53 protein-coding genes (1 of these 53 cut by a window edge) are annotated in these 57,402 nt (G+C 58.9%); 30 read left to right on the top strand and 23 right to left on the bottom strand.

The window, feature by feature from the left end; all coding sequences use genetic code 11:
• Positions 1-124: 124 nt before the first annotated feature.
• Positions 125-922 carry an SDR family NAD(P)-dependent oxidoreductase gene (locus ACIQJ2_RS27080; RefSeq protein ID WP_400670770.1) on the bottom strand — a complete coding sequence of 266 codons (798 nt, stop codon included), beginning with the start codon at positions 920-922 and terminating at the stop codon, positions 125-127.
• A 152-nt stretch (positions 923-1,074) separates the two neighbouring features.
• Here ACIQJ2_RS27080 and ACIQJ2_RS27075 point away from each other — a divergent pair, with 152 nt between their 5' ends.
• Positions 1,075-1,605, top strand: coding sequence for a winged helix-turn-helix transcriptional regulator (locus ACIQJ2_RS27075; RefSeq protein WP_400670767.1), 531 nt, complete (start codon positions 1,075-1,077; stop codon positions 1,603-1,605).
• Between the two features lie 414 nt (positions 1,606-2,019).
• On the opposite strand, the gene ACIQJ2_RS27070 is transcribed toward ACIQJ2_RS27075, so the two are convergent.
• Positions 2,020-3,012, bottom strand: coding sequence for a GlxA family transcriptional regulator (locus ACIQJ2_RS27070; protein ID WP_400670764.1), 993 nt, complete (start codon positions 3,010-3,012; stop codon positions 2,020-2,022).
• Positions 3,013-3,118: 106 nt separating this feature from the next.
• Between ACIQJ2_RS27070 and ACIQJ2_RS27065 the strand changes: the two genes are divergently transcribed.
• From ACIQJ2_RS27065 to ACIQJ2_RS27025, 9 genes are all read left to right on the top strand, one after another.
• Complete coding sequence (locus tag ACIQJ2_RS27065) at positions 3,119-4,021, top strand: 3-keto-5-aminohexanoate cleavage protein (protein ID WP_400670761.1); 903 nt, start codon at positions 3,119-3,121, stop codon at positions 4,019-4,021.
• 7 nt (positions 4,022-4,028) lie between these two features.
• Entirely contained in the window at positions 4,029-5,519 is a 1,491-nt protein-coding gene (locus tag ACIQJ2_RS27060) for a carnitine 3-dehydrogenase (protein WP_400670759.1), read from the top strand.
• Between the two features lie 12 nt (positions 5,520-5,531).
• A complete protein-coding gene (locus ACIQJ2_RS27055) occupies positions 5,532-6,692 on the top strand; it encodes an acyl-CoA dehydrogenase family protein (protein WP_400670757.1) in 1,161 nt (386 codons plus the stop codon).
• Between the two features lie 4 nt (positions 6,693-6,696).
• Positions 6,697-8,754: an acetate--CoA ligase family protein gene (locus ACIQJ2_RS27050; RefSeq protein WP_400670755.1), complete on the top strand. Its 2,058-nt coding sequence runs from the start codon at positions 6,697-6,699 to the stop codon at positions 8,752-8,754.
• 6 nt (positions 8,755-8,760) lie between these two features.
• The gene (locus ACIQJ2_RS27045) at positions 8,761-9,543 is read left to right on the top strand and encodes a carnitinyl-CoA dehydratase (RefSeq protein WP_400670753.1); all 783 of its coding nucleotides are present in this window, start codon (positions 8,761-8,763) and stop codon (positions 9,541-9,543) included.
• Positions 9,544-9,672: 129 nt separating this feature from the next.
• Entirely contained in the window at positions 9,673-11,262 is a 1,590-nt protein-coding gene (locus tag ACIQJ2_RS27040; RefSeq protein WP_400670751.1) for an ABC transporter substrate-binding protein, read from the top strand.
• 96 nt (positions 11,263-11,358) lie between these two features.
• Positions 11,359-12,366 (top strand): ABC transporter permease, encoded by a 1,008-nt coding sequence (locus ACIQJ2_RS27035; RefSeq protein WP_199149185.1) that lies wholly within the window; start codon positions 11,359-11,361, stop codon positions 12,364-12,366.
• The gene (locus tag ACIQJ2_RS27030) at positions 12,363-13,190 is read left to right on the top strand and encodes an ABC transporter permease (protein WP_199149186.1); all 828 of its coding nucleotides are present in this window, start codon (positions 12,363-12,365) and stop codon (positions 13,188-13,190) included. The genes ACIQJ2_RS27035 and ACIQJ2_RS27030 overlap by 4 nt, the downstream gene beginning before the upstream one ends.
• Positions 13,183-14,814: an ABC transporter ATP-binding protein gene (locus ACIQJ2_RS27025; RefSeq protein WP_400670748.1), complete on the top strand. Its 1,632-nt coding sequence runs from the start codon at positions 13,183-13,185 to the stop codon at positions 14,812-14,814. The genes ACIQJ2_RS27030 and ACIQJ2_RS27025 overlap by 8 nt, the downstream gene beginning before the upstream one ends.
• Positions 14,815-14,824: 10 nt before the next feature.
• Here the strand turns inward: ACIQJ2_RS27025 and ACIQJ2_RS27020 are convergent, their stop codons facing one another.
• Positions 14,825-15,745 (bottom strand): alpha/beta hydrolase, encoded by a 921-nt coding sequence (locus tag ACIQJ2_RS27020; protein ID WP_400670746.1) that lies wholly within the window; start codon positions 15,743-15,745, stop codon positions 14,825-14,827.
• A 262-nt stretch (positions 15,746-16,007) separates the two neighbouring features.
• Here ACIQJ2_RS27020 and ACIQJ2_RS27015 point away from each other — a divergent pair, with 262 nt between their 5' ends.
• On the top strand, positions 16,008-16,946 hold the full coding sequence (locus ACIQJ2_RS27015; protein ID WP_400670743.1) for an MYG1 family protein: 939 nt from the start codon (positions 16,008-16,010) through the stop codon (positions 16,944-16,946).
• 25 nt (positions 16,947-16,971) lie between these two features.
• Here the strand turns inward: ACIQJ2_RS27015 and ACIQJ2_RS27010 are convergent, their stop codons facing one another.
• The 4 genes from ACIQJ2_RS27010 to ACIQJ2_RS26995 all read right to left on the bottom strand — a co-directional run bounded on the left by ACIQJ2_RS27010 (position 16,972) and on the right by ACIQJ2_RS26995 (position 19,694).
• Complete coding sequence (locus ACIQJ2_RS27010; RefSeq protein ID WP_400670741.1) at positions 16,972-17,448, bottom strand: hypothetical protein; 477 nt, start codon at positions 17,446-17,448, stop codon at positions 16,972-16,974.
• Between the two features lie 136 nt (positions 17,449-17,584).
• A complete protein-coding gene (locus tag ACIQJ2_RS27005) occupies positions 17,585-18,085 on the bottom strand; it encodes a hypothetical protein (protein ID WP_400670739.1) in 501 nt (166 codons plus the stop codon).
• A 156-nt stretch (positions 18,086-18,241) separates the two neighbouring features.
• The gene (locus ACIQJ2_RS27000; RefSeq protein ID WP_400670736.1) at positions 18,242-18,952 is read right to left on the bottom strand and encodes a gamma-glutamyl-gamma-aminobutyrate hydrolase family protein; all 711 of its coding nucleotides are present in this window, start codon (positions 18,950-18,952) and stop codon (positions 18,242-18,244) included.
• Positions 18,953-19,097: 145 nt separating this feature from the next.
• On the bottom strand, positions 19,098-19,694 hold the full coding sequence (locus ACIQJ2_RS26995) for a TetR family transcriptional regulator C-terminal domain-containing protein (protein WP_400670734.1): 597 nt from the start codon (positions 19,692-19,694) through the stop codon (positions 19,098-19,100).
• A 178-nt stretch (positions 19,695-19,872) separates the two neighbouring features.
• Between ACIQJ2_RS26995 and ACIQJ2_RS26990 the strand changes: the two genes are divergently transcribed.
• The 4 genes from ACIQJ2_RS26990 (at position 19,873) to ACIQJ2_RS26975 (ending at position 24,769) form a co-directional block, all read left to right on the top strand.
• A complete protein-coding gene (locus tag ACIQJ2_RS26990; RefSeq protein ID WP_400670731.1) occupies positions 19,873-20,754 on the top strand; it encodes a haloalkane dehalogenase in 882 nt (293 codons plus the stop codon).
• 665 nt (positions 20,755-21,419) lie between these two features.
• Complete coding sequence (locus ACIQJ2_RS26985; protein ID WP_400670789.1) at positions 21,420-22,331, top strand: DUF3313 domain-containing protein; 912 nt, start codon at positions 21,420-21,422, stop codon at positions 22,329-22,331.
• 402 nt (positions 22,332-22,733) lie between these two features.
• Entirely contained in the window at positions 22,734-23,405 is a 672-nt protein-coding gene (locus ACIQJ2_RS26980; RefSeq protein WP_199149196.1) for a response regulator transcription factor, read from the top strand.
• A gap of 65 nt (positions 23,406-23,470) precedes the next feature.
• The gene (locus ACIQJ2_RS26975; protein WP_400670728.1) at positions 23,471-24,769 is read left to right on the top strand and encodes a sensor histidine kinase; all 1,299 of its coding nucleotides are present in this window, start codon (positions 23,471-23,473) and stop codon (positions 24,767-24,769) included.
• 195 nt (positions 24,770-24,964) lie between these two features.
• On the opposite strand, the gene ACIQJ2_RS26970 is transcribed toward ACIQJ2_RS26975, so the two are convergent.
• Together ACIQJ2_RS26970 and ACIQJ2_RS26965 are read right to left on the bottom strand one after the other, a co-directional pair.
• Positions 24,965-26,221, bottom strand: a complete 1,257-nt coding sequence (locus ACIQJ2_RS26970) for an NAD(P)/FAD-dependent oxidoreductase (RefSeq protein WP_400670725.1) — start codon at positions 26,219-26,221, stop codon at positions 24,965-24,967.
• Between the two features lie 22 nt (positions 26,222-26,243).
• On the bottom strand, positions 26,244-27,068 hold the full coding sequence (locus ACIQJ2_RS26965) for a M55 family metallopeptidase (protein ID WP_400670723.1): 825 nt from the start codon (positions 27,066-27,068) through the stop codon (positions 26,244-26,246).
• A gap of 104 nt (positions 27,069-27,172) precedes the next feature.
• Between ACIQJ2_RS26965 and ACIQJ2_RS26960 the strand changes: the two genes are divergently transcribed.
• The 10 genes from ACIQJ2_RS26960 (at position 27,173) to ACIQJ2_RS26915 (ending at position 38,479) form a co-directional block, all read left to right on the top strand.
• Positions 27,173-28,636 (top strand): M81 family metallopeptidase, encoded by a 1,464-nt coding sequence (locus tag ACIQJ2_RS26960; protein ID WP_400670720.1) that lies wholly within the window; start codon positions 27,173-27,175, stop codon positions 28,634-28,636.
• Positions 28,637-29,105: 469 nt separating this feature from the next.
• The gene (locus ACIQJ2_RS26955) at positions 29,106-29,738 is read left to right on the top strand and encodes a helix-turn-helix domain-containing protein (RefSeq protein WP_400670717.1); all 633 of its coding nucleotides are present in this window, start codon (positions 29,106-29,108) and stop codon (positions 29,736-29,738) included.
• A 121-nt stretch (positions 29,739-29,859) separates the two neighbouring features.
• Positions 29,860-31,401 carry an ABC transporter substrate-binding protein gene (locus ACIQJ2_RS26950; protein ID WP_400670714.1) on the top strand — a complete coding sequence of 514 codons (1,542 nt, stop codon included), beginning with the start codon at positions 29,860-29,862 and terminating at the stop codon, positions 31,399-31,401.
• A gap of 251 nt (positions 31,402-31,652) precedes the next feature.
• Entirely contained in the window at positions 31,653-32,666 is a 1,014-nt protein-coding gene (locus ACIQJ2_RS26945; protein ID WP_199149203.1) for an ABC transporter permease, read from the top strand.
• 2 nt (positions 32,667-32,668) lie between these two features.
• Positions 32,669-33,577 carry a D,D-dipeptide ABC transporter permease gene (ddpC, locus tag ACIQJ2_RS26940; protein WP_400670711.1) on the top strand — a complete coding sequence of 303 codons (909 nt, stop codon included), beginning with the start codon at positions 32,669-32,671 and terminating at the stop codon, positions 33,575-33,577.
• The gene (locus ACIQJ2_RS26935; RefSeq protein ID WP_400746641.1) at positions 33,577-34,599 is read left to right on the top strand and encodes an ABC transporter ATP-binding protein; all 1,023 of its coding nucleotides are present in this window, start codon (positions 33,577-33,579) and stop codon (positions 34,597-34,599) included. The genes ddpC and ACIQJ2_RS26935 overlap by 1 nt, the downstream gene beginning before the upstream one ends.
• Positions 34,592-35,584 (top strand): ABC transporter ATP-binding protein, encoded by a 993-nt coding sequence (locus tag ACIQJ2_RS26930; RefSeq protein ID WP_400670707.1) that lies wholly within the window; start codon positions 34,592-34,594, stop codon positions 35,582-35,584. Before ACIQJ2_RS26935 ends, ACIQJ2_RS26930 begins: the two co-directional genes overlap by 8 nt.
• A gap of 78 nt (positions 35,585-35,662) precedes the next feature.
• A complete protein-coding gene (locus ACIQJ2_RS26925) occupies positions 35,663-36,817 on the top strand; it encodes an alanine racemase (protein WP_400670705.1) in 1,155 nt (384 codons plus the stop codon).
• A gap of 66 nt (positions 36,818-36,883) precedes the next feature.
• On the top strand, positions 36,884-37,708 hold the full coding sequence (locus ACIQJ2_RS26920; protein WP_400670703.1) for a creatininase family protein: 825 nt from the start codon (positions 36,884-36,886) through the stop codon (positions 37,706-37,708).
• A 135-nt stretch (positions 37,709-37,843) separates the two neighbouring features.
• Positions 37,844-38,479: a GNAT family N-acetyltransferase gene (locus ACIQJ2_RS26915; RefSeq protein WP_400670701.1), complete on the top strand. Its 636-nt coding sequence runs from the start codon at positions 37,844-37,846 to the stop codon at positions 38,477-38,479.
• Between the two features lie 77 nt (positions 38,480-38,556).
• Here ACIQJ2_RS26915 and ACIQJ2_RS26910 read toward each other — a convergent pair whose 3' ends face one another.
• The 4 genes from ACIQJ2_RS26910 to ACIQJ2_RS26895 form a co-directional block, all read right to left on the bottom strand.
• On the bottom strand, positions 38,557-40,737 hold the full coding sequence (locus ACIQJ2_RS26910) for a right-handed parallel beta-helix repeat-containing protein (RefSeq protein WP_400670786.1): 2,181 nt from the start codon (positions 40,735-40,737) through the stop codon (positions 38,557-38,559).
• A gap of 209 nt (positions 40,738-40,946) precedes the next feature.
• A complete protein-coding gene (locus ACIQJ2_RS26905) occupies positions 40,947-41,306 on the bottom strand; it encodes an NIPSNAP family protein (protein ID WP_400670698.1) in 360 nt (119 codons plus the stop codon).
• A gap of 149 nt (positions 41,307-41,455) precedes the next feature.
• Positions 41,456-41,725 (bottom strand): hypothetical protein, encoded by a 270-nt coding sequence (locus tag ACIQJ2_RS26900; RefSeq protein WP_199149210.1) that lies wholly within the window; start codon positions 41,723-41,725, stop codon positions 41,456-41,458.
• A gap of 145 nt (positions 41,726-41,870) precedes the next feature.
• Positions 41,871-42,080 (bottom strand): hypothetical protein, encoded by a 210-nt coding sequence (locus ACIQJ2_RS26895; protein WP_400670695.1) that lies wholly within the window; start codon positions 42,078-42,080, stop codon positions 41,871-41,873.
• Between the two features lie 459 nt (positions 42,081-42,539).
• Between ACIQJ2_RS26895 and ACIQJ2_RS26890 the strand changes: the two genes are divergently transcribed.
• The gene (locus ACIQJ2_RS26890) at positions 42,540-43,631 is read left to right on the top strand and encodes a porin (protein WP_199149212.1); all 1,092 of its coding nucleotides are present in this window, start codon (positions 42,540-42,542) and stop codon (positions 43,629-43,631) included.
• A gap of 382 nt (positions 43,632-44,013) precedes the next feature.
• Here ACIQJ2_RS26890 and ACIQJ2_RS26885 read toward each other — a convergent pair whose 3' ends face one another.
• The 3 genes from ACIQJ2_RS26885 to ACIQJ2_RS26875 all read right to left on the bottom strand — a co-directional run bounded on the left by ACIQJ2_RS26885 (position 44,014) and on the right by ACIQJ2_RS26875 (position 46,734).
• Positions 44,014-44,853: an endo alpha-1,4 polygalactosaminidase gene (locus ACIQJ2_RS26885; RefSeq protein ID WP_400670693.1), complete on the bottom strand. Its 840-nt coding sequence runs from the start codon at positions 44,851-44,853 to the stop codon at positions 44,014-44,016.
• Positions 44,854-45,035: 182 nt separating this feature from the next.
• Entirely contained in the window at positions 45,036-46,481 is a 1,446-nt protein-coding gene (locus ACIQJ2_RS26880) for a hypothetical protein (protein WP_400670691.1), read from the bottom strand.
• 94 nt (positions 46,482-46,575) lie between these two features.
• Positions 46,576-46,734, bottom strand: coding sequence for a hypothetical protein (locus ACIQJ2_RS26875; protein WP_199151327.1), 159 nt, complete (start codon positions 46,732-46,734; stop codon positions 46,576-46,578).
• Positions 46,735-47,279: 545 nt separating this feature from the next.
• Here ACIQJ2_RS26875 and ACIQJ2_RS26870 point away from each other — a divergent pair.
• From ACIQJ2_RS26870 to ACIQJ2_RS26860, 3 genes are read left to right on the top strand one after another with little or no spacing between them, the layout of a single operon-like run.
• Positions 47,280-47,789 carry a PepSY domain-containing protein gene (locus ACIQJ2_RS26870; RefSeq protein ID WP_400670689.1) on the top strand — a complete coding sequence of 170 codons (510 nt, stop codon included), beginning with the start codon at positions 47,280-47,282 and terminating at the stop codon, positions 47,787-47,789.
• A gap of 2 nt (positions 47,790-47,791) precedes the next feature.
• Positions 47,792-48,457 (top strand): response regulator transcription factor, encoded by a 666-nt coding sequence (locus ACIQJ2_RS26865; protein ID WP_400670687.1) that lies wholly within the window; start codon positions 47,792-47,794, stop codon positions 48,455-48,457.
• Positions 48,454-49,809 carry a sensor histidine kinase gene (locus ACIQJ2_RS26860; protein ID WP_400670685.1) on the top strand — a complete coding sequence of 452 codons (1,356 nt, stop codon included), beginning with the start codon at positions 48,454-48,456 and terminating at the stop codon, positions 49,807-49,809. Before ACIQJ2_RS26865 ends, ACIQJ2_RS26860 begins: the two co-directional genes overlap by 4 nt.
• 215 nt (positions 49,810-50,024) lie before the next feature.
• Here the strand turns inward: ACIQJ2_RS26860 and ACIQJ2_RS26855 are convergent, their stop codons facing one another.
• The 5 genes from ACIQJ2_RS26855 to ACIQJ2_RS26835 all read right to left on the bottom strand — a co-directional run bounded on the left by ACIQJ2_RS26855 (position 50,025) and on the right by ACIQJ2_RS26835 (position 53,342).
• Entirely contained in the window at positions 50,025-50,747 is a 723-nt protein-coding gene (locus ACIQJ2_RS26855) for an amino acid ABC transporter ATP-binding protein (protein WP_199151320.1), read from the bottom strand.
• A complete protein-coding gene (locus tag ACIQJ2_RS26850; RefSeq protein ID WP_199095219.1) occupies positions 50,734-51,402 on the bottom strand; it encodes an amino acid ABC transporter permease in 669 nt (222 codons plus the stop codon). The genes ACIQJ2_RS26855 and ACIQJ2_RS26850 overlap by 14 nt, the downstream gene beginning before the upstream one ends.
• A 136-nt stretch (positions 51,403-51,538) precedes the next feature.
• Positions 51,539-52,354 (bottom strand): transporter substrate-binding domain-containing protein, encoded by an 816-nt coding sequence (locus tag ACIQJ2_RS26845; protein WP_400670682.1) that lies wholly within the window; start codon positions 52,352-52,354, stop codon positions 51,539-51,541.
• 217 nt (positions 52,355-52,571) lie between these two features.
• Positions 52,572-52,967: a VOC family protein gene (locus tag ACIQJ2_RS26840; protein ID WP_400670679.1), complete on the bottom strand. Its 396-nt coding sequence runs from the start codon at positions 52,965-52,967 to the stop codon at positions 52,572-52,574.
• Positions 52,968-52,994: 27 nt separating this feature from the next.
• Positions 52,995-53,342: a VOC family protein gene (locus ACIQJ2_RS26835; protein ID WP_400670677.1), complete on the bottom strand. Its 348-nt coding sequence runs from the start codon at positions 53,340-53,342 to the stop codon at positions 52,995-52,997.
• Positions 53,343-53,585: 243 nt separating this feature from the next.
• On the opposite strand from ACIQJ2_RS26835, the gene ACIQJ2_RS26830 reads away from it, so the two are divergent.
• Complete coding sequence (locus tag ACIQJ2_RS26830) at positions 53,586-55,223, top strand: dihydroxyacetone kinase subunit DhaK (protein WP_400670674.1); 1,638 nt, start codon at positions 53,586-53,588, stop codon at positions 55,221-55,223.
• Positions 55,224-55,361: 138 nt separating this feature from the next.
• Here the strand turns inward: ACIQJ2_RS26830 and ACIQJ2_RS26825 are convergent, their stop codons facing one another.
• Positions 55,362-56,990 carry an MFS transporter gene (locus tag ACIQJ2_RS26825; RefSeq protein ID WP_400670671.1) on the bottom strand — a complete coding sequence of 543 codons (1,629 nt, stop codon included), beginning with the start codon at positions 56,988-56,990 and terminating at the stop codon, positions 55,362-55,364.
• Between the two features lie 302 nt (positions 56,991-57,292).
• Positions 57,293-57,402 carry the 3' portion of a glycerate kinase gene (locus ACIQJ2_RS26820; RefSeq protein ID WP_400670669.1) on the bottom strand. It continues 1,162 nt past the right edge of the window, so only the last 110 of its 1,272 coding nucleotides appear in the window; its start codon lies off the right edge, out of view — the gene reads right to left on this strand; its stop codon occupies positions 57,293-57,295.

Raw genomic sequence — 57,402 nt, 5'->3', positions numbered from 1 at the left:
TTTCCCCAGGATGCATCCACACGCAACGAAACGCCCTGACGACAGGGCGACAATTTTTCTATTCCTGCATCTTGTAAGGGCGAACATGAGAGTGGGTTGGTTTTATTGCGGTGCGTCGTGCGTGTTAGACCGCGAGAGCCTGGCGATAGCGGTCGGCCGGCACGCCGTTTTGCATAAGTTCCTTGGCAAGATGGCCCCTTGCCTGATCGAAACCGGCCCAGACGTCGGGATCGTGCAAGGTCGGAAAGCAGATGAGTTCGCCTTGATCCAGCGCATGCAATGCGCTGTCGACGAGGGTTTCTGCCGACATGAACAGGTGTTCGGGGAAGGGCGTCGGCTTGCCGCCGAAGAATTCGGAGCGAACCATCCCGGGCATGACGACCTGGACCGTCACGTCGCTCGATGCCAGTTCGGCTTGAAGCGCGCGGCTGAAGTGCAGCACATAGGCCTTTGATGCGCCATAGCTCGCCGCACCTGGCAAAGGCATCAGGCCTATGATCGAGCCGATGTTGATGATCGTCCCGCGTTTGCGTTCGACAAAGGCGCGCGCCGCGGTGAGCGAAAGCTGCGTCAGCGCCAGAATATTGACTTTGACGAGCGTATCGACCGAGCCTTGATCAACCGAAACCCCAAGGCCAAGGGCTCCGAGGCCGGCGCAATTCACGAGAACCTCGATATCCGGGCGCTTCGCGATCATCGCCTCGACGGTCGCCAGATCCTGCTGATCGCTCAATTCGGCCAGCACGACTTCCACTTCGATATCGTGGATCGAGCGCAGGCGTTCCGCCAACTCCTCCAGCCGATCACGGCGACGCGCCACCAGGATAAGATCATGACCTCGGGCGGCCAGACGATCGGAATAGGCCGCGCCGATGCCGGATGATGCTCCGGTGACCAGGGCCGTTCTTTTGATTTTGCTCATGTATGCCTCCTGTTAAGAGCTTGCGATCGTTGTAACTCTAATTATAAGAGTTAATCAAGAGGCTTTGTCGGAGGGAATTCCGAATGCGGTTGGACGCCGCACGGCAGTGAATGCTATTCCTGCGCTGGAAACGATCTGGGAAAGGTGGGCTGGTGCGATCCAAGGGTTTTGAGGGTATGCGATGCTCGATCGCCGACGTGCTTGGAGCACTTGGCGATCGCTGGAGCATTCTGATTGTCCGTGATCTCTTGCTGGGATTGAGCCGCTATGACGAGTTTCAAAGCTCCACAGGAGTAACCAACGCAACCTTGTCGGATCGCCTGAAGCTTCTTGAGAAAAACGGACTGATCGAGCGCCGTCGCTATCAAACCAAGCCTGATCGCTATGAATATCTGCTGACGGAGATGGGCAAGGATGTCGCTCTTGTCGTTCAGGCGCTGGCTCAGGTCGGTGACAAATGGAATCTCGCCGAACTCGCCGGCCCCCCATTGAAGTTCGTCAATGGCAGAACCGGCGAACCGGTGAAGCTTGTGCCGATGGATGAGGCTTCTGGACTGCCGGTGCTCGCTCAAGACCTGCGCCTCGAACCCGGGGAGGGAGCCGACGACATCATGCGATGGCGATTGGCATTGAAATCCTCGGCATCCGGCCCGACGCCGGAAAGTTCCGAGGCCTCAAGCTGAATGGCTGGCGGCATCAGGCGACGTGTGATGTCCGCTCCATATTCGCGATTTTGTCGTAAATTCGCCTGCCAAGAGAGCTCGCTAAGGCTTTATGGCTATCAATTTTGCAACACTTGCCGAGTTCCGTAATTTTCGAGTCTCTTATGTATGGACATCGGCCGGAGCGGACTGTGTTATGGCATTTGAGGTCAGATACTGGTTTGAAAGCGATGCGATTTGTAGACTTGCGACTTATCGGAATGCTTCGATCGCGCAGCCGGCGCCAAGCCCGCGGCGGCAATGATGCTTACGAACCATGGGTCCATGCGGCGATTGATTGCTTTGAACGCGAAATCGCAGCCTTTTATCGTCGATCCCAATTCACTATCGTGATCTGAAGGGCAAGGTGCCACTCGTCATGACTTGTGGTTCGGCCTATGGCAATTCCGCTCTTGTAGTAAGGCGCCGACGAAGCCTTCGGCGGGTACCGGAGGGGCTTTCGGAAAAGCTCGCCCGATAGCTACGGGAAAATGCCGAGGCAGAGTTGAAGCCTGTTGCCGCGGCGATTTCTGCAAAACTATCTTTCGTTTCGATCACTTTGCGCCGTGCCGCATTCAGTCGTAGTGCCAGATAGTGCACATGCGGGGGGACGCCGATGCTGTCCTGAAAAAGACCCTGCAGATGGCGCGCGCTGACGCCGACGCGCCGCGCCAGACGGGCAAGAAGCAATGGTTGCTCGATATGCTCTTCCATCAGGCGAATGGCTTGAGCGACGCGAGGATCGCGCATATGCAGACCCGCAGTCGAGGGGGAAAGCTCAGCTGCATTCTGACCGGATGACGGTTCGTAAATGAACAGCCGACTGACCTCGAGTGCCAGCGAATAACCTTGCCGGCGGCGGATGATTTCCAGCATGAGGTCGACCGTCGGCAGCGAACCGGCTGTCGTGATGCGCTTGCCGTCGATCGCGAAGCGATCCCTGGTGGCGCGCACTTGCGGATAGGCGAGTGCGAAATCGTCGAAATCCTCCCAGTGAACGGCGGCCGAGACATTATCGAGAAGACTCGACTCGGCGAGAATCCAGCTGCCGGATTCGATGCCAGCGATCATCGAGCGATGACGTGCCGTCTGTGACAGTTGCATCTTCAATGCCTGCGTGGCGCTGCGGCGCCAATTGTAGCTGGCAAGAACAAATAGCGGTGTCGTCTCGGACATTGGCCGAAAACTTCCGGAGGCGGGTACCGGGATGAAGCTCGTCGTCTCCACAGGGGCACCATCCGGCGTGAACAGACGCCAGCGATAGAGCTCCGCTCCGGAAATGCGATTGGCCCCGCGCAACGGCTCGATGACCGAAGCGATCAGAATGAGGTTCGTCTCCGGAAGGATCAGGAGATCGATGTCGAGCATCTCGTTGGCTGATGTGAGCATTCAGCAATCCTTCGATCGTTCCGAAACTGTATCGAATGCCTCCGATAATGCAAAGCATGAACACTCCTCATGCCTCGTAATGTCCTCAATACGAGGGAGAACAAAAATGCCTCTTACGATGAATCGCGATGTCTTCATCACCTGTGCCGTCACAGGCGCCGGCGACACGGCCTCCAAATCCAGCCATGTTCCGATCACTCCCAAGCAGATCGCGGAGTCCGCGATCGACGCCGCCAAGGCTGGGGCGGCAGTGGTTCACTGTCACGTTCGCGACCCGGAAACGGGCGCCGCCAGCCGCCGCAACGACCTTTACAAGGAGGTCACGGACCGTATCCGTTCCGCCGACGTTGATGTCGTGCTGAATCTGACGGCCGGCATGGGCGGCGATCTGATATTCGGCAATGTCGAGAGCCCGCTGCCGCTGAATACCAAGGGCACCGATATGGCGGGTGCCACCGAGCGCGTGAGCCATGTCGCCGAATGCCTGCCGGAAATCTGCACGCTCGATTGCGGCACGATGAATTTCAGCCTCGGCGACTACGTCATGACCAACACCCCCTCGATGCTGAGGGCCATGGCGAAGAAGATGACCGATCTCGGCGTCCGCCCGGAGATCGAGGCCTTCGATACCGGTCATCTCTGGTTCGCCAAGCAGCTTGCCGAGGAGGGTCTCATCGAGGATCCGGTTCTCATCCAGCTCTGCATGGGCATCCCCTGGGGGGCGCCCGATGACCTGAACACCTTCATGGCGATGGTCAATAACGTTCCCAAAAGCTGGACCTTCTCGGCCTTTTCCATCGGTCGCAATGCGATGGCCTATCCGGCAGCTGCGGTCCTGGCCGGCGGCAACGTCCGTGTCGGCCTGGAAGACAATCTCTATGCCGGAAAGGGCATGCTCGCGACCAACGCGCAACTCGTCGAAAAGGCCGTGCAGGTTGTCGAGGGCATGGGCGCGCGCATCATCGGCCCCGAAGATGTTCGCAAAAAACTGAAACTGACGAAGCGCTGAGGCCCCAATGACCAAGATCAACAAGGCGGCATGTATCGGCGGCGGCGTCATCGGCGGCGGATGGATCGCCCGTTTCCTGCTGGCGGGCATCGATGTCGACGTTTACGACCCGCATCCGGAAGCAACTCGTATCGTCGGTGAGGTTCTGGCAAATGCCGAAAAAGCCTATGCGATACTGACCGGCGCACCGCTTCCGCCGCGCGGCAAACTGACCTTTCGCGATACACTGGAGGCAGCCGTCACCGGCGCCGACTGGATCCAGGAAAGCGTGCCCGAGCGGCTGGATCTCAAACGCAATGTGCTGACGCAGATCGATGCCGCAGCAAAGCCCGATGCGCTGATCGGCTCGTCGACATCCGGTCTTCTGCCGACCGATCTGCAGCGCGACATGCGTCATCCCGAGCGCCTCTTCGTCGCTCACCCCTATAATCCGGTCTATCTCCTGCCGCTCGTCGAGATCGTTGGTGGCGAAAAGACCAGCGCTGCAACGATCCAGGCGGCCATGGACAGACTGCCGCCGATCGGCATGAAGGGCGTGCATATCGCCAAGGAGATCGAGGCCTTCGTCGGCGACCGCCTGCTGGAAGCGCTTTGGCGCGAGGCGCTGTGGCTGATCAAGGACGATATCTGCACCGTTGAGACGCTTGACGATGTCATCCGCTATTCCTTCGGTCTGCGCTGGGCGCAGATGGGCCTGTTCCAGACCTATCGCATTGCCGGCGGCGAAGCGGGCATGCGTCACTTTCTTGCCCAGTTCGGCCCGGCTTTGCAGTGGAACTGGACGAAACTGATGGATGTCGTCGATCTTGACGACGCACTCGTCGAGAAGATCGGCCAGCAATCCGACGAACAAGCCGATGGACTGTCGATCCGCGAACTCGAGCGCATCCGCGACGAAAATCTCGTGGGCATTCTCCAGAGCCTGAAAGGCGGCCATGGCGGCAAGGGTTGGGGCGCCGGCAAGCTGCTCAAGGATTTCGAGCAGCATCTTTGGGCTGCGGGCGGAGAAAAGAAACAGACGCTGGATGTTAAAAAGCCGCTGCACCTCATCGACACCAAGGTCAGCCCGGCCTGGGCCGACTACAACGGCCATATGACCGAGCATCGATATCTGCAGGTCTTCGGCGACACGTCGGACGCGCTGCTGCGCCTGATCGGCGTCGACCTCGATTATGTCGCACGCGGCCATAGCTACTATACGGTAGAAACCCATATCCGCCATCTCGGCGAAGCCAAGCTCGGACAAGCCATCCATTCGACCGCGCAGATCCTCGCATCCGACGAAAAGCGGCTGCATGTGTTCCATGCGCTGCACGATAGCGAAAGCGGCGATGTAATCGCCACCGCCGAACAGATGCTGCTGCATGTCGACGCAAAGGCCGGCAAAGCCGTTGCTGCACCGGAGGAGGTGCTGGTGAGGCTGAGGCCGATCATTGCTGCGCATGCAGTCTTGCCAATGCCGGAGGGAGCCGGCCGCCATGTGGGACAAAAACGCTAGGAGGAGGCGATCGTGAATTTCGGACTCAGCGAAGAACAGGAGATGATCGTCCAGACGGTCAGGGACTTCGTCGAGATGGAGATCTATCCGCACGAAAACGAAGTCGAGCGCACCGGCATCGTGCCCTCAGATCTTGGGCAGGATATCAAGCGCAAGTGCATCGAACTCGGCTTCTATGCCTGCGGCTTTCCCGAGGAAATTGGCGGCGCCGGCCTCGATCATCTGACTTTCACGCTGGTCGAGCGTGAGCTCGGCCGCGGCTCGATGGCGCTGACGGTGTTCTTCGGCCGCCCGTCCGGCATTCTGATGGCCTGCGAAGGCGAGCAGCGCGAGCGCTATCTGCTGCCGGCGGTGCGTGGCGAACGCGTCGATGCGCTTGCGATCACTGAACCGGATGCCGGTTCCGACATGCGCGGCATGAAATGCGCAGCAAGGCAGGATGGTGATGATTTCGTGCTCAATGGCACGAAGCATTTCATCTCGCATGCCGACGTCGCAGATTTCGTCATCGTCTTTGCCGCGACCGGGGAAGAAGACACGCATCGCGGTGTCAAGAAGAAGATCACGGCCTTCCTGGTCGATCGCGGTACGTCAGGCTTCGAGATCCTCAAAGGCTATGATTCGGTTTCCCATCGCGGCTACCACAACTGCATCCTGAATTTCACCGACTGCCGTCTGCCCAGGTCGCAGGTGCTCGGCGAGCTGCATCGCGGCTTCGATCTTGCCAATCAATGGCTTTACGGGACGCGTCTGACCGTTGCCGCCACTTGTGTCGGTCGTGCGCGTCGCGTTTTCGATCTGGCTCTGCCCTTTGCCGCCGAGCGCAAGCAATTTGGCAAGCCGATCGGTGCCAATCAGGGCGTCTCCTTCAAGCTTGCCGATATGATCACCGAAATCGACGCAGCGGACTTGCTCACGCTGGCCGCCGCCTGGAAGCTCGATGCCGGCATCCCCGCCAATCGCGAGATTGCGTCGGCCAAGCTTTATGCCTCGGAAATGCTTGCCCGCGTCACTGACGAGGCAATCCAGATCTTTGGCGGCATGGGATTGATGGACGACTTGCCGCTCGCCCGCTTCTGGCGCGACGCCCGCGTCGAGCGCATATGGGACGGTACCTCCGAGATACAGCGGCATATTATCAGCCGCGATCTGCTTCGGCCGTTCGGAGCATGAGCCCATGACGCAGCGCTCGCTCGATCGCCTCATCAGACCGAGAACAATCGCCGTCTTCGGCGGTCGCGAAGCCCGGCGCGTGATCGAGCAATGCGATCTTCTGGGGTTTTCCGGCGAGATCTGGCCGGTGCATCCGACACAGGAATGGGTCCTTGGCCGCCGGTGCTATCGGTCGGTCGCCGAACTGCCCGGCGCGCCGGATGCCGCTTTCGTCGGCGTCAATCGGACGCTTACTGTCGATATCGTGCGCGAGCTTTCTGCGAGAGGAGCTGGCGGCGCGGTCTGTTATGCTTCGGGCTTCAGCGAGGCGGTTGCGGAACTGGCGGATGGCGCGGATCTGCAGCGGGCTCTGGTCGAAGCAGCCGGTGCCATGCCGATTGTCGGGCCGAACTGCTACGGCATGATCAACGGGCTCGACGGCGCGCTGCTCTGGCCAGATCAGCATGGCATAGTACGAAGCGAGCGCGGTGTTGCCATCCTCACGCAATCTTCCAACATCGCCATCAATCTGAGCATGCAAAGACGCGGCCTGCCCATCAGCTATCTGATGACGGCAGGCAATCAGGCGCAGACCGGGTTGTCGGATCTTGCCCAGGCCGTTCTCGCGGATCCTCGTGTCACCGCCGTCGGCCTGCATATCGAAGGCTTCGGCGACATCAAGGCGCTTGAAGCACTTGCGATGCGTGCAAGGGAGTTGAAGAAGCCCGTCGTCGCGCTGAAGGTCGGCAAATCCGAACAGGCCCAGCGTGCCACCGTCTCGCACACGGCCTCGCTCGCCGGCAGCGACGCGGTTGCCGACGCCGTTCTTGATCGTCTTGGCATCGGTCGCGTCGCAACGCTTGCGGAACTCATCGAAACGCTGAAACTCCTGCATGTCGCAGGTCCGCTCGACAGCAATGCGATCTCATCGATGAGCTGTTCTGGCGGCGAGGCATCGCTGATGGCTGACGCGGCCGTCGGCCGCCATGTCGAGTTCCGCGCCTTGAAGGCCGAACAGCTGCCAGCTTTGCGCGCGAGCCTCGGACAGATGGTGACGCTCTCAAATCCGCTCGACTATCATACTTTCGTTTGGGGCGACTTGGAGCGCCAGACGAAGGCCTTCAGTGCCATGTTCGCCGGCGGCTACGCCCTCAATCTACTCGTGCTCGACTTTCCGCGCGAAGACCGCTGCGATGGCGCAGACTGGATGATCACCGTCTCGGCCGTTATCGCGGCTGCAAAGCAGACGCGTGCGCGCGCCGCCATCTTGGCAACGCTGCCGGAAAACATGCCGGAAGCCATCGCCCGGCAATTGATCGAAGCCGACATCGTGCCGCTCTGCGGCATCAGCGAGGCTTTGGCGGCAGCAGAGATTGCAAGCGGAATAGCCAGCGCTTGGAAAAAAACGCGACCCTTGCCGCTCCTCGATGCGCAAGCCGATGCCGGTGAAATCGAGACCCTGAGCGAAGCTGCAGCCAAGGTTGAGCTTGCGGCGGCAGGCCTTGCCGTGCCCCTCGGCAAGACCGCGGCCACGGCAAGTGAAGCGGCCGATCGCGCAGAGGAGCTCGGCTTCCCTGTCGCACTTAAGGCGCTCGGCGTTGAACATAAATCCGATGTCGGTGCGGTCAAACTCAACCTATGCGATAGAAGTGCCGTCAAAGACGCGGCGGAAGGCATGAGCCATGTGGCGCGCGGATTTCTCGTTGAACGCATGGTCGATCGTCCTCTTGCAGAATTGATCGTCGGCGCAGTCCGAGATCCCGTCGTCGGGCTGACCCTGACGGTCGGTGCGGGCGGAATTCTCGTGGAATTGCTGGAGGATTCCGTCGTTTTGACGCTTCCGGCCACGAAAGCCGAGGTATTGGACCGGATTTTGCAGCTCAAAGTCCGCAAGCTGATAGAAGGCTATCGTGGCAATTCAAGCAGCAGCCTCGAAACCGTCGCCGATGCCGTCGTATCGGCGGCAGAATATGTCGTAAAGAACGCCGCGCGGCTCGAGGAACTGGACATTAATCCCTTGATGGTTTTGGCTGGGTCCGGTGGCGTCGTCGCTGCGGATGCCCTCATTCGGCGAAGGAGGTAGCAGAAGTTGCAAGACCCCATTCGAACCCGATGCGATGATGGCATCCTCGAGGTTGTCGTTGACCGGCCGAAGGCGAATGCCATCGATCTGGAAACAAGCCGCAAGATGGGACTGATTTTTCGCGACTTTCGCGACAATCCAGATTTGCGGGTGGCGATCGTCACTGGTGCTGGCGAGAAGTTCTTTTCTGCCGGCTGGGATCTGAAAGCTGCAGCGGCCGGAGACGCCGTGGATGGCGACTATGGCGTCGGTGGCTTCGGCGGCCTGCAGGAACTGCGTGATCTCAACAAGCCGGTTATCTGTGCTGTCAACGGCATCTGTTGCGGCGGTGGCCTGGAGATCGCACTTTCGGCAGATCTGATCATAGCCGCGCCCCATGCGACCTTTGCACTGCCGGAAATCCGTTCGGGCACCGTTGCCGATGCGGCATCGATCAAATTGCCGAAACGCATTCCGTATCACATCGCGATGGACATGTTGCTGACAGGCCGGTGGCTCGACGTTGAAGAGGCGCATCGCTGGGGCTTCGTCAACGAGATTGTCGTCGCCGACAGGCTGATGGACAGGGCGTGGGAGCTGGCACGCCTGCTCGCAAGCGGGCCACCGCTCGTCTACGCAGCCATAAAGGAAATCGTGCGCGAAGCTGAGGGAGCGACATTTCAGACTGCCATGAACAAGATCACCAAACGGCAGTTTGCGACCGTCGACATTCTCTATTCGAGCGAGGATCAATTGGAAGGTGCCCGGGCTTTCGCCGAGAAGCGAGCCCCAATCTGGAAAGGAAAATAGGGGCGGCGGCAACCGCAGCATTTTTCCCACATGGTCACGGACATCAGGCGTCAGGCGGAAGAGGAAACCGTTTCCTGAGGCGCGCTGTCCGAGAATTCTGTCAACACGACAAAAAGAAGGAACAGGGGAATGAACGACTATACAAAGTATTTGGCAAATCGCGTCACGTCCGGTGGCCTCAACCGCCGCGAATTCATGGGACGTGCAATGGCAGCCGGCGTGACTTTGGCACTCGCCGACAAGCTCTTTACCGAAAGTGCAATGGCAGCCGAACCGAAGCGCGGCGGTCATCTGAAGCTCGGCCTTGAAGGCGGTGCTGCGACCGATTCCAAGGATCCGGCGAAATTCCTGTCTCAGGTCATGTTTTGCATCGGTCGTTGCTGGGGCGACATGCTGGTGGAATCGCATCCGTTGACGGGTGCTGCCGTTCCCTCGCTCGCGGAATCCTGGGAGCCGTCAAAGGATGCCGCCACCTGGACCTTCAAGATCCGCAAGGGCGTGAAGTTCCACAACGGCAAGGATCTGACGATCGACGACGTCGTTGCCACGCTCAAGCGCCATACCGATGCGAAATCGGAATCGGGCGCACTCGGTGTCATGAGGTCGATCAAGGACATCAAGGCCGACGGCGACAACCTCGTCCTGACGCTGACCGAAGGCAACGCCGACATGCCGTTGCTGCTGACCGACTATCACCTCGTCATCCAGCCAAACGGCGGCAATGACGATCCGCTTGCATCGATCGGCACCGGTCCCTACAAGATGGTCAGTTTCGAGCCGGGCGTGCGCGCCACCTTCGAGCGCAACAAGGACGACTGGCGCACCGACCGCGGCTTTGTCGATAGCGTCGAGATCATCACGATGAACGATGCGACGGCGCGCATCGCCGCACTTTCGTCCGGTCAGGTCCATTATATCAACCGCGTCGACCCGAAGACCGTGGATCTTCTGAAGCGTGCGCCGACCGTGGAGATCCTGTCGACCGCCGGCCGCGGCCACTATGTCTTCATCATGCATTGCGACAAGGCGCCCTTCGACAATAACGATCTGCGCATGGCACTGAAATACGCCATGGATCGCGAGACCATGGTCAAGAAGATCCTCGGCGGCTACGGGAAGGTCGGCAATGATTTCCCGATCAACAGCACCTACGCCCTCTTCCCCGAAGGGATCGAACAGCGCGCCTACGATCCCGACAAGGCCTCTTTCCACTACAAGAAGTCCGGTCATAGCGGCTCAGTCCTTTTGCGCACCTCGGAAGTCGCGTTCCCCGGTGCCGTCGACGCCGCGGTCCTCTATCAGGAAAGCTGCAAGAAGGCCGGCATCACCATCGAGGTCAAGCGCGAACCGGGCGACGGCTACTGGACCAACGTCTGGAACGTTCAGCCCTTTTCCACCTCCTATTGGGGCGGACGGCCGACACAGGACCAGATGTATTCCACCGCCTATCTTTCGACGGCGGACTGGAACGACACGCGCTTCAAGCGTCCCGACTTCGACAAGCTTCTGCTTCAGGCCCGTTCCGAACTGGACGAAGCCAAGCGCAAGGAGCTCTATCGCGCCATGGCGATGATGGTGCGCGACGAAGGCGGCGTCATCCTGCCGATGTTCAATGATTTCGTGAATGCCTCCACCAAAAAGGTGAAGGGCTATGTTCACGACATCGGCAACGACATGTCGAACGGCTACGTTGCGACCCGCGTCTGGCTGGATGCCTGATGCCCAAACCGGGCGAATAGGCCCTCATCCTTGAGGAAGCCGGGACCGCGGATGATTTTCGCGGTCCTCCCGACGTTTAAGCGCGAGGCATCGGCCATGTCCAATCTGCCCCCCGGAACCGTTTTGCCCGGGCTGAGGTTCAAGCAGCGTTTCCCGTTGCTGTCCCTCATCATCGAGCGTTGCGTGCTCAGCATCGTTCTTTTGTTCGCCGTTTCCATCCTGATCTTCGGCGGGCTCGAGGCGTTGCCGGGCGATTTCGCCACCACCTATCTCGGCCAGTCGGCAACGCCGCAGGCCGTCGCCAATATCCGCGAGGAGCTCGGTCTCAACCGGCCCGTCGTCACCCGCTACGTTGAGTGGCTCGGCAACGCCGTCAAAGGCGATTTCGGCACCTCTTGGGCGAGCAAGAACTCCGTTAGCGAGCAGATCGGCAAGCGCCTCGGCAATTCGCTATTCCTGGCCGGGTTTGCCGCCTTGATCTCGGTGCCGCTGGCGGTTTGTCTGGGCATGCTCGCCGTGCATTTCCGAAACCGAATGCCGGACAAGATCATCAACGTCATATCGCTGGCGGCGATCTCGCTGCCGGAATTCTTCATCGGCTATCTCCTCATCATGTTCTTTTCCGTGAAGTTCGGTGTCGCGACCTTTCCTGCGACGGTCTTTGACGGCATGGGCTTTATCGATCGACTAAATGCAATCGCCCTGCCAACGGCAACCCTCGTTCTGGTCGTGCTTGCGCATATGATGCGCATGACCCGGGCGGCCATCTTGTCGGTCATGTCGTCGGCTTACATGGAGACGGCCGAGCTGAAGGGGCTCTCGGCCTTCCGCGCTATCGTCAAGCATGCCGCGCCCAATGCGCTGGCGCCGATCATCAATGTCATCGCGCTGAACCTTGCCTATCTGATCGTCGGTGTTGTCGTTGTCGAAGTCGTCTTCGTCTATCCCGGCATGGGCCAATACATGGTCGATGCGGTGACGGTTCGTGACATGCCCGTGGTACAGGCTTGCGGCCTGATCTTTGCGGCCGTCTATATCTTCCTCAACATGACCGCCGATATTCTCGCCATCATTGCCAATCCGCGCTTGAGGCATCCACGATGAGATTGAGAGATATCCCCATCACCGCCTGGATCGGCATCGTCGGCATTCTGATCGCCTTCGTTTGCGCGATCTTTGCACCCTGGATCGCGCCTTACGGCGAGACGGAAGTCGTCGGCAATGTCTGGCAGCCTGCCGATGCACAATACTTCTTCGGCCTCGACAATCTCGGCCGCGATATCCTGTCGCGTCTGATCTACGGCACCCGCACGACGCTCTTCGTCGCGCTGGGGGCAACGATCATTTCCTTCTCGCTCGGCATCATCCTGAGCTTCACCGCCGCCGTCTCGCGCGGCTTGATCGACACGATCTTCTCACGCTTCAACGACCTGATGATGTCGATCCCGACCCTGATCTTCGCACTCGTCGTGCTCGCCGTCCTGCCGCAGAACCTGATCGTGCTGATCCTCGTCATGGCCATTCTCGATTCCACCCGCGTCTATCGCCTCGGCCGTGCCGTGGCGCTCGATGTCGCGGTCATGGAATTTGTGGAAGCAGCCAAGCTGCGCGGCGAGGGCAGGCTCTGGATCATCTTCCGCGAGATCCTGCCCAATACGCTGTCGCCGTTGCTGGCGGAGTTCGGGCTGCGCTTCGCCTTCTCGATCCTGTTCCTTTCGACCTTGTCCTTCCTCGGTCTCGGCATCCAGCCTCCGGCGGCTGACTGGGGCGGCATGGTCAAGGACAACAAGGATGGGATCATTTTCGGCATTTCCGCCGCCCTCGTGCCGGGTTCCGCCATCGCGGCTCTGGCAATCTGTGTCAATCTGGTGGTCGACTGGCTCTTAAGGCGCACCTCCAGCCTCAAGGGAGGGCGTGGCGATGCCTGAGCTTCTTTCCGTGCGCGATCTGAAGATCGAGGCAACCAGCTATCCGCCCGGCGAACCGCCGAAACGCGTCACCATCGTCGATGGTGTCTCCTTCGATCTTCAGCGGGGCAAGGTGCTCGGGTTGATCGGCGAGTCGGGTGCCGGCAAGTCGACCATCGGCCTTTCGGCGCTGGCCTACGGCCGCGGCGGCGCCGAGATTACCGGCGGCCAGGTGCTGCTTGACGGCAAGGACATCCTGCCGCTCGGCAAATCCGGCATCCGCAGGATCCGTGGCGCGCGGGTCTGCTATGTCGCCCAATCGGCCGCCGCCGCCTTCAATCCGGCGCACCGGCTGGGTGCCCAGGTGATTGAAGCGACCGTCAAGCACGGTCTGATGACGAAGGAGGACGCCAGGAAGCGCGCGCTCTATCTCTTCAGGGTCCTTGGCCTGCCCAATCCGGAAACATTCGGCGAACGCTATCCGCATCAGGTCTCGGGTGGTCAGTTGCAGCGCGCCATGACCGCCATGGCGCTCTGCTCCAACCCCGAACTGATCGTTTTCGACGAGCCGACGACCGCGCTTGACGTGACGACGCAAATCGATGTGCTGGCGGCGATCAAGCACGCCATCGAGGAGACGCATACGGCAGCGCTCTACATCACGCATGATCTTGCCGTCGTCGCCCAGATTTCCGACGACATCATGGTGTTGAGGCATGGCAAGATGGTTGAATACGGCAGCGTCCAGCAGATCATCGAGGCGCCGCGGCAGGATTACACCCGAGCGCTCGTCAACGTCCGGCAGGAGGCGCGGGCAGAGGCTGTCGACCAGTCAAGCGCACTGTTGAGAGTGGAGAATATCAGCGCGCAATATTCCAATGGTTTCAAGGTTTTGCACGATGTTTCGCTACATGTGCCAAAGGGCCAGACCTTGGCTGTTGTCGGCGAGTCCGGCTCGGGCAAGTCGACACTTGCCCGTGTCATAACCGGCCTTTTGCCGCCAAGCGACGGGCGGATCATATTCGACGGCAAGCCGCTGACGCCGGCGTTGAAGAACCGCTCGCGCGAGGAGCTGCGCCGCATCCAGCTGATCTACCAGATGGCCGATACGGCCATGAACCCGCGCCAGACGGTGCGCGATATCATCGGGCGCCCGCTGACTTTTTATGACGGCCTGCACGGTGCGGCCAAGACCGCGCGGGTGAAGGAGCTGTTGGATCAAATCGAGATGGGCAATGGTTTTATCGACCGCTACCCGGCCGAGCTCTCCGGCGGTCAGAAACAACGCGTTGCGATCGCCCGTGCGCTTGCGGCCAAGCCTGAACTTATTCTGTGTGACGAGCCGACATCGGCGCTCGACCCGCTCGTCGCGGAGGGCATTCTGAAGCTGTTGCTCAGGCTGCAGGAAGAAGCTCATCTTTCCTATGTCTTCATCACCCACGATATCGCGATCGTGCGGGCGATTGCCGATAGCGTTGCTGTCATGCATCGCGGCAAGCTGGTTCGCTTCGGTCCGAAGTCGCAAGCGCTCTCGCCACCGTTCGACGACTATACCGACCTGTTGCTGAAGTCGGTGCCCGAGATGGAGATCGGTTGGCTGGAACGAGTTCTGACGACCCGAAGGATGGAGAGCGCCGGAAACTGAAACGGCGTTCTCAGACCGATCCGGCGAAGCGACTGGCTGCGGCGCATATGGCTGCAAAGCCGGCGCGGGCTCCATCGCTCATGTGCCTTGCCCGCAGCCATGCATGCACCATCTGGGGTTCTTCGCGGAACCAGACTTCGACACCCGCCTGTGCCAGCCGGGCGGCATAAAGGCGACCATCGTCGCGCAGCGGATCGAAATGCGCTACCGTAATGAAGGTTGGCGGGAGGCCGGCAAGCGATGCCAATGCAAGCGGCGCAGCCACAGGATCGCCAGACGGCGCCTGCAGAATGTTGCGGTAATAGGCGACATCGGCAGTCGTCAACCCTGGGGCATCGCTCATCTCCAGATAAGAGCCGGAAACGAGATCGCCGCCCAGTGCGGGATAGATCAGGATCTGTCCGACAACACCCGAAAGCCCTTCGCTCCGCGCCCTGATCGCCAGCCCCGCCGCCAGATTGCCGCCGGCACTGTCACCGATCAGCACGACGGATTTCTTTTCGGCAAGCAACTGCTTCAGGACAGCGAAGCAGTCGTCCGTCTGCGCCGGCCAAGGATGTTCCGGGGCGAGACGATAGTCGACCGAAACCAGCTGAGCTCCGACATGATCGGCAATCTCGGCGCAGATGGCGTGATGGCTATCGAGCGAGCCGACCACGAAGCCGCCGCCATGCAGATAAAGCAGGCTTGTCGTCGTACGGATGTTGGCCGGCCGATAATGCCGAACCGGGATCGTGCCGGCGATGAGAGCGTCCAACGCGGCCACACCCTGGGGCAGGGGGCGATCAAAACGAGCGCAAAGCGCGTCATACCATTGGCGTTGCTGGCCAATGGACGCCGACACCGCATCCGGAGGGTAGAAGGAATCGCAAATGTCCAGGAAACTCAAGATGGCTGCTTCGGTCGGCATGGGACACTGCGGAGAACTCATCGGCAAACCTCTGCTCCTGCATTTGGGCGATGTCATAGCACATCAGGCAATCTTCAACTTATCTCCTGACGGCCGTCGTCGTCACGGTCGCGACACTGCTGTGAACCGGTATCATCATAGCTCTTGTGACGGGGCACTTTGGAGTTTTTTCGCGAGCGATTGCGCCAAGTCGGAAATGGCGGGTTGAGATACCAGCCGGCAGCGGCTATCTGGTGCCAAGCCCACAGGCGGGCGTTTCACGAACGACAAGGTGCATGCCGGCATGATTCCAGATTTTCTCGTCACTCATTCGGGTGGTTTCCATGCCGATGAGCTCATGTCCAGCGTCATCCTGACCAGGCTTTTCCCGCAGGCCCGCCTCGTGCGCAGCAGGATGCTCGAGTGGATCACACCTGGTTCAGACCGCATCATCTACGATGTCGGAGGCAAATACGACGCCGCAGCGCGGATCTTCGATCACCATCAGCGTGGCGCCCCGTTGCGAGACGATGGTCAGCCCTTCAGTTCGTTCGGATTGATCTGGAAGCACTATGGCCGCGACTACCTCATGGCCTTGGATCTTCCAGAGGCGCATGTCGACACGATTCATGCCTCCTTCGATGCGAGCTTTGTGCTGCCAATCGATCTGGTGGATAACGGTGCGCTCAGCCCCTCGGCTGCGGGGCCGCTTGCCTCACTGACGCTGCCAGCGCTCCTTGAAACCTTAAAGCCTGTTTTCGACGAAACAGACCCAGAGGCTGACGATCGTGGGTTCCACCATGCGCTTTCGATCGCCCGCAGCTTCGTCGAGGCGAGGATCGGACAGAGTGCCGCAAAATTGCGCGCCGAGGCGATCGTTCATCAGGCAATCCTAAGGACGGGCGAGGGGCGGGTCCTTGAGCTTCCGATGGGAATGCCGTTCCGTCCCGCAATCGTAAAGGCAGGCGCCGACCATCTGCTCTTCGTCGTTCATCCGCGCGAGAAGGATTGGTGCCTGACCGGTATCCGCCGGGCGGAAGACGGCTTTGCTCTGCGAGCCGATCTGCCGGCAGCCTGGGCTGGGCTGACAGATCGTGATCTGGAGATGGCCTGCGGCATCGAGGGCGCAACCTTCTGTCACAATGGTCGTTTCATTGCCGCTGCCAAAACCCGAGAGGCGGCACTTGCGATGGCAGAGCTTGCAGTGACCGAGGCGATGTCCCCGACGAAAAGCCGGCCTTAAAAGCCGGCTCTTGCGGCCGCGCAGTTTACTTGCAGGGTTTCGCGGCGGCCATGCTCTTCACGAGCTTGTCGACGACAGCACCGTATCGCTGCTGATCATTGCTGGGATATTCGAGCGAGAAATTGCCGACCGCGCCATCGCAGAGCGCAATCTCTCTGACATACAGGATGCGATTTTCCTTCGCGCCGGAAAAGCTCGCCCAGGACGCCGTCTGCTTTTGATAGGATATCTGCCAGCCGTCCTCGATGTAGAATTTTCGGCGGCTATTGCTCTCGTCCCTGAAACTCCCATCCATGATGTAGTTTCCCCAGACCAGGAGCTTGGCCGTACCTTCAACTGACTGAAGGCTCATGCCATCACCGTTGTCGGCGACCGACACCGTCTTGAATTCTGTCGGAAGATCAATGGAATAGCCGAATCGGGAGTTTCGATAGGTGTTGTTGTCGGCGGCCATGACGGCCGTTGATACCAAACATAAACTGACGACTATGCGTGCCAGCATCTCCATTTTTCCTCACTTTTGATAGCATGCTAACCTGGTCCTGGCGGTCAGGCTTCGGATGGTTGTTGATCGAAGGCATATGCCATTTTGCATTCCCCGGTGCCGCGACGCCGAGCCAGAGGGAGATTGTCGCCGCTTACTCGATCTGAGCTTCGAGCGTTTCGGCGAGTGCCTGATAGAATTGCGCGGAGGCATCCTTGTGCTCCGCCTTGTATTTGACACTCACGAGCCGAGCCGCTTCGACCGCCACACGAAAGGAATCGATCCGAACTTGTGGATCCAAGTCTGATTGACCGCCAATGTCACCGCTCTCGAACTTGCCGGCCCTGTATCCATCGCCGAGGTCGACGACGCCAATCTGGGGGATTCCGTCCGCCATTTTCCCAAGGAAGGCCACACCAACCCGGTCGCCGTCCCGGCGGCGCAGCATTCCGGTTCCGGAGGCTTTGCCGTTCGCACAGTCACCGACCCAGAAAGTCGGTCCGCTTGTGAGCGAAGCCGGAGCGACGAATTTGCAGTGGCTGCCCGGATCCTCCAGCCAACTCTGTTCCGACGCAGCTTGAGCAAGGACGTCCGTTCCAAGCAGCCCGAATAGGGCAAAGCATGACGCCGAAAGCCCCGACAAACGCATTTTCATATCAATCACCTGCCTGCGGGAACACGGCCGTCTCGATCGTCCTGAGGTTGACAGCGGGATAGAACTATCTGAATTCACGCTTGAAATGCAATTGGAAGGTTGCTGGCACAAGCATTCCACCGGAAGGCATAGACCGACCTTCAAACCTGAGCGGTTCTAACGAACGGATGTCGCGGTGCCGGCGGCCGCTTCCACAAAGCTCCGAAAAACGGCGTTTCCCGGATGATCCGTCCCTGCATGCTGTTCCTGATGCCATTGGAGGCCGACGGCGAAGGAGGCGGAAGTGACCTCGATCGCTTCGATGATGCCATCCTTTGCCAAAGCACTCGCAAGAACAGCCGGTGAAACCTGAGCGACCGCCTCGCGATGGAATGTGTTTACGTCGATGCTCGATTTGCCGATGATTTTCGCCAGACGCGATCCCGGAAGAATCTCGATCGAATGAAGATGATCCCGCTTGTCGTGTTCGCCTGCCGAGGGAAAGGTTGCCTTGAGATCAGGCGTGAGGCGACAGCCGTTCAAACATGCGAGCATCTGCATGCCTGAACAGATGCCGAGAACGGGCTTATCCTTTTGAAGATAGCCCTCCATGATTGCTCGTTCGACCTCAAGGCGCTCCGATGGCGGTGCCCGAGAGATTTCTCCTTCAATGTACCAGTGGTCCGGAAATGCAAACCGTCCGCCGACGGACACAAAGCCGTCGAACTCATTCAAAGCAATGTCGATGATTTCAGGTACGTATGGAATACCAAAGGGGAGACCTCCTGCATCGCGCACGCCGCGAAAATATCCCTTGGCTGCTTCATAGCGCGTTCCGCCCGTGCTTGTGTTCTCGTCAAGGATAATGGCGATGCGGGGCTGGCGCATATGATGAGGCCTCTTGGCTCTAAGGGTTCTGACGCACTGACTTGCAGGAACATAGTCGGAGGTAAGCGGCCAGTCGAGATGCGGCCGTGTTAGCTCTCCGGGTCTGATCGGTCGCCGATTGCGGTCAGGATCCGCTCTGCTGAGATCAAAAAGGAGGCTCGGCGGCGAAAACCGTTGCAAACGCGATCCGCTTGAAGCGATCGAGCGCTTCTGCGCTTCGGTCCACTTTCATTCGCAGAATGGCTCCTTCCCAGGAGACAAGCAGGAAATCCGCCAGATCGCTTGCCGAAAACCGCGTGCCGATTTCACCTGCTTGCTGGGCTTCCGTGATGCAGCGCTCGAATGGTTTGCGCCATTCCTGATAGATCGCCGCGAGCCGTTCGCGCAGCAACTCGCTCGTCTGCGAAACCTCGATACTGAAATCGCCGATCAGACAACCGCGAAGATAGTCGTCGTCGGCAAGACGCTCAGTAATGATATCGAGATAGCGCAGCAGCCGCTCGCGAGGTCCGAGGGAGCGATCATTGAACGCTTGCCCGACAAGCTCGCGGGTATGGGCAAAATACTGGTCGAGAACCTCGGCGGCGAAAGCTTCCTTTGAGCGGAAGTGATTGGTGAAGGAGCCCTGGGGCACGCCTGCTTCGGCAACGACGTCCCTTATGCCGGCTCCGTTATATCCCTTGCGGAACATGACCCGTAGGCCGGCGGCAATAATGTCGTTTTTGTTTGATGGCTTTGGCATGTGTTGACAATACGTACGTCTGTATTGATAATCAAGGGGCGAGGAGAGGAAACCTTTCGCGCAAGTCCTTATCATTTTCCCATCGTCCGTGGCCTTACCCATCGAATGGCAGGCAGCTCACAGAGCTCATAACGTGTCCGATAGCAATACGGACGTCCATATTGAAAAGGAAAATCCGATGACCAACCATTCCGAAATGCATCGTGTAGAGGTTCTGGATTCCTATATGACCTATCGAGACGCAGGCCCGAAGAACGGGCCGGTCGTTCTCTTCCTGCATGGGAATCCGACCTCCTCTTATATCTGGCGAGACATCATCGCCGATGTTGCGTCGCATGCCCGGTGCATCGCGCCCGATCTCATCGGCTTCGGGCAATCGGGCAAGCCAGACATCGACTATCGCTTTGTCGATCACATCCGCTATCTCGACGCGTTCATCGATGCGCTGGAAATATCCTCGGCATTCATCGTTGCTCAGGACTGGGGCACTGCCTTTGCTTTCGAACGGGCAGCACGCCTGCCAGAATTCATGCGTGGGCTTGCCTTCATGGAGTTCATTCGGCCGATGGAAAGCTGGGACGAGTTTCATCAGGTGCCTGCGGCACGAGAGTTGTTTCAAAAATTCCGCACGCCTGAAATTGGCGAGAAACTTATACTAGAGGACAATATCTTCGTGGAGCGCGTCCTTCCCGGTTCGATCAAACGCCTACTCACCGAAGAGGAAATGTCGGCGTATCGCGCGCCGTTCCCGACGCCGGAAACGCGGCGCCCTGTGTGGCGCTTTCCAAATCAACTGCCGATAGCCGGCGAGCCCGGCGACGTGTGGGCGCTTCTGAGTGCCGCTCATGCTGCGCTGCGTGAAAGCGTCTATCCGAAAATGCTGTTCGTAGGTGAGCCTGGGGCTTTGGTTTCACCCGATTTTGCCCGGAAATTTGCCTCTACGCTGCGGAACTGTGAGGTGGTTCCGCTGGGAGCCGGAGCCCACTATCTGCAAGAGGATCATCCGGGGGCCATCGCAGCAGGTGTTCGACGCCTGATGGAGGGTGCCGGGCAACGCTAAAGTTCCGGCTCACTCAAATCCGCCTGATTGCTGTTGCACCCAATGGATTGCCCTTCCCTTTCCCTGTCGGGCGAGAGGGGAGGGCAACGATGGCCTCCTAGTTATAAATATCGTCGCGCTCGAGCCCCTCGCTTCGCCGCCGACTGAAGTCGTTCGTTCAAGTGAGATGCGTAGAGCCTGCGTCCGATCTCGCTCCCATGGTCGGGACAGTAGGTAAGACTGCGGTAATATTGGAAATTTAGCGACTGTCGGTGCCGGCGCTGAGAGATTGGCCACAAATGATGGCTTCTGGATGTGTCGGCGCAGAGACGAGGCTGGATTTTCCGATTGTTCGATCGGCCGGAAACATGATCCGCGTGACGTCGATCTGGCAACAACCATCGCAACGCAGCGGGCATCACAGAATGAATTACCTCGAGTTCATCTTTCGTCTTCTCATGCGATATTTTCTCTCGGCCTTTATCGTTGGAGCGCTGCTGGGCGGACCTGTCGCCATACTGATCCTGAAATGAGATTCCGCAGACAATGAGCCCCACAGGCCGGCATGCCGTAAGGTTATCACAAGGGTTGGATCGCAATCGGATGCAGCTTTCACAAAGGAGTTGTATTGTATGCATCCGATTGCATTGTCGACCAGGTCGACGCCGATAACTGCTGTGCGGCCGATGTCCGCGCGTTGGTCTGTGCGGGCAGCCTGCTTCGTCCTGGCGATCACAAGCGGCTGTAGTTCGGTTCCGCTCAAGGAAGGAGGCATGCTCTCGTCCTACGGCAATCTCGGCGCGCCAAAGGGCAGATTCTCGAAATCCAGAGTATTTCTGGACAAGGAGAAATTAAAGGAAGTCAAAAGGATTGCCATCTGGCCAACGACGTTGACGCTCACGGCTGGAAGCAGAATTCAAAATCCAAAAGACAGGCTTTTGGTCTCGAATTCGATAGATCGTGCCATCTGCTTTGCAATGAGCGAGAAATATCAGATCGTTCCGCTCAGCGGCTCTCCGGATCTGACGATAAAGGCTGTGATTACCGACATAGTTCCCACCCAGCCAACGGTCGCCGGCGCAGCAAAGGCGATTTCGATCGGTAGTTCGATCGCTTTGCCGGTGCAGATTCCACGCCTTCCTCTGGGGCTTGGCGGACTGGCCGTGGAGGCGGAAGCGCTTGACGGCGCCGGCGTCCAGCGCGCCGCTGTCGTTTGGTCTCGAGGAGCAAATTCCTTTACGAGCAAGGCGCGCGTATCAAAAGTCGGAGACGCCTACGATCTGGCTGCGGCCTTCGGAAGCGAGTTCTCCAGAATGATCATTGCCGGCAAGGAGCCAGGGGGGCTGAATATTCGCCTGCCGTCCTTCTATGAAATTCGCACGGCACTTGGCGGCAAGCCAGGCTCGCCCCTGTGCGAGAATTTTGGCCGTTCGCCCGGCATCATCGGCGAGATCGGCGCATCGTTCGGGGCGCCTCCGTCATGGACCGACAAGGGGGCTCATGCGTCCAATTCCGGAGTGCCAGCTGCGCCTCCGGTCAAGCTTGCGTCGCCTTCCAATGGCGAGCATCGCCAAGGAACGAGCGCTCCCAGCCTGTAAGGCTGCCGTAATGTTCGCGCCGCATTTGCCGGCAACCACCAACGAAATGAAAAATCCTGAGGTATCTCCATGCGTTATTGTTTTGCACTCGCCCTTTCCCTCCTGCTAATGGGATGCCAGTCCACAGAAGATGGCGAGCGCTGCGCGCAGTATGGCTTTGAACGCGGCTCTACGGAGTTTGCCGTTTGCAAGCAACGCATCGACCTTGCGCGTGAGCGTCGGATGGAAAGATCAATTGAGGCGCCAAACTATGACTATTGAAGAGATGTCGGCCGGCTAAGCGTCTCGCCTGATTTCGTGTCGCATATTTGCCGTATCGCCTTGCGAGAGCGGCCCGGACGTTCCGGCATCGGTGTAAGTTTGCATCGTACCAACACATTCACGCTCTAGCTCAGGCAAGACATGCATATTCTGATCGTTGAAGATGATCTCGAACTCGCCACCTCCCTTAAGGCGATGATGGAAAGCTCGATCGGGGTGACGGATATTTTCGCGACCATTGCCGATGCGGAAGCGGCACTCCTTGCGTTCAAATTCGATCTGGTCATTATCGATCGTCGCCTCCCGGATGGCGACGGTCTTTCCTTGCTGTCGACGTTGCGCCAGCTACGCCCGCGTCCGGCTACGTTGATATTGACGGCGCTGGATGACCCCCTCGACATCGTGTCCGCGCTGGACAAGGGAGCGGACGAATATATCGGCAAGCCGTTCGAGCCGATGGAGCTGGTCGCGCGCGCAAGGGCTGTCTTGCGACGCTACAATCTCGACGAAACGGGCTGCACGCAGTTCGGAAACTTGATCTTCGATCTCAACCATCGCTCGGCCATGATCGGTGAAACCGTGCTGAACATCCCACGACGAGAATTGGGCATTCTGGAAGCGTTGATGCGCCGGGCTGGCCGCGTGGTTCAGCGTGATACGTTGGAAGCATCCACCTATAGCCTCGACGACGAAATCGAGTCGAATGTCATCGAGTCTCATGTCTCGCGTCTGCGTCGACGATTGCGTGAAGCCAATTGCGATGTAAACATTCGGACCATTCGCGGGATCGGTTACATGCTGGTGCAGGAATGAGGTGGCCGTCCCGTTCGATCGCATTCCCAGTCGCGGGCCTGCTAATTGTCGGTATGGCTTGCGTCATGGTGCTGAGTACCGTCGTGACGTTGGGTGTCTTCCTAAGCACGGACGTGAAGTCCAAGCAGCGGATGAATGCCGACGTTGTGGGCAAGCTCCTTCGATCGGGGATGACTTACGATAGCGGTGGCAGGCTCGTTCTGGAGCAAAAGGGGTTCCCTTCGACCATTATGGGATTTGCCGAGGCGGAGCCGTCTTTCTGGTATCTGGTGAGCGATGGAAAGCAAACCATCTCTCACGGAACCATACCTTCTTCCGTCGATCAGATTATTAAAACGGCCCCTTCGGAAATCTTTGCCTCCGAGTTTTACTATACCTCCGGCGACGAACGGTTGCTTGGGCTTAGATTGGTGGACGACACCAATTCAAAGGTCGTCATTGCCCTGGGCGGCATTTCCTTTTCCGGTGTTCAGACCATCTTGGCGACGCTTTGGGCACTCTGGCCCCAGGGGCTTTACCATCTTCTGGGTCTCGTCCTGGTGACGACCGTGACGATCGCGGCGATCGCCATCCGACAGACCATTGCGACGCCGGTGCGCCGCGTCGTCGATTGGGCAGAGCAGATTGACGGTCTTCCCAATGGCCGCAGAATTCCCGACCAGGACACGCCGACCGAACTCAGGCCGATGGTAGCGGCATTTAATACCGCCTTGACGAGGATCGACAATGCTTTCGAGGCGCAGCGAAATTTCCTTGCAAGCGCATCCCATGAGTTACGGACGCCGCTGACCAAGCTGCGCATCAAGCTGGATCTGGTGAAGGACGTTGAGGTCAGGGAGATGCTGATCCGCGACGCGACGCGCCTTGCTTCCATCGTCACGACATCGCTTCAGCTTGCCCGCCTGTCCGGCCAGTCTCTCGCCTTCACAGCCGTCGACCTGACTGCGGTTGCGCGTTCGGTCATTGCGGATCATGTGCCCAGGGCAATTCAGCAGGGGCTCGAGATCGAGTTGCGCGCTCCCGAAGCGGCAGTCAACGTCTGGGGGTCGGAGGCAGCCCTTCGTGTTGCGCTGGACAATTTGATTTCCAATTCCTTGCGGCATGCGCATAGCTCCGACATGATCATCGTCGAGGTGCTCGAGACCCGTCAGTTGAAGATCCTGGACCACGGCCCTGGAATTCCGGTCGAGGAGCGGGAGATGGTCCTGCGCCCCTTTGTTCGCGGGGCCAACGCCGCATCCGATGGCACAGGAATGGGACTGGCGATTGTTGCTCAAGTCATTCGCGCTCACGGTGGATCCGTTGTTCTCGATGAACCGACAGGCGGCGGATTGGCCGTATGCTTGACCTTTCCAAGCCGCTGAGCAGCGGCTTGCATGTTCTAGCAAGGGGAGCCGGAAGGGCCGCAGTGCTCCCCGCTCGGCTGGGTCATGCGACCTATCTTACCCTACGACGATATCGGCTTGCTCCTGTGACGACCGGAACGTTTTAACATCTGCGCATGAGCCTGGATATCGTTGGCTATACTGCCTCAAGTGTCGGGAGATTGAACCATGCAGCTATGCCTTTGCGTTGCCGAGCGCCCAATCTCTGGCCGATGGCAACAATGGGAGCGCAAGCGGGTTGGTATCTACGCCGTTCATTTGCTCGGCCAACAGAAAGGCGGTCGTCGGGCCGAGCGTGAAGCCCTGATGGCCATGACCAAAATGGAACCACAGGCCTTTGTGACGGCCGGGGCCGACGACGGGCAGCATGTCGGGCATGCAGGGGCGATACCCTGACCAGGGAGTGTCCTCGATAGGCTCCCCGAGGGAGAAGAGCTCATGGGCGGCCTCGACGGAGCGTAATATTTGACGCGTTGCCGGTGCTGTTCCCGGGGGCGCCATGTGGGCGCCGGTCAGAACACGCCATCCTCTGTTCATTGGAGCGATGACGGTGGAATTCTCAATGTCCAATGTCGAGATTTGCGGGCCGTCCTTGCCGGCGAAGTGCCGGTGGTAGCCGCGTTTGAATACCATCGGGACACGGTAGCCGAATGTCTTCAAGAGTGCCGGTGACCACGGGCCGAGACAGACGACCGCATTTTGTCCTGTCATCATCCCCTCTGCGGATTGCACACGCCAACCGGAACCATGCTGTTGCAGTGACATGGCGTCGGCGCTGACCAGCGCGCCTCCACGTTTAACAAACAGCGCCGCATAACGCGCCACCAGTTCGCCTGGGTTAAGGCAGGTCCAGGGCGAGGTCCAATGAACAGCGCCGGCAAGCCGGCGACGCAACCCCGGCTCGCGGAGAGCAAGTTCATCGGCGCCGAGCACGTCAGACGGGACGCCATAAGCTAGCTTCAGCCGCTCGGCCCTTATCGCCGCCGCCTCGAATTTATCGGGCGTACGATAGACCGCGCGCCAGCCCTGCCGGACGATCAGATCATCCGCTCCGGCAGGGACTATGAAGCGGGCATGGTCGTCGCTTGCGCGCAACACCAGTTTTGAATAGGCGGCGACGGTTCTGGCGTAGGGGGCGGGCGCAGATTGCGAAAAATAGCGCCAGAGAGGCCAGGCCAAGTGCCCCATGTCGCGCATCCGCCAATCGACATCATTGCCGCGCTTGAAGACAACCGAGAGGATCTCGCGCAAGGAGCGCGGGAACGGGTATGGCTCGACCGCTTCCGTCTGGATGAAGCCAGCATTGCCATAACTGGTTTCCCGGCCCGGCGCCTTGTGATCCAGAAGGACGACTTGATGTCCGCTCTCCTGCAGGGCAAGTGCGGTTGAGACGCCGACCATGCCGGCGCCGAGAACGAGTGTGTCAGTCATGCATGATGTCCGTTATGGGCGGTCAGAAGGTCAGACGCGAATTATATCCGACCACAAACTGGATGAAGCGCGAGACGTCGACCATGTCGTCGCCCTGATAGCGGATCGTGTAACCATCGATGCGGTCGACGCCTTTCAGATAGGAGAGATATTCGGCTGGAAGGCGATTGCGGAACACGATCTCCAGCACCGGATTGGCAAGCTTGAAAGGCCGTGCCGAGCCTGCCCTGGCCAATGCGGTCTTGACGCCCTCGCGGATACGACGATGCGCGACGTTCGGGGTGAGTGTGATCGCCGACTGCGTGCTGTAAACCGTCTTCACGGGCACAGTCACGATATCTCCGATGCGTTCGGTGATCTCTGCCAGCGCCACATTGTCGCCGGAGGCGAGCAGCACCGGCACGTCGAAATGCCCGGCGACGGCGGCGTTGATGCCTGCTTCCGGCATGACGACGCCGTTGATCCGGATCTCGGCAAAAGCGGCGCCGCCGATCGTATGTGACAGCACGCCACTCATATGACTGGCGCCGGCGTGGTAGCCCAGAAGCATCGCGCCGACGAAGGAGCCGAGTTCCACGCCCTGCATCATCATCAACGGGCGCGGCCAGCTCCGCACGATCTGCACATAATCCGGCAAGCGATCGATGAGGATGCTCTCGCCATTTCCATGGGAATCGCTGAGGATGATTTCCTCCACGCCTTCCTCATGCGCGGCCTCGCAGGCGTTCACCACGGTGTCGGTCATCCAGCGACGTGCATTCTCGTATTCGAAGCCTTCCGGCATCAGATGGTCGCGGCTGACCACCCCGACGATCCCCTCTATGTCGGCGGAAATATAAAGGCGCATCGATTCCTCCCTCTCGTTGCCTAGTATGGATATTGGATTTGACTTTCTGACCATAAACATATTTCTATGATGAGAAAATATCTTTCTGCATATGGGAGGCAAAAATGAAGCTGTTCATCGCGGGACTGGATACCGAAACCAACACATTTTCTCCAATGCAGACCGGGTTGGAGACCTTCAGCGAAAATTTGATCGCCTATGGCGACGCGACGGAAAGGCCGCTGAACTGCTGCTCATCGCAGATGTTCGTCTGGCGCAACGCGGCCCGGGAAAAGGGCTGGACCGTGGTCGAAAGCCTATGCGCCGTCGCCGAACCTGGCGGCAAGACAACGCGCGCGGTCTATGAAGGCTTCCGCAAGACCATCCTCGACGATCTCAAGGCGGCAATGCCCGTCGACGCCGTCATGCTTGCCCTGCACGGCGCCTGTGTCGCCGATGGCTATGATGATGTCGAAGGGGACCTATTAGAGCATGTGCGCCAGGTCGTCGGTCCGGACGTTCCCGTTGCCGCAGAGCTTGATCTGCATTGCCATCTCACCGATCGCATGGTCGCCAATGCGACCATGATCGCCGCCTACAAGGAATATCCCCATACCGATATCGAAATCGTCGCGGAGCAGCTGTTCCGGCTAGTGGAACGCACGCTGGCCGGCGAGGTTCGCCCGGTGATGGCGGTTTATGACTGCCGTCTCGTCAGCACATTTCATCCGCACAAGGCACCGTTGCGTGGAATTGTCGATCGCATGAAGGCCATCGAAGGTCAGGATGGCGTCCTTTCCGTCTCATTCGGTCACGGCTTTCCCTGGGGTGACGTTGCCGATGTCGGCGCCAAGATGCTTGTCGTGACGGACAATGATCGGCAAAAGGCGGCGCGCGTCGCCGAGACGTTCGGTCGGGAAATCTACGATGCGCGCGAGGAGATGCGGCATGATTATCTGACGATCGATGCGGCACTCGATCAAGCACTTGCCGCAGGACGTGGCCCTGTCGTGCTGGCCGATGTCTCCGACAATGCCGGCGGCGGCGCCCCCGGCGACTCGACCTTCATCCTGCGCCGCATCATCGAGAGAGGCATCCAGGATGTAGCGTCCTGCCTCTATTGGGATCCCATTGCCGTGCGCATGTGCCGCGAGGCGGGGGAAGGGGCCACGCTCGATCTGAGGATTGGCGGCAAGGTCGGTAAGGCTTCGGGCGATCCGCTCGACCTTACCGTTACCGTGCGGCGCATCGCATCGGACATAACCCAGCGCTTTGGACCGACGCCGCTCAGCATTGGCGATGCCGTCTGGATCAGCGCGGGAAGCGTGGACATTGTCCTCAATACCTTGCGCACGCAGACCTTCCATCCGGAATGCATGACGGCACTTGGTCTTGACCCGTCAACAAAGAGAATTGTCGTCGTCAAGTCGAGCAACCATTTCCGGGCCGGCTTCGAGCCCATCGCAAGCGAAATCCTTTATGTCGGCGCTCCCGGCGCGCTGCAGCCGCGTTTCGATGAGCTGCCCTTCACCAAGCTGACGAAGTCCTACTGGCCGAAGGTCGATAATCCACTGGCGGATCAAGGCTAAACCATCTTCAGGACAATGTGCGGCGGTTCCCGCCGGAGATGCATGGGTGGACAAGGCGGTGGCGTGCTTTTGCACGCGAAAGAAGCGGAGCACACTCCAATATGGTCCGCATCTGTCCCGGGTCGCTATCCGCTACGATGGGGCGGCAGGTGGGCACGCGACAAGATCCTTCGGCCTGCTTGTGGTCGCTGTTGCTCTGCGTCTGCGGTCGTGAACGGCCTTTCTCGGTGGCTGCGAAATATCCTGCCCTCGTTGGTCCGCTAGACCATTTGCTGTCGAGCGGCTGGCTGTTCGTTGGGAAGAGCGCTGTTTCATCGACGGGCATGGATTGCTTTTCAGGAGAATGTTGATTACGGGCTCGATTCATAGAAAATAGTTTTCCTATCATGCCAATCGAATTCTGCCCCTGTTTACGGCATCGGCGCGAACTGGCGGGCGAATGGCTGCAGGCGAATTGGAGACGCCACGGATGAATGATGCGAAATCCAGCCTCGGCGATATCCTGAAGGATATCCGCAATCGCAATCACTGGACCCTGGCCGAGGTGAGTTCCATGACCGGGCTGGCGGTCTCGACCCTTTCCAAGGTCGAGAACAATCAGATGCAGCTGACCTACGATCGGCTAGTCCAGCTTGCGCAGGGGATCAAGGTCGACATCGCCGAGCTCTTCGGCACGTTGGCCAATGCCGACGAGACCTCAAACGTGATGGGGCGCCGAACCTATACCAAGGCCGGGGACGGACGGTCGATCATCACGAAGAACTATGACTATCTCTATGTCTGCACCGAGATCTACAAGAAGGCCATGGTGCCGATCATAGCGATCGCGCATGCCCGCACCCTGCAGGAATTCGGCCCGCTCATCCGGCACAAGGGCGAAGAGTTCTTCTATGTTCTCGAAGGAGAGCTTGAGCTTCATAGCGAGATCTATGAGCCCCTGCGGCTTAAGAAGGGCGATTCCGCATATTTCGACGCGATGACCGGCCATGCCTATCTGAGCGTCAGCGAAGAGCCTGCACAAATTCTCTGCGTCTGCTCGACGCCCGAAACCGAGTTGGTTTCGACCCTCGCAAAGGCACAGGCGCCCAAGGCGGCAAGCTAAGCGGAAATAAAAAGACGCATACGATAATAAAAAATATTGCACTTAGGAAAATCGTTTCCTAGACTGTTGCTGCGGTGAGTGCCGGGAGGGCGCGAACTGCAGTTCTGGGGAGGACAACGAGATGAACGGTTCCAAGTGGAAATCCGTCGGCTTTGCATTGCTTTTGGCGTCGACGCCCTTATCCGCTGCCATGGCAGCGCAGGATGTATTGGTTCTGGCGCGAGCGGAGGATGCGCCGACGGCCGATCCAGGCATCGAGATCAGCAATAGCGGCTACACGCTCACTTACGCCGCCTATGAACGGCTCGTCGCTTACAAGGGTGCGTCCACGGAAGTCGGGCCTGAACTCTCCGAGAGCTGGAGTGCCGACGACACGGGTCTGGTCTGGACCTTCAAACTCGCCAAGGACCACAAGTTCGATGATGGTTCGCCGGTCGATGCCGCTGCGGTCAAATTCAGTTTTGACCGGCTCATGAAGCTGAAGGCCGGGCCATCGGATGCGTTTCCGGTTCTCAAGGAGGTTGAGGTCGTCGATCCGCAGACGGTGAGGTTTCATCTGACGGCGCCGTTTGCGCCATTCATTTCGACACTCGCGGTCTCGGGGGCTGCCATCATCAATCCGAAGGTGATGGCGCATGAGAAGGATGGCGATATGGCAAAGGGATGGCTTGCCGAGCACTCGGCGGGTAGCGGTCCCTATCGCATCTCTTCCTGGGAGCGAAATCAAAGCATCATCCTCGATCGCAATGAGCATTATGCCGGCGCAAAGCCTGCTCTCAACCAGGTCGTGATCCGTGTCGTTGGCGACATATCGGCCCGTCGCCTTCAGCTGACCAGCGGTGACGCAGACATTATCGAACAGATTCCGCCAGACCAGGCAGAGGCGCTGCAGAAAGACAGCTCCGTCGTGGTCGAGAGCAATCCCAGCATGTATGTGAACTACATCTACATGAACAATCGGCAGCCGCCGCTGGATGACGTCAAGGTTCGCCAGGCAATCTCCTATGCCGTCGATTATCAGGGTATCATCGACGGCATCATGCAGGGGCAAGCCAAGCAGATGCGCGGTCCGGTGCCGAGTGGCATGTGGGGACACGATCCACAGGGTTTCCAGTACAGCTACGACGTCGACAAGGCAAAGGCGCTGCTGAAGGAATCCGGCAAGAGCAACATTCGCCTGACCTACACCTTCTCGCAGGCCGATCCCGCCTGGGAGCCGATCGGTCTTGCGCTGCAGGCTTCTCTTGCGGAGCTTGGCATCAAGCTGGAACTGCAGGCCGTCGCCGATACGACGAAGCGAGAAATGGTGGCCAACGGCAAGTTCGACATGGCGCCCGGCGCCTGGACGCCAGATTTCGCCGACCCCTACATGTTTATGAACTACTGGTTCGACGCCGACAAAATGGGCGGTCCGGGCAACCGGTCATTCTACAACAACAAGCAGGTGACCGCTCTGGTGAAGGAAGCGGGCTCGATCGTCGATGAGGAAAAGCGCAAGTCGCTTTACATCGATGCGCAGAAGCTTGCGGCTGAGGATGCTCCCTATCTCTACATCATGGAGAAGAACGACATTTTTGCCCGTCGTGCCGCAGTAAAGGGTTACGTCTACAATCCCATGCTGATCCAGGTCTATAATTTCGGCACGATGTCCAAGACCCAATAAAGCGCCGGCTCAAACCGACCCTGCCGCCTCGCCGTCCTTTATCACCGAAACCTTGGAGTTTCGCGAAGAGGGCCGGAGCGGCAGGATCTCCTTACCCTAGAGCCGGATGATTTTAGGTCTGTTCGACCTAAAGTCTGAATCCGCTCTAGAATCAAAGAAGTAGAGCGTGATGACACCCGAAAACCGCCTACACTTTTCGGCATCACGCTCAAGGCAAGGTCAGGATTATTCTGGCGAAAGGGCTGACGTCCATGGCAATCACCCGCATCATCATTCCCCGTCTGATCCTTCTGTTCTTCGTGGTGCTGGGGGTCGCCGTGATCACCTTCACGATCTCGCATCTGATACCCGGCGATCCTGCCCGTATGATCGCGGGTGACAGGGCAAGTGCGGAGACGCTGGAGAATGTACGCCGCAGCCTCGGTCTTGACCGGCCTGTGGTCGAACAGTTCACGATCTACATCGGTAATCTTCTGCATGGTGATCTCGGAACCTCGTTGCGCACCAGCCGCCCCGTTGCCGCAGATATACGCGCTTTCCTGCCGGCTACCTTGGAACTGGGAACGGTGGCATTGCTGATCGCAATCTGTCTCGGCGTGCCGCTGGGCGTGGTATCGGCGGTCTACAAGGATGGCCCAATCGATCAGCTGGCCCGAACGGTCTCCGTCTGCGGCATATCGATGCCGGTCTTCTGGTTCGGCCTCATCCTCATCTATTTCTTCTATGCGAAGCTCCAGATATTGCCCGGCAGCGGGCGGTTGGCGATGGGCATTGTCTCGCCGGAGCGCATTACCGGCTTCCTGTTGATCGATTCCCTGTTGCAGGGCCGCTTCGACGCGTTTCGTAGCGCTGCCTATCACATCATCCTGCCGGGCTTTGTGCTCGCCTTCGCCAATATGGGCGTCATCACGCGTCAGATCCGTGCCTCGATGCTGGATGTGCTGCAGGAGGATTACATCCGTACTGCCCGGGCCAGCGGTTTGCGACGGAAAATGATCATCTTCAACTATGCGCTCAGAAACGCGCTGATCCCGTCAATCACGCTTTTGGGCCTGGCACTTGGCGACCTTCTCTACGGCGCGGTCCTCACTGAGACGATCTTCGCCTGGCCGGGCATGGGAACTTATGTCGTCAGCTCTATTCAGACGCTCGATTTCCCCGCCATCATGGGTTTCACCATCGTCGCATCCATCGGTTATGTGCTGATCAACCTTCTCGTCGATCTCGCCTACATGCTCGCCGATCCACAAATCCGGGAGGTGTGATCATGTCCGCCATCATGCCGACAAACACTGACGCCGCGCGTGCGCCAACGGGCAGGAAGAAGCCCTGGTCGGAGCGAGTGCGCTATGTTTGGTATTTGAGCCGCCGCAGCCCGCTCACCCTTGTGGGGACCGCGATCATTCTGCTTCTGGTGTTCATTATCATTACCGCGCCCTGGATCGTACCTTACAATCCCGACAAGGTCTCCCTGACGGCCCGGCTGCTGCCGCCGAGTGCTGCACATTGGTTTGGGACGGACGAAGTCGGCCGCGATCTTTTCTCACGCGTCATCTACGGCTCTCGAGCCTCCTGCGGCGCTGCCTTCATGATCGTTCTCATTTCGATGTCGGTTGGGGTGCTGATCGGTTGCTTTTCGGGCGTGGTCGGTGGTCGCATCGATACCGGCATCATGCGCCTCATGGATGTCATCATGGCGCTTCCGGCACTGGTGCTTGCCATGGCACTGGCGGCAGCGCTCGGACCGAGCCTGTTCAACTCGATGCTGGCGGTGGCGATCGTGCGCATACCTGCATATGTGCGCCTTGCCCGCGGACAGACGCTTTCGCTCAGAGAGCAGATTTTCGTCAAGGCATCGCGTACCTTTGGTGCGTCGCCCTTCTATATCCTGCGCTGGCACATCCTCCCGAACGTCATGTCGCCGATTATCGTGCAGTCGACGCTTGATCTCGGCAGCGTCGTGCTGATCGCCGCAGCCCTCAGTTTCATCGGTCTCGGCGCACAGCCGCCGACCGCCGAATGGGGGGCGCTGGTCAGCAGTGGACGCAGCTACATGCTCGATCAGTGGTGGTATGCGACATTTCCGGGTCTCGCCATCCTGCTTTCGGCAATTTCATGCAATCTTGTTGGTGACGGCATCCGCGACATGCTCGACCCGCGCTCGAGGAGCAGATGATGATCGGTACAGCGCAACCAGACGGTCAGGCTCTGGCAATTAAAGGGCTCTCACTGGAATTTCCGACCTTCAGCGGCTCGATCAAGGCACTGGACAATGTCTCGATTGAGGTCGGCAAGGCCGAGATTGTCGGGGTTGTCGGCGAATCCGGCTGCGGCAAGTCGGTCACGACCATGGCGGCAACTGGATTGCTGCCGAAGGGGCGATACAAGATCACCGGCGGATCGGTCAGCCTGTTCGGTCGCGCCACCTTGACGATGGACGACAAAGAACTGCAGAACATGCGCGGCAAGGTGGTGTCGACCATCTTTCAGGAGCCGATGAATGCGCTGAACCCGACCATCCGCATCGGCAAGCAATTGACTGACATCATCATGCGCCACGAGGGGACGAACCTAGAGGACGCAAAGCAGCGTGCGCATGACATTCTCGCCGATATGCTGATCGGGGAACCCGAGCGGATCATGCGGGCCTATCCGTTCGAACTCTCCGGCGGAATGCGGCAGCGCGTTTTGACCGCAATGGCATTTTCTTGCAATCCAGGGCTCATCATTGCCGATGAGCCGACGACCGCGCTCGACGTGACCGTTCAGGCGGTGATCTTGCGGCTGATCCAGAACCGCGCGCGCCGTACCGGAACGTCGGTTATCTTCATCAGCCACAATGTCGCAGTGGTGTCGCAACTATGCGATCGGATCTACGTCATGTATGCCGGCCGTATTGTCGAGCACGGCGCAACACGCGCAGTACTCGATGCACCCCAGCATCCCTATACCCAGGCGCTGCTGCGCTGTCTGCCCGAGCGCTTGGCTCCCAAGCAGGAATTGGAAGCAATCCCCGGCGCCGTTCCCAATTTGATGCATCCGCCCGCCGGCTGTTATTTCCAGCCGCGCTGCGGCGAAGCCATCGAGCGCTGTCGAACGCACTCTCCGCAACTTGCAGGATCCGATGCGCAACAGGTCGCGTGCTGGCAACGCGGAGATGGGGTTCTGATCTTGGACAAGGGGCACGGCAATGCTTGAGCGCACTGAAGCAATGGCGCAGCCGGTTCTGGAAGTGACCGATCTCCATGTCCGTTTTCCCGCTTCCCGCAACTGGCTGGGTCGTGCCACCTCTCACGTCCACGCCGTCAATGGCGTCAGTCTCGCTGTTCGCCCCGGTAAAAGTCTTGGCATTGTTGGCGAATCCGGATGCGGCAAAACCACGCTTGCCCAGGCAATCATCGGGCTTGTCGACTATAACGAGGGCAGGGTCGCCATCGACAGCCAGGATTTCAAGGCAGCCCAGGGGAGGCAAAAGCGGGACCTGCGGCAGAAGATGCAGATCGTGTTCCAGGATCCGCAGTCTTCGCTCGACCGTCGTCTGCCGGTCTGGCGTCTGATCAGCGAACCGCTGCATATTCGCGGCGGATTAAGCAAGGCAGACCTTCATGCGAAGGCAGCGGAACTTGCGGTTGCGGTTGGCCTGCGGCCGGAACATCTGGACCGACTGCCGCACGAATTTTCGGGCGGTCAGCGCCAGCGCATCGCCATCGCCCGCGCCATCAGCACGGATCCGGATCTCATGGTACTGGACGAGCCGACATCGGCGCTCGACGTGTCGGTGCAGGCGCAGATCATCAACTTGCTCTTGAAGCTGCAACGGGAGCGGGGGCTGACCTATCTGATGATCTCCCATGACGTCGCACTCGTGCGCCACTTCTGCGACGATGTCGCGGTGATGTATCTCGGCGAGATCGTCGAAAGCGGCCCCTCCGAAGAGGTGCTGCAAAACCCACGGCACCCTTATACGCAAACGCTGCTGGCGGCGGTTCCAAACTTCGCCAGCCCTTTGCCAGAGATTGCCGAGGTGCGTCTGGGCGAGCTTCCCAACAATCGCCGCTTGCCGACCGGCTGCTTTTATAAGCAAAGATGCGCCAAGGTTGCGGCCGGTTGTGACGTGCGGCAGGCTTTGCTGCCGATCGATGCCGGATTGCATCAGGTCCGATGTCATGTGGCAAAGCGGTAAGGGAACTACCGCTTCCCGAAAAACCTGCATCAGCCGGCTGGAGCAATGTTTCCATCCAGCCATTTCCCGGAGACGACAGTGACCAATGCCGCGGCGCCTGACGCCTTTCTTCGTCCATATCCGGCCGACTTACCGACGCCCTATGTGGAAATCGACCAGGAGCGCTTGATGCGCAACCTGCGCGGAATGCAGGAGCGGGCCAACGCGGCCGGTGTCGCGCTGCGTCCGCATATCAAGACACACAAGAGCCTGATGATCGCCCATCGTCAGCTCGAACTCGGGGCCATCGGCGTAACGGCCTCGAAGCCGGAGGAGGCATTGGTCTTCGTCGAGGGTGGTGTTCGCTCTGTGACGCTCGCTTATCCGGTCGTCAGGCCTGAAGCGATCGGCCGGCTCGTCCGCAGCGCGAAAATCCATGGAACCGAATTGCTATTGATCGCAGCCCATGACGCGGGTGTCGATGCGATCGGGGCAGCAGCGGAAGCACATGGCGTCAAGCTCGGCGTCTTTTTGAAGGTGGATGTTGGTCTCGGTCGCGTCGGGATCAAACCGCAGGACCCGGCGGCCGTTTCGCTCGCCCGGCGAATCGAGCAGCATCCTTCTCTGGCCTTTGCCGGATTGCTGTCGCATGCAGGCCATTCCTATGGCAGCCGAAATCTCGAGGAACTGTCCGATATAGCCAGAGCGGAAGCGGTTGTGCTTGGCGAACTGGCGGAGCAGCTGCGCCGATCCGGGCTTGAGGTGCCAAGATTATCCGTTGGCGCTACGCCGACATGCCTTGGCGCGCCGATTCCGCTGGGGGTGACGGAAATTCGACCCGGTAACTACGCCTTTCTCGACCGAACGGCACTGCGCCTGGGCATCTCGTCGCCCGACGATACCGCGCTTTCGGTTGTCGCAACGGTTGTCGCGCACAATGACCGCCATTTCATCGTGGATGCCGGTTCCAAGACCCTGACGTCCGATCTCGGCGCCCATGGTTCAGGCGGCAGTGGCTTTGGGATTGCCGTCAGTGTCGGTGAATTGCAACCGCAAACATGGGAGGTGGAGCGTCTCTCCGAGGAGCACGGGTTTGTTCGCTTTCTTGGCGATCCGCCGGCTTTGGGCAGCCGTGTCCGGATATTCCCCAACCACGCCTGTGCCGTTGTCGCGCAGTTCGACAGCGTCAGCCTACGACAATCGGATGGGCGGACGAGGGCGCTGCGGATCGATGCCCGCGGCCGTCAGACATAGTTGCCGCCAGTACTCGCTACCGGAGAGGCGGCCGAGTTTCGTCGTCAACATTGAGAGAGGACCATTATGGAACAGGAAGTCGAATGGGCGCGGATGACGGCGCCCGTCTTGCGGGAGCTTGCCGGCAGACCAGATGCGCTTGCGGTTTTACCGATCGGCTCGCTGGAGCAGCACGGACCGCACCTGCCGGTCATTACCGATACGGCCAGCGCCTCGGCGGCCGCTATTCGCGCTGCCCGTCTGGTCACGAGTGACATTCCTGTCGCTGTTCTGCCCGGCCTGTGGCTCGGCATGAGCGAGCATCACCTGCCGTTCGGGGGCACCATTACGCTCGACTACGATACGCTCAGCCGAACTATCCGCTGCATCGTCCGTTCCTTGAAGGCGCTCGGCTTTTCACGATTGCTGATCGTGAATGGTCACGGCGGCAACATCGAGCCGCTGGCGGTCGCCGTGCGCGAGCTCGCTGTCGAATTCGCCCTGCCGATTGTTGCGACGACGCCCTGGATGCTTGCGCCAGAGGAGGCGAAGAAGATCTTCGAGGTCGACGACGGCGCTCACCACGCCTGCGAAGGCGAGGCGTCGGTCATGTTGGCGATCGTTCCTGATGCGGTCAGGACGGAAATGTTCGGTCAGGCTTTCGGCAACCAGCGGCATCCCGTCGATGTGCCGGCGGATGTGTCGCGGTTCTACTCGTTCGCCGAGCGCGCGCCTGTCACCGGAACATGGGGAGATCCGCGCAGCGCGACCGCAGAAAAGGGCGAGCGCTTCCTCGATCTGCAGGCAAGCGAACTCGTCAAACTGATCCGCAACGATGTGCTGTGGACAGCGCCCGATCCGGTGTGGGCGCCTGGGCGTGGTCTTAGAGGAACCGATGGCAGAGCCGACTGAGGCTTGCCGCGCAAAAGAATGGAGCGATTTTGCGCGACATGCATTAAATGTCGTGCAACATTGCCAGGGAAAAACAAGGATCGGCCATGACGCTGTCGGGGTGTTTTAAAGCTATGGTCCGGCGGGTGCGAGACGATGAGCGTTGATCCTCTAATCCTCAATGCTTGGGCGTCAGGGCGATCGATCGCACGCGGGCTTGCGCCACCCCAACCGGAATATGGGGGCCTGCGCATCGATACCAACAATGACGTCGAAATACGGCGCTGGATTTTTCCCAGATTGGGGGCTGGGCTCGGTGAACTCGCTCGCTCCATCACCGAGCCGCGTTATTTTCTGAAGCTCTGCGGGGATGCCGACGAATTGCGTTCGGTTTTGCCGCAAGCTTGGTCGCTCCACTCGCCGTGCTTCTTCATGCGTGCGAGCCAAGCCCATGAGGAGCGGCCCTTGGCCCGGGGATACAGGATCGAGGTCAGGCGTGCAGGGCTTGTCTTGGAAGTGCGAGTGTTCTCGGAGGCCGATGCGCTGGCAGCAAGTGGCTATGGCGTCGAGACGGAGGATGCCTTCGTCTACGATCGAATCGTAGCAAGTGAAGAGCACCGTCGCAAAGGGTTGGGTCATGCGGTCATGACTGCTCTCCAAAAGCTCAAGATATCTCCGACTGTTCCCGAACTGCTTGTGGCGACGGAACAGGGACGTGCCCTCTATGCCAGTTTGGGCTGGCAGGTGATCTCGCCATATTCGACTGCGTCAATCGCTGTTCCCGAAGCCTAATCTATTGCGCGTCCCGGCAGGTCGCCGATGAGCGCGGCTATCAGGCCGCGCCCATGTCTTGTGCTTGTCCGGCGATCTCAGCCGCAGCGACCGTCGAAGGTCGTCGGGCCTAATTCCTTGCCGTTGACGAGAAGGGTCGAGCCAGGCGACTGCGTGATGGAGCCGCTCAGGCCACCCATCCAGGATGGGTCCGATTTGCAGTCACGCGGGGTGTTGCGAACGGTGATGTCGCCGGTCAGATCCTCTGAAGGACCCATGAAATAGAGACCCGCCTTGCTTGCGTGATCGATGACGACTTTTTCGAAGGTGATGTTTGCAACAGGGCCGCCAAGGTAGCCCCAATCATCGCCATAGACAAACATGCCGTAGGTGCCGGCATTGGTGATGGACACGTTCTTCAGATTGATGCCTGAGACCGGGTTGAAGAAGATGCCTGCGTTTCGCGTGCCGTCAACCTGAAGGCCGTTGACGGTGACGTTCGTCGTCTTTGCTTCATGGGGCAGCGTGGTGGAACTGACGAGCATCAGGCCGTTAATGCCGCCCTTCAGCACCATGTCGGTAATCGAGACATTCGAGCTGCCCTGCAGCACGACAAGATCCATGTCCAGCCCCTGCGCCGAGTTATCGACCGTCACCTTGTTCATCTCGACCTTATCGGCAGCGACCAGCAGCACGCCTTCGCGGCGCGAGCGCGAGATGGCAAGGTTGTCCAAGCGAATATTGCTGGCGAGGTCCGTGATCGCCGGAGGCCATCCACGGTCGTCGATCGCGCTTCCCGCGAACACGCCATAGGTGACGCTGTCGATCTGCGTGTCGCGAACGGTAAGATTCCTCGTGCCGTGGGCGCTGACCGCCGCATAGGGTGCCTTGTTCGGATCCATGATGGAGAATTCGCAAAGCGTGCTGTTTTCGCAGATGAAGAGATCATGGATCTTGCTGTTGCGAATGGTTGCGCCGTCGACGCCCGCCAGCCTTATGCCGTCGTGGGCGGTGCCGGAAATATCGACATTGTCGATGAGTAGGTTCGACGCGCCGGCGCTGCCGATCCCTGCGAGGCCACCTGAGAGAGAAATGGAAGAGACGATGCTGTTCGATGCCATCGTCACCACGTTCTGTGCGGCATTGCTGCTCGTCAGCCTCCCGCTTATGCCCGAATTGAAGAAGGTCGCTCTACCGCCACTTGCCGCGCCGTGCAGTGCCAGAGCGCCGCCCCCGCCGAGCAGCAACTGGCCATCCCCGAGCAGCAACGACCCGTTCAGTCCAATATCGCCGTCCGCGAGCGCGAGCGCGTTGGTGCCCGCTGCCGCAAGCCGTGCATTGACGGTTGCCGCATCCTTGTCGGCCGCCGAGACGGTGACGATCTTACCGGCGGTTCGGCCGTTGATGTCGAGAATGGCGTCTTCCAGCTCTCCGGTGGCGCCGACGTGGGTCTTGATCGCCAACGCTCGCCTTACGCCCTGCATCTCGGGATCGAAGGGATCGAGAGGCTTGCCGCCGCCGGTTCCGCCGAAGGGAATGCGCAGCCTCGCCAGGATCTCCCCGCCGAGCTTGTCCTCGTTATCATATGTCGCAGCGGCTCCGAACGAGACCGTCGAACCCGTCGGAAGACCGGGCAGGTTTGCAACGGCGAGTTCTGCGCGCAGCTTGCCGCCGAACATGTCGCTGATATTCTTGCCGCCATACCAATAGCTTCCACCGAAGAACTTCAGTTCCGCGTTGCCGTCGTCGGATATTTGCGGAACCTTGAAACCGATCTCCGCATCGGCCCCCGGCCGCGCCTGCTCGCGCCCCTCGCGGAAACGAAGGGTTCCGTTATCGATCACACCGCGTCCGGCGCCTTGAACGGCCACATCGCCGCCGAATGGCAAATAAAGGTTGGCTCTGGCTTCGATGATAGGGCCGAGAAGTTCGGTGCCGACCGAAAGCTGGTGAAAGCCGTTGCCGAGGCTGGAGTTCAGGTAGTCGTAGTAGCCATTGAAGCCGAGGGTGAAGCCGTGCGTCGTCTGGAAGCGATAGCCGACGCCGATCGACCCCTTCTGAACGTCCCCCTCCATGATCGATCCATTGGCATCGACAAAGAATAGCCGGCTCGAATCCAAGCGGAACGGCTGCATTATGTTGAACCCGGCTTGCGAATTTTCGCTGTGCCACCGGCTTTCGAACTCAACAAAAGCCGGAATTTCAGATGCTTGGGCTTGCGCAATACTCAACACCGCCGCAGCCGTTACCGGCGCGGTCAGGACCACGAAATTTTTCATCATATCCCCATTTCACTGTGCCCGCGAAGCGGACGGCATGGGCGTAATATACATGAGAAATAGAGTCAACTTATAAGGGCACTGAAACTTCAATGCATTCTGGCCAGCTTCGGAGAGGCGTTCCTGTCGCTGTCGAAACAGGCTCTGCGATGCCGCATGCCAATCCGCTCAGGAGTGATTCTCGTTTGCCAGCTTCCGGCGAAGGCGGCTCATGAAAGGCGCTCGAGGAAGACCCGTTGGTAGCTTATGAATGGAAGGCTATTCCCGAACCTCGAATTCGCCTCGATGCCTTCTGCGTCCCTGGCCACGTCGTCGCGATAGCGAAGGTAGGCGTTATCATCAGGAAAGGAAAACAATGCTACGGCGACATCATAGGCTTCATCCTCTCCGGCCTTCGGGAAGCTCATTGCCGCACCGGCGGGAGCCTCGCGCGAGATGAAGTATCCGTGGTGGGTCCCGCCATATCGTTCGATCAGCCTCATCCAGGTTCCGGCATAGGCTTTGAACTCATCGATCGCCATCTTGTCGATGCGATACCGAACCTCACAGATGACGCCAGCAATCGACATGGGAATTCCTCAGTGCAAAAATAAGTTGATCGCATGCCGCCCAGGGCAAGTCCATCGATCAGGTGTCTGAAACCTGAGGTCGAAATTTCTCTGGCCATATGATGGCTGCCTTTGACACGGGATCGATGGCGCTCTTCCTGCAAGGCTGATCATCGGCGGATCCAAACTTGCCAATCTCGCCACGTGAGGAGAATCATGAAGGCTGGTGTACCGATCAGGATCCCAATGATGCAAAACAACGGGCCATAGATCAGCGCGCTGAGGCTCATGTCACCAATGCAGCCCCCCACATCCATTGTCAGGCAGTTGCTCGGACCACCCTCCAGAATGCCATGGACGGGCAAAAAAAGCCCGGAAACGATCAGGCTGGTCGAAATCGCCAGGATAACCGATTGGATGAGCAGGCCGAGAGTCTTCATGCGTCTACATAGAGATTTTACGACAGGTGGCAAATGCCCGAACTGCATGCAATCTTGCCGGGCACATGGATCGGCGTCATTGAAGAACCGTAGCGTCGGGCAATCGGGAGTGGCTCCCGCCAATGCCGACCGCGGTTCAAGTGATTTATGTCATTCTTCTGAGGAGCGCGATCAGGGCACTGGAGTTCGCATTGGCATCCATGGCAAGCAGGTGATCTTCCGCCAAATCGGCGATTGCCGAGAGCACCTCTCGCTCCGACCAGCCGACATCTGTCGCCGCGCTGACCAGATCACGAAAGGCCGCCTGAAGCGCGTCCTGGCAGCGGATATACCGGTCAGGATCATCGTCGGTCACGAATGGTCGCGCAATATCGGCCATGATCGAAGGGTGAACTGATTTGTTGCCTTTGGCAATCCCGTCCGGCCTGCAATTTACCCAGGAGAGATCTTGCCGCCGGTAAGACTATGTGCCGGACGGTATTCCGCAGGCGTAGAGAATTCAATCCTGCCGTCGAGAGCATGTGTTGCGCTAAATCAACAGTCGCATTTTCCTTGCTCCGGCGCCGGTCGGATTATCATTTACAAACAATCTGGATGTATATACCCAGATGACAGGACCTGAAATTGGCTTGCGTCTGGTGGGGTTGAATTCCAGTGCAAGCTAGCGAGGTTCCATAGGGGTGGGGATGATGCCGGCAGACATTGCGGATGCCGCGGCTGGATCGCCTTCTGCTTGCAGAATGGTTGCTCCCGGACGACGTATTCTACTCGCTCCTTGGAATGTGAATAAGTAAATACAAACCAGGAGTTTCTAATGAACATCAAGAGCCTTCTTCTCGGCTCCGCTGCTGCGCTGGCAGCAGTATCCGGTGCCCATGCAGCTGACGCCATCGTTGCTGCTGAGCCGGAGCCGCTGGAATACGTTCGCATCTGCGACGCATACGGCGCTGGCTACTTCTTCATTCCGGGCACCGAAACCTGCCTCAAGATCGGCGGCATGGTTCGTACCGAAGGCAAGTGGTACGACGCCTACAACCCGAACAGCCACAACGGCACTCTCTGGCATACCCGCGCTCAGCTGGCGCTGGACACCGCGACCGACACCGAATACGGCCCGCTGAAGACCAACACGGTCATCCGTTGGGACTGGCAGGAAGGCAACTCCACCAGCACCAAGCTGCTCTGGGCTAACATCAGCCTCGGCGGTTTCCTCGTCGGTAAGGCTGACTCGCAGTACAACTCCTACATCGGCTATGCTGGCGACGTCATCAACGACGACGTGATCTATGACGGCCCGTACGAACTGAACCAGTTGACCTACAACTACGATGCAGGCAACGGCTTCACGGCTGTCGTCTCGCTCGAAGACTCCAACTCCAGCGGCTCGGGCGCTGCCTACGGCGCAAGCTGGGCGACGGACGACAAGGCCAACCATTACGCTCCTGACGTTGTTGCCGGTGCTGGCTTCAAGTCCGGCGCATGGGGCTTCAAGGTCGTTGGCGGTTACGACTCGATCAAGTCTGAAGGCGCCATCAAGGCTCGTGTCGACGCCGACTTCGGCGTATTCTCGGCCTTCTTGATGGGCGGCTGGAACACGGACGGCGACAACCTGAACAAGTACGCAGGCACCAACCTGGCTCGTTCGGCTTGCCCGGCTGATCGTCCGCAGCTTTGCGGCTGGGGTGACTGGGCTCTCTGGGGTGGCGTTGGCGTTCCGGTTAACGAAAAGCTGAAGTGGAACGTTCAGCTCGCCTACACCGACAGCAAGATCTTTGCCGCTACCACGAACCTGAAGTGGAATCCGGTCAAGAACCTGCTCATCGAGCCGGAAATCTCCTACACCAACTTCGATTCTGTGAACCAGGATCAGGTGTCCGGTATCCTGCGCTTCCAGCGCAGCTTCTAATACAGCTTACCTGGCCTACCTGGGGCCGGGTGCGAGAAGCCCTGTGTACCGATCCACCGGGCTTCTCATAGTGATCGGTTGACCTCCGATCAAAGTCGGAAGGATCCGGTTTCCCTCCGGATCCTTCTTATTCAGCGATAACTAGTTTTGTGTTGTGGAGTGTCCTCAAGCTCCAGAGGCGATTGCCCCGCAAAGCTCCGCTATCGTAATCGCCCGAAAGCAATCCCCATCGTTCGAGTGAGTGGCCCAGACCGAGGTCGGAGACGCCCCGGATGGGTAAGGGATGTCTGGCGAAGCCGGTTGATTTGAACCCGTGAATAGCTTTCCGTGTTTGGCCGCAACGCAATGTCAGGCGAGGGTGCCTCGTTCGGCCGCCGTTCCGCTATTTGCAACGTCTATATTCGTAGCCCGGCGAATTTGACGGAACCAGCTGTCGGTCGCGATAAATTACCGATATCCTGCTGCCACGCGCCGCGCATGCCGCGTTGAAAAAGCTGATCGGATCCACCGCATTGCCATTGGCGTCCTTGACGTTATCGTTGTACTCGATCTCGTACACTTGATCTCGATAGGCGTCGGTGAAGACGCTACATTCCTTCCAAACCTCGCATTCCTCGACGATTGCGAAATCGAAGCCGATCTGCGACGGCCCCTTGGTCGCCAGGCTCGGTGTATTTTTTTGAGCAATGGCAAGATTGTCGGCGTGGGCGCGCTTGACCAGCATCTTCGCGAACGCGACGTTGCTTGCTTCCGAAAGGACGCCCTGAGATCTCGTCCAGGAATCAAGGTTATCCGCGTCGATGCCCTTGAAACCATCCGCGGAGCACTTGTCGAACCAGGGGCCGACGATCTCCATCAGCGCCAACCGTTTTACCTCGGTCGACGTATCGAACAGGTATTCGTTCCACTGCTTATCGGTAACGAATTTTCCGTCTTTCCTGACCAACAATGTCGGATGCCTCGACGTCCACCAATCGGCGTCGTCGGGTTGGGTCTGGAACGTGTTGACGTAACATATGTTGTACTTATCCTTGACCGGTAGCGCCAGTCTGTCGCGAACGACAATCGACACGCTCTTCTGCGGGGAATAGGCTCCTCCGAGCTGGTAGTCGAACTGGCCCTTCGCCGGCGGAGAAACGACAGCGTGGCCGTATGCCGGAAATACGACTAAGACCGTCGCCATCGCAGCGGCGATCGCCGCATGGATCCACTGAGTACGCATTGTTGAAAACCTTGTCTTGCTGATTCCCCGCCTCGAGCACGGCGCTCTGGCGTGTTCATTGGACGGATTGGTTGCCGCCTGGGTCAGCCGTTGTTGCTATCTAATGCCAGTCGCGGGATGAGTGGTAGCGAAGGGTCGGGATAAATTAATGACCACAATTGACGTCGAATTGTATTCAGCATTCATCGATGAAAGTTTCCTTCATCGTCGATTTTATTTGAGTTATTGTCGCCATCCACATGTTCATCGCGATTATCATGCTTTTCATGAAGCTGGTCATCGGATGAATAAATATCATCTCTATTGATAGGACGTGTTGGATTGTCATCCGCGTTTCCTATCCGCGCATCTCCAAGCAAATCTCTGTCGCCTTGAGGATTGTAAGTATCGCGATTGAGTTCTCTATCATTGTCGCTACCATTTCCGGAGTTTTGAATTTTCACCTCATTCTCTGACGGGATAGGCGACGGTCTTTCTAGGTTGGAATCGTCGCCTTCATCCTCGATGCGCTCCCGTGTGATCTCTGAGGAGATCGTATCTGAGGGCGACACTGCTATATTGATATTTTCGAGGTTTTCCTGCGGCAGAGATTCGTATTCGATGCGCGTCTCGTTATTTATGTTATAGATGGTTTGATAGGTAATTTCCTGATTGACTTCGATATTGGTAATTTCAATCAACGGATCGTTGATCTCCATTGGCTCGTCAAGCCAACCCCAGCTCCCCCGATCGTAATAGCCGTCATAATAGCCTTCCCAATAAGAGCGCCAGCTGCTGAATTCCGGGTCAAGCGATACGAAGTATGGATAGTAGGTCGGGTAATAGATCTGTGTCGTGTAGGCGAGCGCGTTGAAGGAGCCGGACGCTATGGTCAGTGTGAGGAGCATATGCTGGTATGTCCGGGCGTCGTCAGGACGGCCATCATAGTAAGCAAGGTCTCGCCGCAGTTGCGCGACCTGCCGTTGAAGCGCAGCATTGGCGGCAACCTGATCTTCCAGCGCCGAGACGCGTCTTTCCAGAGCGATCACCTTTCCACGCAGCGCCCGAATTTCAGCCCTGCTTGGCTCCCCGGCCTTGCTCTGCGACCCTGAGAGAATATATCGCGAAGAATAAGCCCTCCAGGCCGCGTTCAGACGGCGTATGCCTCTGGCGGCGCGCTCATTTTGCGCTGGCGTCAAGCTATAGCGCGTCTGTAGTTCACCAACGGCGCGAGACAGATCGTTGGTGGCATCGGCAACGGCCTTGCCCTCGCGAGAGGCAAGAGCGGTCTCAAGCTGCTGATTGGCGCGTGCCGCTTGAGTAACACCATCGATGACGCTGATCGCACTTTGATGCCGGGCGCCGGCAGTACCCTTGTAGCTTTCCGCGATCATGCCGAGGGAGACACGCATGTCTGAAAGCAATCCCTGTGCATTTCGTTGTGCCGTGGGGGCGGCGACAGCCGGAGACGCAAAGGCTACCTGTGTCGCATAGGCCAATGCCGCAACCGATAACGAACCTGCAAGATGACACGAGATTGCGAGCGCCAAGCCGCCGGACGAAATTCTGTTAAGCACGGAGCGTTTTAACATATCGAAGAATCCATATTTGCGCATGCGAGCGCGATTACAGTTTTCAGTGTCGTGCATCAGCGGGGAGCGTCGAGGCAGATCTTGGAGGACCGGGGAGCTGGTAGCGGCGCGATCGAAACATCGGCAACGGAGGCCGGGTTGGGGCTCCACATCAGCGCACAAGCCGGCAATCGGAGTATCTGGCATCCTGGCAATGCAGATCGAACGGGCCGCCGGAACGCGTCGGCCGAACGATAAGCAAAGACAGAACGACGGCAAACAGCGCGGCCACGTAGATGAGGGCTGGTACGAAGCGGAAAAACGCCTGCATATGCATTTCCTCCGTCGCTATCGAATGTCGAACGGACGTAGGTCCGTGAAGCCGTATTCGACCGTATTCTGCAGATTGGCGATTTGCACATCCGCTCGTCGCGAACCTCCGCGGGTCGTGCTGATTGTGGGTTGACTAGCGGTTTCCTTGTTCTGACATGACATCGGCTGGCTTGTTCGATGGTGCCTGAAGATATGGAATGGTCCACATCCATGTGTCGGGCGAACGAGCACTACGGTCAAAAAGATGGCAAATAGCGCGGCCACATAAATAATGGCCGGCATAAAGCGAAACGGCGTCTGCATCCTCAAATCCTTCGATTGCGACTGGCGGCCGGAGAGGCGTGCCTTCGCATGCGGTTGTCACAAGACAGCTTGGTCGCGGGACATCTGAACCCTGCTTCCCTGCGTCTTGTTTTGCATCGACGGTCGCTGGTATACTTGAACGTGCCTGAAATTCCCGTGAGGGCGCTGTCAGCGAATTGTCAGCTTCGTTCGTTTAAGCTCGTCGCTTTGAGAAGCTTCGATGGCCCGAGGAGAGGGTGTGTGCGTTTTCTGTCCCTGAGAGCCTTCATGCGGTTCCTGACGGTTGCTCTTGCGCTGCACTTTTCTCCCCCGCTGCGTGCGCAGGAAATGGCAAACGACACCGATGCCGTTCGCTATATCGAGGTTGCCGACAATAGCAGTTCGGACGGCTCTTCCGGGCAGAGTTCCGATTCCGGCTCATCGGATTCCAGCTCCGACGATGGTGGCGCAGACCCGGACGGCACTGAAAGCGACCAGATGTCCGCTCCCGAAGGATCCGGGCGCAACGGACAGGGTGAAAGGTTCGATGGACCATCCGGTGCCCTGGAAGCGGTTCAAAGCGATCGCGCACTCCCGTTGGATGGCATCGTCGCCATCGCCCGACACCTGACCAAAGGAGAGATCATCGATACGCGACTGCATGCCGTCAGAGGCGTCCTCCAGTACGAGTTGAAGGTGCTTGAAACCAACAGCGAGGTTCGTCGCTATTCCTTCAATGCCCGCACGGGCAAACTGATAAGGGTGAGATAGGCATGCGGATACTCCTGGCTGAAGATGACCGCCGCATCGCCGAGTCTCTTGGCGTGGCGCTATCGGCCGCCGGCTTCGTTCCGGAATATGCCACGGATGGAGAGGACGCCTGGTTTCGCGGCGACACGGAAACGTTCGATGCGGTAATCCTCGATCTTGGCCTTCCGACGCTGGATGGCTTGACGATTCTGAAGCGTTGGCGGCGGGCCGGACGTAACGCGCCCGTCTTGATCCTGACGGCGCGCGGCCAGTGGGATGAACGCGTGGAGGGGATCGAATCTGGCGCAGACGATTATGTCGTGAAACCATTTCGGATGGAGGAGGTGGTGGCGCGCATCCGGGCTATCGTACGCCGCGCCGGCGGGTTTGCCTCCTCGCAGATCGAAATCGGCGAGCTTGTTCTCGACACGAGGATGCGGCAGGTATCGCGAGGAGGGGTTCCGATCACACTTACGCCGCAGGAGTATCGGCTGCTTGCGTTCATGGCGCATCAGGGCGGCCGTGTAGTCTCGCCGCTCGAGATAGCCGAACATCTCTATACGCAGGACTTCGAAGGGGGCTCGAACGCGATCGAGGTTCTGATCGGCCGGCTGCGCAAGCGGCTGGGCGCGGATATCATCGCGACGCGTCGCGGCTTCGGATATATTCTCGGTGGGAATAATCCTTGAGAATTCAGTCTCTACGGGTTCGCCTTATTCTGGGAGCGGGCGTCTGGATCGCCGTTGCGCTTGTTTTGGCGGGCATCGCGATCGGCTACCTCTTCACGAAGAACGTCGAACGCAGCGCTTCCGCCGATCTCTCGGCAACCATGTCGCGCCTCGTTGCCTTGATCGATCCGGATGCGCGTGGGGTTGCGCCGGTTTTGACCGGCACCTTGCCTGATCCGCGCTACGATACGCCAATCAGCGGCCTCTACTGGCAGATCACCGACCTGGGCTCCAAGCAGACCCTACGCTCCCGCTCGCTCTGGGATCATGTCCTCAAGGTCGATGCGCCCGACGAGGGTGGGCGGTTTTCGACTGCGCAGGGGCCCGTCGGCCAGTCGCTGCTCGCCTTCTCGCTGACGCCTCGCTTTCCGAAGGCCAAGAGCGAGCGGCGCTATCAGGTTATCGTTGCTCAGGACCGGTCGATTCTGGACGAAGCAATCACGCGGTTTGGGCGCGAGCTGGCCGTTGCGCTCGCAATTCTTGGTGTGGTTCTGGTTCTTGCAGCCATGCTGCAGGTGCAGTTCGGCCTGTCGCCATTCAGGAAGTTGCGCCAGGATATTGAAAGCATCCGCAAGGGCGGCACTTCCTCAATCGATGCGACCTATCCGCTGGAAGTGGTTCCTGTCGTCAGCGAAGTGAACGCCCTCCTGGCCCTGCAACAGACTTCCATGGATTTCGCGCGCTCTCGCGCTTCGGATCTGGCGCACGGATTGAAGACCCCCCTCGCGGTGCTTGGCACCATTGCCTATGAACTCGAAGAGAATGGAGATGCGCGCAGCGCCGGGGCTATCGTCGATCTGACGGACGAGATGCGCGATCGCATCGATTATCAGCTGCGTCTCGTTCGACTGCGTCAACGCACGCGGATGCATGCCTTGAGTGCATCGCTCAGCAGCATCGTTCCGCGTGCGATTGCCGTGTTGAAGAAAACGCGCACCGGCGAGCAACTGGATTGGGTTGTCGATGTGGCCGATGATCTGAACGTTGATATCGACGCAAACGATCTCATAGAGCTTGTGGGCGTGATATTGGAGAATGCGGCTCAGTGGGCAAGCACTCAGATCGGCATTCAGGCCAAGCGGGACGCTTTGGCCGTCGAACTGCGGGTATCCGACGACGGTCCCGGTATTCCCGCCGCCGAGCTCGGTTCGATCGGTCGACGAGGCAGACGTTTCGACGAGACGAGCCCGGGCACCGGTCTTGGCCTTGCAATCGCGTGCGAAATTGTCTCGCTCAACAACGGAACGATTGCATTCGAACAATCCGCCCTTGGCGGGCTCGGCGTGATAATCCGCTTACCAGTTGCCGCCTGACGAATCCTTGGCAAAGCGCAGCCTGTGGAGGAGGGCGCGGCGATCGCAGTCGGCGGGCTCTCCCGTTCAAACCGGTCTGAGACAAGCACCGACGGCATCCTTGCCTAAGACCATTGGTGGCGGCACTCTTCTTGCCGCCGGCCGCGGCGATCTGCATCTGCGGCACAAGTGGCAGCATCTGAAAGAAAAAAAGCCCGCCGTGAGGCGGGCCTTCTTCAGAGGATCTTTGCCAGGAAGTTTTTTGTTCGATCCATCTTGGGATTTGAGAACAGCTCTTGCGGCGCTCCCTCCTCGAGAATCTGACCGTGGTCCATGAAAATGACGCGGTGGCCCACCTCACGGGCAAACCCCATTTCGTGCGTCACGACGACCATGGTCATTCCCTCGCGCGCCAAACCATTCATAACCTGAAGCACTTCACCCACCATCTCCGGGTCGAGTGCCGAAGTCGGCTCATCGAAGAGCATGACATCAGGCCCCATCGCCAACGCGCGGGCAATCGCCACGCGTTGCTGCTGACCGCCGGAAAGCTCGTCGGGATAGTTCGCCTCCTTGCCGCTGAGGCCAACTTTCGCCAGCAGTTCGCGGGCGACGCTGTCAGCCTCGTCTGGCGCCACTTTCTTGACCTTGCGCGGCCCGATCGTGATGTTTTCCAGGATCGTCAGGTGCTTGAACAGATTGAACTGCTGAAACACCATCCCAACATGCTGGCGCAGCTTGTGAATGTTGGTTTTGGGGTCGGTCAGCATCATTCCAGCGACTTCAATGTCGCCGCTGGTCGGCGTCTCCAATCCGTTCAGGCAGCGCAGGAAGGTGCTTTTGCCGCTTCCTGATGGTCCGATGACAACGACGACCTCATTGTTTTCCACATGCGTGGTGATCCCCTTCAGGATCTCATGATGACCGAAGGACTTGTGAAGCTCTTTAACGCTTATCAACTTGAAGCCTCCTCTCAATGTAGGATGAGCACTTCGACAGGGAGAAGATCATCACGAAATAAAGTGCCGCGACGAAGCCCCATATTGTGAAGGATGCGAAGGTTTCGGAGATCACGATCTCGCCCTTGTAGACCAGTTCGGCAATGCCGACTGGCGCCAGAAGCGAGGTATCCTTGATCGTCTGGGCCGCCTGGTTGACCAATGGCGGGATCATTCGCTTGAAGGCTTGCGGCAGGACGATATAGCGCATCGTCTGAAAGCCGGTCATCGCAATGCTCGCTGCCGCTTCTTTCTGTCCCCGATCAACGCCGAGAATGCCGGCGCGGACAATTTCCGTGACGTAGGCGCCCTCGTTCAGGCTGAGGGTTAGGGCGGCCGCGAGAATTGGATACGTCAATTGGCCGAACCAGGCGTTGACGGGTAAAATTGCCGGTAATCCGAGCACGATGAAGAAGAGCTGGACCAGCAATGGTGTTGACCGGAAGATCTCCACGTATGCCGTGGCGATCCATCTCAGCGGCGCAACCTTGGAGAGCCGCATGAGTGCCGCGATGAGCCCGATGATGACCATCAGGATAATGGCGACAATCGCATATTCGATCGTCAGCAGCAAACCGCTGAGGATGACAGGTAGATTTTGCCAAATGGCGTCCATGAACCGTGCCTTGTTTTTTGTATTTATCAACGACAGGTCAGACGCGCGGCACCGATTATGGCCCGCGCGGCTTGTGGATCTATCTTAGAACTTTCGAGAACCGAGGCATCCTCGGTCAGCGTCTCGCCAGCTGACTCTATTCTGAAAGCGCGACTTTATCCGGCTTAATGGCATCATTGACCTCGCCGCTCGTATCGCCGCCAAAATACTTCACGAAAAGCTGATGATATTCACCGCTCTTGCGGATTTTGGCCAGGCCGTCATTGATCTTATCGACGAGTTCCGGCTTCGACTTGCTGAGCGCGATGCCGTAATATTCGCCGGTCAGCAGCGGTCCGACGGTCTCGACACTGTCGTGCTTGGATTTGAAGTCGACATTGACGGGATTATCGAAGATGACGGCATCAGCGCCGCCCGTGGCCAACGCCTGATAGGCGGCATCGATATTCTGGAACTGCTTAATGTAGTCGGATGAAAACCCGTGACTTGTCAGATAGTCGACCGACGATGTTGCCTTTTTCGTTGCGACAACATGACCTTTGAGATCGTCAAAGCTCTTGATATCAGATCCTTTTTTCACCAGCACCGATAGGCCGGACTTGTAATATGCATCGCTGAAGTTTGCGTTCTGCAATCGGCTGGTTTTGATCGTGATTCCGGCGACTGCGGCGTCGATAGAACCGGCCTGCAGGCTCGGAACGAGCCCGTTGAACGGCAGGGTTTTCAGCGTGACCGTGATGTTCTCGGCCTTGGCGATCGCATTGATCATGTCAATGTCAAATCCGGTAACGACGCCGTCCTTCTCCGTTTCAAAGGGCGGAAAGGTCGTATCAGCACCGACCACGATGCTTGTTGCCGCGTCCTGAGCGAGGGCAACGGACGCTCCACCAAAGATGGCGGCAAGAGCGGAAGCCACTGTGGCGACCAAAACGATAGACGATTTGCTTTTCAAGGGGGCTCTCCTTTTGGCGGGAGATCATGCTCTTGCGCCTGCGCGCCAATTCAGAAGGCGCGTAAATTTGCACTGCAAGCCTCTCCCAAGGAAATATTCAACGACATTGTTTGCGGGGTCAAGGGCAAGCAGAAACAATTTATTAGCGTGGAGGAATGTGGTCGTTTCGCGCGAAATGCAGTGGCGAAAAGCCGGGTCGGCACTGCTCTAACGATCCTCACGCTCTATGATTTTGCAAGGGGGACGGCAAGGCGGTCGGCTGGTACAGCCCGATGCGATAGCCGTCCGGATCGGCAAGGACGACCCCAAAGCCGTAAGGCGCAGGTGAAACGGGATCGAGCAATTGTCCGCCTTGTCGCTCCAGCTCGTCGATGACGGCATGCATCTGCTTTCCGGATAAAGTGAAGGTCGGAAATGGATGACGGCCCGGGCAAGGCTCACCAAGCATGAAACTCATGCTGAAGTCAGCCGATAGGCGGGTGAAGATGAAATTCTGGTTCGCCGCCTGATGCCGTTCGAACGTAAGGCCGAACAGAGCGTGGTAGAATCCCTCCGTCCGGTCGAGATCGAGGACATGGAAAACAAGGCAGGCTTCGGCGGGGCGCTGTGACATGAAGGATCGTTCCTTGGCGAATTAGAGCTAGATGACGTCGGCTATCATTAGGAGGTTCCCGTCGAGATCCTTGAATGTGAAGTAGACATCGTCGCGGATTGCGGAGAGCGCAAGGACCGGCAGGGCTCGGCAATGATCATGCGCGCCTTTCAGATTTGCGGTCCTGAAATAGAAGATCGGCTTGGCGTCCTGCGGGCCGACAAACGCCTTGCTGTCCAGTACGAGATTCGTTTCGCCGACCATGGGCACGCGCCAGAGGTGGCCATGGGCGATCTCGCCGATGGGGGCTATCTCGAGCAGGCGGGCATACCATGCTCGCGCCGAGATAATTTCGCGGACAGGAATGAAGACTGCACCAATAGAGCGCGTGATCAATTTCGACTCCACCGAACCGGGTTTTCTGTCCACTATCGCCTGTAAATTGCAGAAGGATTACGCGTGACCGGCGATGATCAAACAGCGTAGCGACGGAGGCATCGACGCTTCTCTTTCGGTTCAAGCGGGCGAGCGATGCGGCGCAGGCTCCTGCGGGTCGACCAGGTGGAAACACCCGTGCTAGGCTGATGATGGTTGCATTATGTGTCGTCATCGTTGCGGCATCGAACTGGGAGAGTGGACGTGCGCAGCTTTTTGAACCGTAAGGAAGATCTCGTTTCCGAAGCGATCGATGGGTTGATCGCGGCAAGTGGCGGGCGGTTGGTGCGGTTCTCACCGGATAGCAGCGCAAGGGTGGTCCTGCGGGCAGACTGGCAGAAATCGGCTGTTGCCATTGTTTCCGGCGGGGGCTCCGGCCATGAGCCCTCACATGCCGGGCTGGTGGCGGAAGGCTTACTGACAGCCGCGGTTTGTGGCGAGGTCTTCGCCTCTCCGAGCGTGGATGCGGTCCTTGCCGGCATCGTTGCGGTTACCGGGGATGCCGGCTGCTTGCTCGTCGTCAAGAATTACACCGGCGACCGGTTGAATTTCGGCCTTGCCGCCGAAAAGGCCAAGGCGCTTGGGCTCAAGGTGCAGATGGTCATCGTCGCCGACGATCTGGCGACATCCCAGACGCGGCGGCCGCGCGGTATTGCCGGTACCCTGTTCGTTCATAAGATTGCCGGACATCTGGCACGGACCGGTGCTTCGCTTGAGGAGATTTTTTCCACCGTCGAGCAGGCAAATCGCGCAATCGTTACGATCGGCGCGGCGCGCGATACCTGCACCGTGCCGGGTAGTCCGAAGGTCGAGCGGATAGGGCCAGACGAGGTCGAGATCGGATTGGGCATTCATGGCGAGCCTGGCGTGGAGATCGCCAAGCCTGAAAGCTCAAGCGCGCTCATCGATGATCTGGTGTCGCGCCTTGGGCCACGGCTCAAACCAGGCGTCGAATATGCGGCAATCTTCAACAATCTCGGCGGCCTTTCCAATCTGGAATGCCTGGTGCTTTTCTCGGATCTGATGAAGTCGACGCTGCGCTCGAAGCTCCGCTATGTCGCAGGGCCTGCTTCCGTCATGACGGCGCTTGAAATGCCTGGGTTCTCCATCTCGCTGCTGGAACTGACCGATGAACGCGAGACTTTCCTGACATCGCCGACGGCTTCCCCTTATTTTCCACGGTTCGAAAGACTTCATGAGGTCAAGCCGGTTGCCGCGCCAAAGGTCGAGGCGGGTGAGGCTTTTGCCGCGTCGGCCGATGCCCCCGTTCGTGCCGTGGTCGAGACGATCATTGCAACCTGCCTTGCCATGGAGGCGGAAATCAACGCACTCGACGCCAAGGTGGGAGACGGGGATACGGGCAGCACCTTTGCCGGTGCCGCAAGAACCGTAAAGGCGGCGATCGACACGCTCCCCTTTGCCGATGGAGCTGCTTTGCTCTCTACCCTCAGCGACCTCAAGCGCAAGGCCATGGGCGGCTCGAGTGGGGTCCTATTCGCCATCATGACGGCGCGCAGTGCCGACGCCTGTCGGCAATCGAAGGATTGGGTTGCGGCTCTTTCGGACGGACTGCAGGCCATACAACAATATGGGGGAGCGAAGCTTGGAGACCGCACGATGGTCGACGCGCTTTCGCCTGCATTTGCTGCCCTTGCCAGGGGCGAGGGTTTGGCATCGGCTGCCGCAGCGGCACGGCAGGGCGCGGATGCGACGGCGGCTATGACGCATGCCAATGCCGGCCGCTCATCCTATCTGGAGGCTCGATCCCTCGAGGGAGTTACCGACCCGGGTGCTGAGGCGATTGCCCGCATCTTCGAAGCGCTGGCCGCGCGAGCCGCCTGAGAGCGATCTTTCGAGCAGACCGCGCTGCCGCGTCATCGGGCCGACCTTCCTGCATCCTCAAGGTGGTCGATAAAGCATCAGGACGCATTGATGCCGGATGTCGAGGCAAGCTTAGACGCTACTCCTCGCCTTCTCCCGTCAAGTGGCGTCGAGATAAGGCTTCAGTGGCATGTCGTCATGTCTTGGCACCGTCTGCCGTTCGATCATGTGATGGATGACAGGCGGTTCGCTGCCACGATGCAGCGCTTCAAGCCGCTCCGAAACGTCGACATCGGCATGCGTCTGGCGCTGGCTGTGGCGGACATAGTCGATCCAGGTCGGCAGATGATAGCTTTCTGTCCAGGTGTTGGGCTTTTCCAGATCGCGCAGCAATGACCATTGCTTCGCGCCATCGCGGATCCGCATCCTGCGGCGCTGGGCCATGACGGCCAGGAATTCAGGCACGTCGTCCTGGTCGATGCTGTAGTCCACCATGACAAGGATCGGGCCGCTCCTTGAACGGAGATCCAGTTGCAATTGCGGCTCGCTGAAGGTGTTTGTCGGGTCGAGATTAAGCGACTCGAAATCCGGTTGACGCAACACAAGGCCAAGCAGACCGCCTATGGCGAGGGTAACGCTTGCGATGACAAGCGCGCCGGTGACGCCATGGCTATCGGCGATCTCGCCCCAGAGCCAGCTTCCCACTGCCATGCCGCCGAAAGTGGCCGTCTGGTAGAGCGAGAGCGCGCGGCCGACCACCCAACGCGGCGTCGACAGCTGAACCGTGACGTTGAACAGGGAAAAGGCCTGCACCCAGGCGACGCCTGCCGGCATCAGAAGAAGGCAGCTCAACCATACTTGATGGCTGAGAGCGAGGAGGAAGCAGCTGACCGCCAGCGTGAAGAACGCGCAGCGGATCACCCATTCGTTGCTCAACAGATCGCGAATGCGGCCGATCAAGAGCGCGCCGCAGATGGCGCCGAAGCCAAAGAAGCCGAGCATGATGCCGTAGGTGATGGCCGTTCCGTGCACATGATCACGCGCGACCAGAGGCAGCAGCGCCAGGATGACGATCGCCGTCAGACCAAAGGCGAAGCTGCGGCACATCACCTTGAGAAGATTGGGCGACATCAGGACATAGCGGAACCCGGCGGACATCGCACTGCCGAAGGGCTCGCGCGGCAGCGCATTGCGCGCGGGTGCCTTCTTCCAACGCCAAAGGGTAATGATAAGAGCGAAATAACAGAAGACGTTAAAGAGAAACGCGAAGGCAGCGCCCGCGGCTGCGACGATGACGCCGCCGATGGCCGGCCCGATGCTGCGCATCAGATTATAGCTCATGCTGTTGAGCGCGACAGCGCCGGGCAGATGGTCGCGTGGCACGACATCGCCCATCGAAGCCTGCCAGGAGGGGTTGTGGAGGGCGCCGCCGCAGCCGATCAGGAAGGTGAAACAGAGCAGCAGCCAGGGCGTCAGGGCATTGGTGTAGGACAGTACGGCAAGCGTTGCCGATACGCTGAGCATCAGCATCTGCGCGATCAGCATGATCCGGCGGCGGTCGTAATTATCCGCCAGCGCGCCCGCGGCCAGCGAGAAGATCATGACGGGCAGGGTGGTGGATGACTGGACCAGCGCCACCATGCCGTGCGACGTCGCAAGGCTGGTCATGAGCCAGGCTGCGCCGACGCCTTCGACCAGCCCGCCGAGATTGGAGATAAGCGTTGCAGACCAGAGCGAGCGGAAGGTCTTGGACTGAAACGCGACGAGCGGGGAGGTTCTTTTGGGCATGTCGGCTTTTCTTCACAGGATTGTCTTGCTCGAGGGGCGCAACAATCTCGCTCGAAGCGCGCGCCGCCGAGTCGAAATAGAGCCTATAGTGATTTGCTAAATTCTGAAACGATTTTGGAATAATATTTCGCATCAATAGCGGCCGATCAGTGGCTCCGTCCAGCAAGCCTCCGACGCGCTCTCCTGCTATCGATGTTTCCGGTCGATCTTCCGCGCGATCAACCGAAGGGCGACTGTCGTCTGAGGCATTATGGGGTAACGCTCATCCCAAAGGCCTTTTACAGCAAGGCCGTGACGGTTCGTCACCTGTTCAGGAGAATCGCGCGGAAATCGTTGACGTTCGTACCGGTCGGGCCGCTCACGAAGAGATCGCCGAGGGCGGCGAAGGCCGACCAGCTGTCGTTGCGGTCAA

The organism is Rhizobium sp. NPDC092011 (assembly GCF_044756305.1).
Classification (GTDB): Bacteria; Pseudomonadota; Alphaproteobacteria; order Rhizobiales; family Rhizobiaceae; genus Rhizobium.
This window is presented reverse-complemented; position numbering and strand designations above follow the sequence as displayed.

Excerpts from the sequence above, each read along its gene's own strand:
- ACIQJ2_RS26950 (WP_400670714.1), top strand. The coding sequence starts at position 29,860 with ATGAACGGTTCCAAGTGGAAATCCGTCGGCTTTGCATTGCTTTTGGCG.
- ACIQJ2_RS26990 (WP_400670731.1), top strand. The coding sequence starts at position 19,873 with ATGACCAACCATTCCGAAATGCATCGTGTAGAGGTTCTGGATTCCTAT.
- ACIQJ2_RS26965 (WP_400670723.1), bottom strand. The coding sequence starts at position 27,068 with ATGCGCCTTTATATTTCCGCCGACATAGAGGGGATCGTCGGGGTGGTC.
- ACIQJ2_RS27010 (WP_400670741.1), bottom strand. The coding sequence starts at position 17,448 with ATGCTGGCACGCATAGTCGTCAGTTTATGTTTGGTATCAACGGCCGTC.
- ACIQJ2_RS27040 (WP_400670751.1), top strand. The coding sequence starts at position 9,673 with ATGAACGACTATACAAAGTATTTGGCAAATCGCGTCACGTCCGGTGGC.
- ACIQJ2_RS26970 (WP_400670725.1), bottom strand. The coding sequence starts at position 26,221 with ATGACTGACACACTCGTTCTCGGCGCCGGCATGGTCGGCGTCTCAACC.
- ACIQJ2_RS26885 (WP_400670693.1), bottom strand. The coding sequence starts at position 44,853 with ATGCGTACTCAGTGGATCCATGCGGCGATCGCCGCTGCGATGGCGACG.
- ACIQJ2_RS27025 (WP_400670748.1), top strand. The coding sequence starts at position 13,183 with ATGCCTGAGCTTCTTTCCGTGCGCGATCTGAAGATCGAGGCAACCAGC.
- ACIQJ2_RS27020 (WP_400670746.1), bottom strand. The coding sequence starts at position 15,745 with ATGAGTTCTCCGCAGTGTCCCATGCCGACCGAAGCAGCCATCTTGAGT.
- ddpC (WP_400670711.1), top strand. The coding sequence starts at position 32,669 with ATGTCCGCCATCATGCCGACAAACACTGACGCCGCGCGTGCGCCAACG.
- ACIQJ2_RS27080 (WP_400670770.1), bottom strand. The coding sequence starts at position 922 with ATGAGCAAAATCAAAAGAACGGCCCTGGTCACCGGAGCATCATCCGGC.
- ACIQJ2_RS26840 (WP_400670679.1), bottom strand. The coding sequence starts at position 52,967 with ATGTCACAGCGCCCCGCCGAAGCCTGCCTTGTTTTCCATGTCCTCGAT.
- ACIQJ2_RS27060 (WP_400670759.1), top strand. The coding sequence starts at position 4,029 with ATGACCAAGATCAACAAGGCGGCATGTATCGGCGGCGGCGTCATCGGC.
- ACIQJ2_RS27050 (WP_400670755.1), top strand. The coding sequence starts at position 6,697 with ATGACGCAGCGCTCGCTCGATCGCCTCATCAGACCGAGAACAATCGCC.
- ACIQJ2_RS26910 (WP_400670786.1), bottom strand. The coding sequence starts at position 40,737 with ATGAAAAATTTCGTGGTCCTGACCGCGCCGGTAACGGCTGCGGCGGTG.
- ACIQJ2_RS26905 (WP_400670698.1), bottom strand. The coding sequence starts at position 41,306 with ATGTCGATTGCTGGCGTCATCTGTGAGGTTCGGTATCGCATCGACAAG.
- ACIQJ2_RS27030 (WP_199149186.1), top strand. The coding sequence starts at position 12,363 with ATGAGATTGAGAGATATCCCCATCACCGCCTGGATCGGCATCGTCGGC.
- ACIQJ2_RS27070 (WP_400670764.1), bottom strand. The coding sequence starts at position 3,012 with ATGCTCACATCAGCCAACGAGATGCTCGACATCGATCTCCTGATCCTT.
- ACIQJ2_RS27005 (WP_400670739.1), bottom strand. The coding sequence starts at position 18,085 with ATGAAAATGCGTTTGTCGGGGCTTTCGGCGTCATGCTTTGCCCTATTC.
- ACIQJ2_RS26985 (WP_400670789.1), top strand. The coding sequence starts at position 21,420 with ATGTCCGCGCGTTGGTCTGTGCGGGCAGCCTGCTTCGTCCTGGCGATC.
- ACIQJ2_RS27015 (WP_400670743.1), top strand. The coding sequence starts at position 16,008 with ATGATTCCAGATTTTCTCGTCACTCATTCGGGTGGTTTCCATGCCGAT.
- ACIQJ2_RS26915 (WP_400670701.1), top strand. The coding sequence starts at position 37,844 with ATGAGCGTTGATCCTCTAATCCTCAATGCTTGGGCGTCAGGGCGATCG.
- ACIQJ2_RS26935 (WP_400746641.1), top strand. The coding sequence starts at position 33,577 with ATGATCGGTACAGCGCAACCAGACGGTCAGGCTCTGGCAATTAAAGGG.
- ACIQJ2_RS26945 (WP_199149203.1), top strand. The coding sequence starts at position 31,653 with ATGGCAATCACCCGCATCATCATTCCCCGTCTGATCCTTCTGTTCTTC.
- ACIQJ2_RS26890 (WP_199149212.1), top strand. The coding sequence starts at position 42,540 with ATGAACATCAAGAGCCTTCTTCTCGGCTCCGCTGCTGCGCTGGCAGCA.
- ACIQJ2_RS26980 (WP_199149196.1), top strand. The coding sequence starts at position 22,734 with ATGCATATTCTGATCGTTGAAGATGATCTCGAACTCGCCACCTCCCTT.
- ACIQJ2_RS26880 (WP_400670691.1), bottom strand. The coding sequence starts at position 46,481 with ATGCACGACACTGAAAACTGTAATCGCGCTCGCATGCGCAAATATGGA.
- ACIQJ2_RS26930 (WP_400670707.1), top strand. The coding sequence starts at position 34,592 with ATGCTTGAGCGCACTGAAGCAATGGCGCAGCCGGTTCTGGAAGTGACC.
- ACIQJ2_RS26850 (WP_199095219.1), bottom strand. The coding sequence starts at position 51,402 with ATGGACGCCATTTGGCAAAATCTACCTGTCATCCTCAGCGGTTTGCTG.
- ACIQJ2_RS26920 (WP_400670703.1), top strand. The coding sequence starts at position 36,884 with ATGGAACAGGAAGTCGAATGGGCGCGGATGACGGCGCCCGTCTTGCGG.
- ACIQJ2_RS26995 (WP_400670734.1), bottom strand. The coding sequence starts at position 19,694 with ATGCCAAAGCCATCAAACAAAAACGACATTATTGCCGCCGGCCTACGG.
- ACIQJ2_RS26900 (WP_199149210.1), bottom strand. The coding sequence starts at position 41,725 with ATGAAGACTCTCGGCCTGCTCATCCAATCGGTTATCCTGGCGATTTCG.
- ACIQJ2_RS27065 (WP_400670761.1), top strand. The coding sequence starts at position 3,119 with ATGCCTCTTACGATGAATCGCGATGTCTTCATCACCTGTGCCGTCACA.
- ACIQJ2_RS26865 (WP_400670687.1), top strand. The coding sequence starts at position 47,792 with ATGCGGATACTCCTGGCTGAAGATGACCGCCGCATCGCCGAGTCTCTT.
- ACIQJ2_RS26825 (WP_400670671.1), bottom strand. The coding sequence starts at position 56,990 with ATGCCCAAAAGAACCTCCCCGCTCGTCGCGTTTCAGTCCAAGACCTTC.
- ACIQJ2_RS26960 (WP_400670720.1), top strand. The coding sequence starts at position 27,173 with ATGAAGCTGTTCATCGCGGGACTGGATACCGAAACCAACACATTTTCT.
- ACIQJ2_RS26955 (WP_400670717.1), top strand. The coding sequence starts at position 29,106 with ATGAATGATGCGAAATCCAGCCTCGGCGATATCCTGAAGGATATCCGC.
- ACIQJ2_RS27000 (WP_400670736.1), bottom strand. The coding sequence starts at position 18,952 with ATGCGCCAGCCCCGCATCGCCATTATCCTTGACGAGAACACAAGCACG.
- ACIQJ2_RS26875 (WP_199151327.1), bottom strand. The coding sequence starts at position 46,734 with ATGCAGGCGTTTTTCCGCTTCGTACCAGCCCTCATCTACGTGGCCGCG.
- ACIQJ2_RS26975 (WP_400670728.1), top strand. The coding sequence starts at position 23,471 with ATGGTGCTGAGTACCGTCGTGACGTTGGGTGTCTTCCTAAGCACGGAC.
- ACIQJ2_RS27035 (WP_199149185.1), top strand. The coding sequence starts at position 11,359 with ATGTCCAATCTGCCCCCCGGAACCGTTTTGCCCGGGCTGAGGTTCAAG.